Genomic DNA, 56131 nt, shown 5'->3' on the forward strand with positions numbered 1-56131 from the left:
TCGGAAAATACGGCTGAAGACGCGCCATCTGCTCGTCCGTCAGCCAATACAAATCACTCATCATTCAGGCTCCTCACCCCAAGCCTGAATCACAGCCGTCACCGCAAATCAATGGGTCCTGACCCTACCAGTTGCCGATGTTCGGCATCGATGCCCAGGGCTCCTGCGGCGGCAGATGCCCGTCCTGCAGAAGCTCGACCGAAATGCCATCGGGCGAGCGGACAAAGGCCATATGGCCATCGCGCGGCGGACGGTTGATCGTCACCCCCGCATCCATCAGCCTTTGACAGGTCGCATAGATATCGTCGACGCGATAGGCCAGATGCCCGAAGTTCCGCCCGCCGGCATAGGTTTCGCTCGCGCTGCCATCCTCGGGCGGCCAATTATAGGTCAATTCGACCTCGGCGATGCCATCCTGCCCGGGGCAGGCGAGAAAAATCAGCGTGAAACGTCCCTGTTCGCTGTCGAAACGGCGCACTTCTTCCAGCCCGATCAGGTTGAAAAAGGCGATGGTGGCATCCGGGTCGGTGACGCGGATCATGGTGTGAAGATATTTGGCCATGCCGCTATTTAGGAACGAAGGGCGCGTCCTTCAAATGCTTCGAACAGCGATATGAACGCATCGGGGGCGGGCGTCGGGGCGCCGCGAGCTTCGGCGACATGGACATTGATCAGCGTTCCTGCGGCGCGCAGCTCGTCGCGGTCGGCGCCATGCAGCTCGAATTCAAAGGTCATCGAGCTTCGCCCGACGCGCGAACAGCGGACGCAAATGTCGATTTCCTCATCCAGCAGGATCGGCGCCTTGTAATCGATTTCGGCCCGCGCAACGTGAAATTCGGGGCTGTCGCGATCGGGCCAGCGATCATAGACGCCGGCGGCGCGCCAATATTCGGTGATGCCAATGTCGAAATATTCGAGATAGCGGCTGTTGAACACCACGGCTTGGGCGTCGATCTCCGCATAACGGACGCGTTTGCGGACGGAAAAACGGAAATCGCTCCGGGCCATGTTTCTACCTTCAGTTCGGTTGGGTGATGAGGCGGGCGACGGTATCGATCAGCAGCGCGATGTCGCCGTCGCGCGACAGCCGATGGTCGCCCCCCTTGACCAAGGTGACTTGAACGTCGCCGCTCGTCAGCGCCGCCGCTAGCCGCAGGCTGATGTCGGGTGGCACGTCGTCGTCGTCCTGCCCGTGCAGCAGGCGGACGGGGCAGGAAACGGGAATGTCGGTATCGAGCAGGCGATTTGCTTCGCCTGACTGCCAGAACAGGCGCGTCGTGACATAGGGCTGGTCGCTATAGGGTGTTTCTTCGATCAACGCGCCTTCGGCCTGGATGATTGCCTTTTCTTCCGGTGTGAAACCCCATTGGGTGAAGTCCGGCGCCGCGGCGATGCCGACCAGGCCCGCCAGCCGCCGGGGTCCGTCGCGCTGGATCAGCGCCAACGCGGCCAGCAGCATCAACCAGCCGCCCAACGACGACCCGACGATCAGGACAGGGCCCTCGACCTTGGCGTCGATCAGATCAAGAATATCGCCGCACCAATCGGTCAGGCTTTGTTCGGTAAACAGCCCCTCCGAGGATCCGCAACCGGCGTAATCGAGCAACAGGCAGGCACGCCCCTCGGCGGCTGCCCATGCGAACAAGGCCGTCGCCTTCCCGCCTTCCATGTCCGACATGTATCCGGGCAGGAAGACGATCGTCGGCCCCGCACCTGCGATATGGCGATAAGCTAGGCGTGGTCGCCCGCTGCGGACCAGATGGTCGGGCGGGGAAAGCATGGTCACCGGCAGGGGCTCAGATCACCCAGTCGATGGTCTGCATCTGGGCGACCGCGCGGCCCTTGGCGCGGCGCTGTTCCACCATGATCTTGTTCAGCCGCTGGATCGTGTCGCTGCCGGTGGTGATGCACCAGCCCGGTACGACAGCGTGAACCAGCGCGCACAGCCCGCCCCAGATCATCGTTACGCCGAATTTTGACGCGACGCCGAAATGTTCGATGTAATTTTCATCAACGGTCTTCGGGTGATCGATGAATAGGCGTTTGAACATGGTAGGAATCCCCTATTTTCGGTTCGCTGCTGCCCTAGCCTTGGAGGTCACGGCCCGCAAGGGCCGCGGTCCCCGACATGTGCCATGCGTCAGTCCTTCAGGAATATCTCTTCGATGCTTAGGTCGAACAAATCCGCTATGCGAAAGGCCAGGGGAAGCGACGGGTCATATTTCCCCGTTTCGATCGCGTTGACGGACTGGCGCGATACCTGCAGCCGTTCGGCTAGATCGCCCTGGCTCCAGTCGCGTTCCGCGCGGAGTATTTTCAAGCGGTTCTTCACCAGCAGCTTCCGGCGGTGCCGACAGTCAGCTTGTTGTAAAGTGCGCCGACTCCAAGGCCAAGGAACCAGAAGAATGCCGCGCCGAATCCACCATCGCCGAAGGGGAGCAGGTGGAAATTCTGCAAAAACTGCCAGATCGTCATAACCGTCAGGCAGAAACCGGTCGCGACGAGACATTGCCGGACCAGCAGCATACGGATGAACTCGTCGGGTTCCTCGACGAGCAGGCGCATCACCGCCCAGAACACCCCGATGATAGGCAGCGCAGGCAGTACCGCGAGGGCATAGGCCAGCGCCCCCGACATGTTGCCATTTTTGAATAACCAGTTCGTGACGGGCAGCGCGACCAGATAGGCCGTCATGAGGACGACCAAGCGGACGACGTAGCGCTTGGTCGCCGGGCTCTTGTACATTGCCATGGACTAAACCTCACCCGATTGTTCGGTGCAGCGTCGGTTGAACGGACCTGCCGATACGAGGGCCGCGGGCGGAACGAAAAGGATAAGCGCAGCGGTGATTCCAGTGGCGGTCAATCCGTTCGCCTCCGCTAGGGCGATGCTGACCATCAACCCACCCCAAAACAGACCGTGAAAGATGCGCGGCATCAGTCAACCTCCCTTGCTAATTGGTAAAGGGTAATTGACTAAGTGGATGATCAAAGTCAAGCGTCATTTACATAGTGACAAGTGAGCCAGTCAATGGCGGCGACAGCTGAACTGCCACGGCGGATCGATTAACCCATATCCTCGCTGGGCCAGCCGACCCGGACCAGCGTTTCATCGGGATCGGACACGGCAAATTCATACATGCCCCACGGCTTGTGTGTCGGTGCCTTGATCGGACCGATGATGACGTCGCGCACTGATTCCGCCAGCGCATCGACATCATCGCTGTAAAGATAAAGGCCGAATGGGTTTTGATCGCGTTCGGGCCACGTCGGCTGTGTCTCGTCGGTCAGATGCAGATGCCATCCCTTGCGGTTGGACAACAGGCGATAACGACCATGGTCGGCGACCACGTCCAGTCCCAGCCGCGCGTAGAAGGCGGTGCTGGCGTCTAGGTCGCTGCATGGCAGGATCGCCGCGATATGATGGGGTGAGGGGACGGTCATTCCAGGGTCCTTTGATTCTCGGCGGCGTTGCGCTATCTAGCGGTCATGACGAACCGGTCGCCCATTTTTCTGACTAGCACCACCCGCTGTGGCCGGGTGGGTGTCGCCGTGCGCTGACCGCACGCTGCATTCTTCACCCGGGAACGGGTGAGGATGCGTCCGCTCTTCCGTTCGATCCCAAGGTCCGGGCGCGGAAAGGCAAAGATGAAACCTCTTCACGACCCGCCAGGGCTCGGCGCCCTAGCAACGCCCCGTTCGGACGCGCAGCCGCCAGTTGATCAGGTGTGCGCTCGCCAGCGCCAGCGCGCCGAGCGAACTCAGCCAGCGGTCGGCGACCTCTGGGTCGGAAACCGCCAGCCAGCCCTCGTGCGCCGCAAGCCCCAGTGCCAACAGTCCCAATCCTGCCGCGGCGATCAGCGGGGGTGCCGGGTGCCGATGGTCGCGCCATCCACCGGTCATCGCGATCAGCGCGGTAGGCATGGCGATCAGCAGCACAGCGGAGTGAACGCCGTCGGGAAGCGTCAACCATGGGCTCAGCGCTGGGGCGAACAGGATTGCCAGCGGCAGCGCAAGGCAATGGACCAGGCAGGTCAGCGACAGCGTAACGCCGGCCAGATCGGCGGCGCGAGCATGGGGGGAGGGGAGGCACATGAGCACGGCTTTCAGTCAGAATGCTCCGCGTACATAATGATACAAAGTATCATTGCAAGTCCTGCCGTCAATCGGCCCCTTGCCGCCCGTGCCATGCGCTGGCAAAGGGGCGCAGTTTTATTCCGCCAGAAAGGGCGTTTTTCCGATGTCTGAGATGATCCGCGTTACCCTTCCCGATGGCTCTGCCCGTGAAGTCGCGCGCGGCACTACGCCTGCCGAAATCGCTGCGGCGATCGGCCCCGGGCTGGCCAAGGCCGCGCTCGCCGCGAAAATCGACGGCGAAGTGCGCGACATCATGCGCCCGCTGGAAGCCGACACCAACCTTGCCCTCATCACCAGCCGCGATGAGGCCGACGCGCTCGAACTCGTTCGCCACGACTATGCCCATATCTTGGCCGAGGCGGTGCAGGCGCTGTGGCCGGGGACGCAGATCACCTTCGGGCCGGCGACCGACGACGGCTTTTATTACGACGTGAAGGCGCCCGACAGCCGCGATCCCTTTTCGATGGACGATCTGCCCGCGATCGAGGAAAAGATGCGCGAGATCATCCGTGCCGACAAGCCGCTGCGCCGCGAGGTCTGGAGCCGCGACGCGCTGATCGAAAAATGGGAAAAGGAAGGCGAGGTCTTCAAGGCCGAATGGGCTAAGGAGCTACCCGAAGGCGAGGATTTGACTGTCTATTGGTCGGGCGACGACTGGCTCGACATGTGCCGCGGCCCGCATCTGGCGAGCACCGGCAAGGTCGATCCCCAGGCGTTCAAGTTGATGCGCGTCGCGGGCGCCTATTGGCGCGGCGACCAGAAAAATGCCCAGCTCACGCGCATCTATGGCACCGGCTGGCTCAACAAGAAGCAGCTCGACGCGCATCTTCACAAGCTGGAGGAGGCCGCGAAGCGCGACCATCGCAAGCTTGGCCGCGAAATGGACCTGTTCCACCTGCAGGAGGAGGCGCATGGCAGCGTCTTCTGGCACCCCCACGGCTATATCGTCTGGCGCGAGCTGGAGGCTTATATGCGCCGCGCGATCGACGGCGCCGGCTATAAAGAGGTCAAGACGCCGCAGGTGATGGACGCACGCCAGTGGGAACAATCGGGGCACTGGGGCAAATATCGCGAGAATATGTTCGTTATCCCCGACGAGGTTCCGAACACCGAGGATGAAGGGCCGCTGGTATCGGATGCCGCCGAATGGATGGCACTGAAACCGATGAACTGCCCTGCGCATGTCCTGATCTTTCGCCAGGGGATCAAATCGTATCGCGACCTGCCACTGCGCATCTATGAAAACGGCTGCTGCCATCGCAACGAGCCGCACGGCGCGCTGCACGGTCTGATGCGCGTGCGCCAGTTCACGCAGGATGATGCGCATATTTTCTGCCGCGAAGATCAGATCGTCGACGAAGTGCAGCATTTTTGCGAGCTTGCCGACCGCATCTACAAGGACATGGGTTTCGAAGGCTATGCGATCAAGCTGGCGCTGCGTCCCGAAAAGCGCTTCGGGAGCGACGAGATGTGGGATCAGGCCGAAACCGAACTGCGCGATGCGGTGGCCCGCGCGGGGCTCGCGACCGAACAATATGGCTGGGAAGAGCTGCCGGGCGAAGGCGCCTTTTATGCGCCGAAACTCGAATGGCATCTCACCGACGCGATCGGTCGTACCTGGCAGGTCGGAACGATCCAGTCCGACCGTGTGCTGCCCGAGCGGCTTGATGCCTCCTATGTCGCCGAGGATGGCGAACGCCATCGCCCCGTGATGCTCCACCGGGCGATTTTCGGCAGCTATGAACGCTTCATCGGCATTTTGATCGAACATTTCGCCGGGCGTTTTCCGACTTGGCTTGCGCCGGTACAGGCGGTCGTCGCAACGATCGTTTCGGATGCCGATGATTATGCGAAGGATGCCGCGGCGCAGCTTGTCGCGGCGGGCATTCGCGTCGATAGCGACCTTCGGAACGAAAAGATCAACTACAAGGTGCGCGAGCACAGTCTGGCGAAAGTTCCCTATCTGCTCGTCGTCGGCAAGCGCGAGGCCGAGGAAGGCACCGTCGCGATCCGCACCTTGGGCCAGGATGGACAGCGGATCATGCCGCTCGCCGAGGCGATTGCGCTGCTCAAGGCTGAGGCGACCCCGCCGGATCTGCGCGCCTGATGGCGCAGCGGCGGCAGGGCAAGTGGCGCTGGTTCGCGCTGCTTGTCCTTCTGGGGCTGCTGCTGCTCGCCAGGGGCTATTGGAATGCGATGCGCGATCCGGTCGTTCGGACCGCGACGGTGGCGGTGGCGGACTGGCCCGCAGGCCAGCCGCCGCTGCGCGTTCTTCTGTTGTCCGACACCCATGTCGCGGGACCGGATATGCCGCCCGCTCGGCTGGCGCGGATCGTCGGAAGGCTCAACCGGTTGAAAGCCGATCTCGTCCTGATCGCCGGCGATCTGGTCAGCGAAAAGCGGCTTGCGACCCACATCTATTCCGCACGCGAAGTGGTGGCGCCGCTGGGCCGGTTGCGGGCTCCGCTTGGCGTCGTCGTCGCGCCCGGGAACCACGATCACTGGTTTGATCCGGTTGCGCTGCGTCGCGAGTTGGAAGGGCAGGGCATCCTTGTTCTCCAGAACCGGGCGGTGCGGTTGGGTCCGCTGATCGTCGGCGGCGTCGACGATGATTATTCGGGGCATGATGACGTGCCCGCCACCTTCGCCGCCATGGCGGCGCTGGGCCCCGGCGTTCCGGTGCTGCTCACCCATAGTCCCGATGTCGTCCCGGGGCTGCCGCGCCCGGTCGCGGCGGTCTTTGCCGGCCACACCCATTGCGGCCAGATCCGCCTCCCGATCATCGGGGCCATCAGCTATGTTTCGCGTTACGGTGATCGCTTCGCCTGCGGCGACATGAACGATCAGGGGCAGCGCGTCTTCGTCGGTGCCGGCCTCGGTACCAGCATCCTGCCGCTTCGCTATCTCACGCCGCCCGACGTGTGGGTCGTCACACTGGGACCGCGCGGAACGGCGCGATGACGGTGCCGGGAGCGCTTGCGACGTGCGCCGATGACCTCGTTCGGGCTGGGGCTAGCCCCGGCGGCGCCTCTACGGTATCGGCACGGTGGGCTTTCTGGGGGTATCACATGACCATAGCGCCGATGATCGTTCCGCCGCACGGATGACGGGACTGTCCAATCTTGTGGGCCTGGCGCCGCTCACCGTCGTCGGTGCGGCGGCCATGACCTTCGGTGCGGCCTATGTCCGCGGTCTCACCGGCTTTGGAATGGCGATCATTCTCGTACCGCTATTGGGGCTGATCATCCCTCCCGCCGAAGCGGTGGTGCTCGGCATTTTGCTGCAACTGCTGATCGGCCCGGTGGGGCTGCAAGTCATTCTGGCCGACGCGGATCGTTCGACGGCGGTGCCGATCGGACTGGTCGCGATGGCGACGACGCCGCTGGGGATGATCGCGCTGGAGACGGCGAGCCCCGATGTCGCGCGGCTGCTGATTACCCTCGTCGCGGTCGGTGCTTTTGCCGCGGTTCTTTTGCCGAAACAGCCCGAGGGACATCGCCCCGGCCGTGCAGCGATCGCCGGGACGGGCATCGCTTCAGGAGTGCTCACCGGATTTGCGGCGATGCCGGGGCCGCCGGTCGTGCCCTTTTATCTCCGGCGCTCGCTGGACCCGCGCGTGGCACGAGCGTCGATGATGCTGATTTTCTTCGCGACCGCGATCGCGGGAACGCTCGCGGCGCTGTGGGTCGGTATCGCGACATGGCGGCTGATGCTGCTGTCGTTGATCCTTTTTCTGCCGATGTGGCTTGGCAACCGACTGGGCGGACAGCATTTCGGCCGCGTCGCACCGCATGTCTGGCAGGCGATGGTTGCGGTGGTGCTTGGCATAGCGGCGGTTTCGGCGGTTATCCGAATCCTCAGCTAAAGGCTGCGCAGCGCACTGGCGGGCTTGGCTGACAGCAGCGGCCAGCTTCCCGCGATGCCGATCAGGAAGGACAGCCCCGCTCCGCCGATCAACGTCAGGCCGACGACCCATGGATCGGGTGCAAAGGCGAATTCGAACAGCTGCGTCACGACATACCAGGCGCCGGCGAGGCCAAGCCCCAATGCCAGCGCAGCAAGAATGGCGGCCAGCACCGCATATTCCATCCCCTGCGCGCCCAACACCTGGCCCCGCGTCGCGCCGAGCAGCTTCAGGATTACGCTGTCATAAACCCGCCGCTCGCGGCTTGCGGCGATCGCGCCGATCAGCACCGCGATACCCGCCAGGATGGCGATGCTTGCGGCGGCGGCGATTGCCTGGCTCATCTGGGTGAGGAGGCTCGTTACCTGCGACACGACATCGCGCACCGCGATCAGCGAGGCGGAGGGGAAGGCGCGGGGGATGCTACGGGAAAGAGCGGTTTCGGCGTCTTCGCCCACCGCGACGGTCGCGACCATATTGTGCGGTGCGGCGGCAAAGGTGCCGGGCGAAAAGACCATCGCATAGTTGAGCCCGAAATTGTCCCAGTCGATGGTGCGGAACGAAGCGACCTTTGCCTGCACTTCGACCCCCAGCACATTGACGCTCAGCGTGTCGCCGATTTCGAGGCTCAATGCGGCAGCGACCTGGTCATCGACGCTGACCAGCGGCGAACCACCATAGTCGGGCGCCCACCATTGGCCTTCGGTCAAGGTGCTGCCGTTCGGGACCCGGTCGCTATAGGTCAGGCCGCGGTCGCCGCGCAGCACCCACGCGCCTTCGGGCAGTTCGGCGAGTTCGTCGACGCGCTGGCCGCCGAATTCGGTGATCCGGCCGCGCAGCGCGGGGATCATGTTGATCTCGGCCCTGGCATCCGCCTGATGCACCATCGCGCGAAAGCGTGCGGCATCGTCGCGCGGTATGTCGAGGATGAAAAAGCTTGGCGCGCGTTGCGGCACCGTGCGGCTGATTTCGGCGGTGATGCTCGTCTGGATCGCGGCCAGGGTGACGAACAGGGTCAGCCCCAGGCCCAGCGCGACGACAAGGGCGCCGGTCGCCGAGCCTGGGCGATGGAGATTGGCAAGCGCGAGGCGCAGGAGCGGACGCTTTGGGCGCGGCAGGCGGCTTGCGATCCGTCCGACCAGCCAGCCGAGCGCAACGAGGATAAGGAGCAGCGCTGCCGCGGCGGCAATGAACCCAGCGGCGAACATCGGTTCGCGCGCAGTGCCGACCGCCAGCGCAACAATGGCGATCAGGGCCGTGGCCACTGCGGCGATCGTGCGCCGGTCGAGCCGTGCCGCGCCGCCGATCGCTGCCCGGTACAGACCGGCGGCAGGGACATGACGCGTGGCGGCGAGCGGAGGCAAAGCGAAGGCGATGGCGATGAGCAGGCCATAGGCGGCACTGACGCCCAGCGGCAGCGGATAAAGGGCAATCCCCGGCTTCACCGGCAGAACGTCGCCGGCGATCCAGCCGATTGCGGCAGGCGCGAGTGCTCCGACGACCAACCCGGCCAGGATCGCGACGCTCGCCACCGCCAGTATCTGCAAACCATAGATGCGGGCGACGGTCCCGCTGTCGGCGCCAAGCACTTTCAGCGTGGCCAGACCTGGGCGCTTTCCGGAAAGATAGCTTGCGACGCCGTTGCCCACCCCGATCCCTGCGATCACCAGCGCCGCGAGGCCGACGAGCGACAGAAACTGTCCCATGCGTTCGATAAAGCGCCGGGTGCCCGGCGCGCCGTTACCTGCATCGGTGATGTCCCAGCCGGCGCCGGGAAATTCCGTGGTCAGCGTCTTGCCGACGGCCTCCGGATCGGCGCCGCTGGGCAGGCGCAGGCGATATTTGCTTTCGTAAAGGCTGCCGGGCTGGATCAGTCCGGTTGCGGGTAGATCGGACAGGCCGATGATCGCGACGGGCCCCAGGGTAAAGCCTTCGCCCAGCCGGTCGGGTTCGTCGGCGATGATGCCGTCGATGACAAAGCTCTTGTCGCCGAATTTCACCCGGTCGGCGGGGCCAAGGTCAAGCCGCGAGGCAAGGTCTGCGCCGATCCATATGCGGCCCGTCGGCGGAGGGCCGCGGCGTATGCCGCTGGCCAATTGCAAGTCGCCATAAAGCGGGTAAGCGCCGTCCACCGCCTTCAGTTCGGACAGCAGCGCCTCGCCGTCGGGGGCATTGGCCATGGCGCGCATCCGCACCGTGGCCGATGCGGCGCCCTCGCGACGAAATGCGGCCATTTCGGCTGCGGTCGCCTCGCGCTGCGGCAGGCTGAATTCGATGTCGCCGCCAAGGATCGTCTGACCGCGCGTTTCAAGCTCGGCGGTGATGCCGCGGGTCAGGCTGCCGATCGCGGCGAGTGTCGCGACGCCCAGAAACAGGCAGACCGCGAGCAGGCGAAGGCCGCGGATCCGCGTGGCAAGGTCGCGGCGGGCGATGCGCCAAAGCGTGGCAAGAGGCAGCATCAAATCCTCCCGCCGCGAAGCGGTGGGGAGGGGGCAATTGTCTGCCCGCTCACGCCCGTTCCTCGATCCGGCCGTCGTGCATCACGACGACGCGGTCGCAATGGTCGGCAAGTTCGGGGTCGTGGGTAATGATCAACAGCGTCGCGCCCAGTGCCGCGCGCCGCGCGAAGATCAGGTCGATGATCGCTTGCCCGGTCGCGGTGTCGAGATTGCCCGTCGGCTCGTCGGCAAAGATGATCGCGGGTTCGCTCGCCATGGCGCGGGCGATCGCGACGCGCTGCTGCTCGCCGCCCGATAGCTGCGCCGGATAATGGGTCAGGCGGTGACCAAGCCCGACCGCTTCCAGTTCGGCGGCGGCGCGCCCGAACGGGTCGGCGATCCCAGCCAGCTCCAGCGGCACCGCGACATTTTCGAGTGCGGTCATGGTCGGAAGCAGGTGAAAGGCCTGGAGGACGATGCCGATGCGGCCGCGCCGCGCGCGCGCCAGCGCATCCTCGTCCATCGCCCCGAAATCAAGGCCGGCGACGCGGATGCGCCCCGCATTGGCGCGCTCCAGCCCCGCGAGCACCGCCATCAGCGAGCTTTTCCCCGATCCCGAGGGGCCGAGCAGCGCCACCGAACTGCCCGCCGCGACCTCCAGATCGACGCCGCGCAAAATTTCGACGGGGGCCTTGTCGGTGCCCAGGGTCAGCGTCACATTATGGGCGGCGATCGCCAAATCTGGCGCCGAAACGACTGCGTCGGTCAAGAAAGGACCCTTTGGAAATGAGAACGGCCGGATGGCGCTCTTTCGCTGTATATGGTTTTGCCATTGCGCTTTGCCAACCGCTCGTCGGCTGCGGCTCGGCAGAGGCGCCATCGGGATCGACGAACGACAAGGAAGCGATCACGAAGGCGGCGACCGCGGTTCCGGACGATGCGCCGCTTGTGATCGCTTTCGGCGACAGCCTGTATGCGGGCTATCAACTGGGGCCGAAGGAAGGGCTTGCGCCGCAACTTCAGTCCGCGCTGCTTGCTGACGGCGTCGCCGCGCGGGTGCAGAATGCCGGGGTGTCGGGCGATACCACCGCCGCCGGTCGCCAGCGCCTCGCCTATGTGCTCGACAATGCAAGGACAAAGCCTGCGCTTGTCCTGCTGGGTCTTGGCGGCAATGACATGCTGCGCGGTATCGGCCCTGACCAGACGCGCGCCAATCTCGATGCGATGCTCGCCGAGCTCAAGGGGCGCGACATTCCGGTGCTGCTGACCGGCATGATGGCCGCGCCCAATCTGGGCAGCGACTATGCGGGGAAATTCAATCCCATCTATCCCGATCTTGCGGGTAAATATGGCGTCAGCTTTTACCCCTTTCTGCTCGACGATGTGATTACCGACAAATCCTTGATGCTCGGTGACAATCTTCATCCGAATGCAAAGGGAGTGACTGTCGTGGCCGAAGCGCTGGCGCCGCTGGTCGAAGAGGCCCTGCCCGATCGGGGGTAGGAAGCGGCCGCATCTTAAAAGCGCTTGCGGACGCTCAACTTAACCGTGCGCCCCACCGGATCGATCTCGTCGCGGCTGTAGCCCGCAGGGGTGCTGCCATCGTCGCGCGTTACCCGGCGATAACCGTTGAAGAGATTTTGAATGTCGAGCGAGAGTTTGAACCCTTTGACTCCCGTCCGTCCGTCCGCCTTGCCAGGCAAGCGGTCCGGTTCGGCAAAAAGCGACAGGTTGAACAGCATCGGCGGTGCGAGCCGGAAATTGTTCATTCCCGCCGAAAGGTTCGCTGGATCGCTCCAGTTCCCGTTGAGCGTCGCGCCGATGCCCCGTTTGCCTGCGGTGATCTGGACCGAGACGCTGTGGCGCGATTGCCCACTACCGGCCAGCAGATTGGTGGCGGAAAGGTCGCGATGGGTCAGCAACTCGCTCTTCAGTCGCATGCGATGATTGACCGATATGCTGAATTGCAAGGGATCGACCGCGACGGTGCCGCGTGCCGGGCGCTGATTTTCGCCCAGACGCAATGCCAGGCCGCTCGACAGGGTGGCATCGGTGTTGCGGGCGATGTTTATCGCACGGGCGTCGACCGCGACCAGCCGTCCTTCCGCGTTGCGCGTGATGCGTTCGGGAAAGGCCGTCTCGATCGCGGGTGTCAGTTCAGGAAAGGACGCCAGGCCGCCCTTCGCGATGGTCCGATTGTACCCGAAACTGAGCGTCAGCCGCTGATCGCCCAGCAGGCGCAGCGTTGCGTTGAGCGACAGGCTTTGCCGAGTGCCGCGTTTCAGGTCGGGGTTTCCGCCGGTGACCCAGATCGTTTCGGCGATCTCTTGGCGCGCATAGTCGAAGACGCGATGGACCGTGGTTACGATCGGTGCGTCAAGCTGCTCGAACGAAGGGGCATTTTCCGCCAGGTCGATCGACCCTCGAAACTGGACGGCGGGTTGCGGTGACCAGATCACGGTGCTTCCAAAACCTTTTTGCGGTCGGTCGCGCTCCATCGTCTGCGCCTTCGCGGTCAGGTCGATGGAAAGGTCGCCGAGCCAGCCGGTCGCCGCCTCGCCGCTGCGTGAGATGGGCACGCTGACCGACATCTGGCCGCTGGATTGGCTGCGCGTGATCGTGTCGGCCGTGATCTCATCCCCCGATGCATTGCGTTGCCGGCGTCGCGAACTGTTGCGAGCGGTATTGGCGGTCAGGTTCCATGTCAGCGGTCCCGCGGGCAGATCGATGAGCGTTTTGCGTATGTTGATTCGGCCGCTCAGATTGTCGCTGATTGTCCGGTTACGGGTGGCGATCATCAGCCCCTCGTTCCATCGGCCAAAGGGATTGAAACTCGGATCGGCAGCATTGATCAGCTGCTGTACCCGCGCGGTGTCGATCCCGGTTTCGAAAAGATTGTGCGAGCGATTGTGCGAATAACTCGCGGCCAGACTGGCCTGCCATCCGCCGATGGTTCCGTTGAGGGTCAGCGAGGCGCCGAATGAAGTGGAATCGTTATCGATGCGCAGAGGCCGGTTGCCTGCAAAAGGACGTGTCAGGATGACATCGTTGGAAAAGGGGGACCAGGGATGACTGGCGGGAAGGACGACCGACGCCATCGGCAGCCCTCGTTTGCCGGCGCTGCTGCTGTGGCTTGCGTTGAGGTTCAGCGCGGCCGAAAAGTCGCCGATCGGGCGCGTGATGCCCAGATTGAATCCGGCGTTGCGCCGCGCGGATCGCAGCGTTTCGAAGCGATCCGGGTCGACGGGGTGCAGCGCGTCAGCGGCTGCGGCAAAGTGATGAAGGCTGGGTGCAGCTGTCAGCGCGCCCGGCGGAATGGCGGCGGCGTTCACCGGTCGCCCGGTCGCTGCGCTCAACGCGGGATCGATTTCTCCGCCGCCCGGTGCTGCAATGAAACCGACCTCGTCGAACACGCCGCTCCGCGGGGGAAGGTCGCGCGCGCTCTTCTTCAGGGCGCTCTCAGAACCAATCCGTGCCTGCGCGTTCCAGCGCGTGTCGCCGCTGATTGCGGTGCGCATGGCCGACAGGGTGCCGCCGAACTGACCACCAGCCGTCGCGAACTCAATCCGGGCGTCGGCGTTAAGCATCGAAAAATTCTTCTTGAGCACCAGGTTGACGACCCGTTTGCCCGCCGGTTCGCCATATATTGCCGCCGCTTCGGGTTTCAGCACCGCGAGCCGGTCGAGCGCTTCGGGAGGGTAGAAAAGGATTGATCTGTCGAACCCTGCGGGTTTGCCGTTGATCAGGATGACGGGTTCTTCGCCGCTGCCGTCGATGAAGGGCGCGAGGCGCGCGAACAGGTCCTGGATGTTGTCGGTACCCTGCGCTGCGATCTCGTCCTCGCCGAATTCGCTTTCGGCGGCCACCTTAGCTTCGCCATAACGACCCGCGGTGACTACGATATCTTCGTTCGACGCAAGATCGCCGGAGGGAGCTGTCTGTTGCGAAACCGCCCCCTGCTTTCCCGTTTGCGCTCTGGCGACCGGATGGGGGGCCATAGCCAGCACAAAGGACAGTATCGCGGGGAGACGGGCCGGGGTCATCGCAGTGCACGCACGCTTTCCTGTCGAAGCACCCATTTATCCGCGTCGGCGTTCATGCATGAGCGATCAAAGCCATTCGCCTTAAAACGCTTCAAGAAAATAGGTGAAACCGAATTCGAGCCGCGAAAGGCAATGCCGCGGCCCGGAGAAGGCCGCGGCACAACTTCAGGTCATCCGTGCAGGACCAGGATCAGGAAACCGAGCCATCGATGGTGCAGTCGCCCGTACCGGCATCGACCTCTTCAAGGATATCATTGATGGTGATGACCCCGCCACTGATGGTGCCAGTAAGGTTGCCACGGCAATCGCCCGCCGTGATGGTGGTGTCGGCGAAGACATCATTCACCTGGAAGGCTCCTCCGCCCTGGGTAATGCTGTGCGGTACGTTGGGGAACTGCACCGTCGCGCAAAGCCCAAGTGTGCCACCCGTAAGCGACATAGACGTGACCTGAGTCGATGTCGAAGGCGACGAACCGTTGAGACCTATCGTCGCGGTGCAGGTCAGCAGGGGGCCGGTACCCTTCTGTACCGTCACTGTTCCCGATACAGTGGACTGTGCCATTGCGACTGCGGGGGTGAGGCTGAAAAAAGCAGCGGCTGCTGCAATAAAAGGAATATTCTTCATCATTGTTCAGCTCCTCTTTACTTTTTCATTAAAATTGATCACTTGAAGGCTAATTTCTTATGATCATGACATGGCTGGTTAATTAAATTTGTTTATACTTTTCGATCCTTTCTAAATATATTTAAACAACTAAATTTGTAATTCAATTAGCTATAGATTATTTTATAATAAATTCATATCTAATATAGATAAATTAAATAATTCCCTGTTAATGCATTAGCTATTTATTGCTATCCCATGCTAAAATTTCTTGGATGCGCTGAATCCGACTATCCTTGGGTCCAGCGTGAATATGTTTGCGCTCAAGCCTGTGTCATCGGCATTGGTGAAGAAGTCGGTGATGGGGGCGTCGTTGAACACATTCTTGACGTAGAGTTGAAAGGTCAGGTCTGAATCGGGTCGCGCTAGTGTCACTGCCATGTTGACATTGTCCCACGCTTTCAGTCGATCATACTTGGTATTGTAGACTCGCGCGAAACTGCTCGACTGACGATAATAATCGCCGCGCAACGTGAGCTCCCATGCGTCAAGGAAGAAGGTGTATTGCGCCCCCACGTTGATGGTCATCCGGGGTGAGTTCGGCAGTTCATTGCCTGACAGATCTGCATCAAAGCCGCGTCCGCCATTGGGTGCGCCGCTTCCACCTTGATTGATGTTAAGGCCGATGGTGTCGGGGTTGTACGGCGCCAATGGATTATAGGTGAATCCATAGAAATTGTTGAGCGCCAAGCCACTTGGAAAGCTCGGATCATAGGAGCCAACGCGGTTCGATTCGGCGCAGAGTCCTGACAGGGCAAGCTGCTGAAGTGCGGGGAGGCCGCGCAATATGCGTTCGACAAGAACTCGGGGCGCGATGCAGTTCGATGGCGCCTGAAGCCAGGGCCGGACCACCATCCAGTCCGGATTCCCCTGCGTGCGGTTCATCACGTCGATCGATTTCTCGCCGTCCTTCAGGCGCGTCTTGAGCAGGCCGAGGTTGCCATCGATGCGGAAGGCGCGTGACGGGCGCCAAGCCGCCTCGAACTCCAGGCCCATGCTGGTGGCGTCGAAATTCTCGTTGAACGCGATCCGGTCAACGATCTGCGAAATCTGGTAATCTTTATAGTCATAATAGAATGCTGTGGCGTTCAGCGTGAAGCGCCCGCCTGCAAAGCTGTTCTTCGTGCCGATTTCGAAAGCATTGAGATACTCCGGCGCAAACTTTGTCGCTAGGGGCTGATATCGGACGATCGCCGGATTGAGATCCACCCGCGGAGGGTTGGTCCCGCCCCCTTTGTATCCGCGCGATGCGGAGGCGTAGATCAGTGTGTCGTCGGTGAAGCTCAGGGTGGGTTTCCAGTCGAGCACCAGGCGCCCGGTGAATTCGCTCCATTCCTGCTCGATATCGGGCTGTGCCGGATAGCCGCTGTTTACACGTCCGCCCGTATTCTGGCCGGGGCGGAGTGTTGCCGTGCCACCTCCCAGCAGCAGCTGGCTGGGAACCTGTGTCGAAGTCTTCTTGTCCCGCGTGTAGCGTAGGCCCGCGGTCAGTTTCAGGCTGTCCGTCACGCTCCAGTATAGCTCGCCAAAAGTTGCCCATGACTTGGTGATAATGCCATTTTGGCTTAGAAAATAGTTATGCCCCTTATTGTTGATGCTGCCAATAGGATTGGGATCTACGTAAATACACTCTTTCGATTCGTCTCCGAGTTCACATGAACGCTTTACAGGATTTCCGTTCACGTTGGTCGCATTGTAAAACCATTCAGCAAGAAGCGAGAATGTATTGTTGAATACGTAATAATTGTCCTGGGATTTGAAATCGAGATAATTCACGCCAATATTGAAATTCACCGGACCGTTGAATTCCGATTGCAAGCGAAACTCCTGTGTCCATTGACGGCTGGCCGATTGACTTAAATCTGCCGACAAGAGCCGGTCGGAGCACCCCAGCTGCGGATCGCAAAATTGGCCGCCTGGGGTGGCCCCAGGATATAGTGCCGAATTAATAAGTTGATTTCGTGTATTTAGTAAAGGCTGAGTGGAACTGTTGAAAATAGGCGCCGAAACGAAGCGATTGTAGTCCTGAGACGAATAAAATCGATCGCGTGCATAGCCGGTCTGCGACACCAGTTTGAGGCCGTCCGATGGCTCGAATTCCAGGTTAAGCTGCACCACATCATTTTTTGCGCGGAACACCGGGTCATAGCTTGTGGCGATTTCTCGCAGATCACGCGACTGGACGACGCCGGCGAAAGGATCGACCCCTGGATCGACGGCGAACACAGTTGCCCTAGTAACGGGATTCCTGCCGAGGGTGATGGAGGTTGGTAGCAGGACATAGGTCAGCGAGTTGCCATTGGGCGCGCCGAAGGCAGCGTCATCATATAGCGACCCCGGCAGGCAGCCTTGGCTCAAGCGCCCGCGCGTGTAAGGATCGGTCACCGCGATATTGCCTACCATCGTCGGCCCCGGATCGCGCGTGCAAAGCTGTTTGCCGGTACGTGAGCGGTTATCGTCTTCCTCGAAATGTTGCCAGATCACGTTGGCGCGGAACCGGTCACTGGGTTCCCACGCCAGCGTTGCGCGCGTCGACCACAGGTTGCGGCCATTAACGCGCCGCTGCGTGAAGCTATTGTAGTCATACCCTTCGCGGCTGGTCCAAGCACCCGCCAGACGAACGCCAAGCGTGTCGGTGATCGGCACGTTGAGCATCCCGCTCGCGCGCATCGTTTCGAAGCTTCCAACTTCAAGTTTGACTTCGCCAGCCAAATCATCGGTGGGCAGCGCGGGGATCATGTTAACCACGCCTGCCGTCGCGTTACGACCATAGAGCGTGCCTTGCGGTCCGCGCAGCACTTCCACACGCTGAAGGTCGAAAAATTCCTGTTCGAATAGTCGGTTGCGTACCAGGGGCGTGTTGTTGAAGCTCACCGCCACGGCGGGGTCACTCGACGCTGAAATCGCCTTGGTCCCGATTCCGCGAATTGAGATATTGTACATGCTGAAATTGCTTTTCGAGAAATTGACGTTCGGAACGGCACGCAGCAGTTCCGACCCGCCCTCGATCTTGCGATCGTCCAGCGCGTCCGCCGACAGTGCCGTCATCGCGATCGGCACGTCGATGATCTTCTCTTCCTTCTTCTGCGCCGTCACGATGATCTCAGCGTCGTCCCGAATCTCGGTCGACGCCGCAACCGCAGAAGAAGCAACGGCGTCGTTGACGGTCGTTGCGACGGGCATTGCCGCGGGGGAGATCACATAGATGTTGCCGTCGCGGCGATAGCTGAGACCGGTTCCGCGCAGCAGGCTTTTCAAGGCGGCGTCGGGGGCGGCGCGATCGCGATAGCCTGCGCTGCGCTTGCCGCGCATCGCCTTCCCGTCGAAAATGACCTGAAGACCCGAAGTACGCGCAAAGGCACGCAAGGCGCCGCCAAGGTCCTGGGCCGGAATGTCGAAATTATAGGCCTGATGGGCATGGGCCGGCGTTGGTGCGATACTGGCAACAATGGCGCCAGTGGCAAGGCCCATAAGCAGATACGGCCGAAGCGACATATACTCTCCCCTGTTGATGAGGGGTGAGTTATTTTCCCCCTCTTATGAATTGAGACGCAGGACCATCTGTTTTGCGCCCAACTATTTTTGGGGAAAGGAAGAATCGGTGCTGACCAGCACGATTTTCCCGTTTGCGCGGCGGGCGGCGAGCGGGAACAGCGAGGTGACGCCCTTGACGAAGCTGCCGGGGTCGCCGGCATCGAAAACGCCGTTGACCAGATGGTCGCCCGCCGCCGCGTCACCCAGTGCGATGGGCGTGTCGGCATAGCGGTTGATCCGTTCGATCGCGCTTTCCAGCGGCTCGTCGACGAAGTCGAGCCGTCCGCCCTCCCAGGACAGCGATCGGCCGACCTCGGCGTGGACGACCTTGGTTGCTCCCGACGACAGGTCGGCGACCAGTTCCTGTCCCGGTGTGAGTTGCCGCCCGGGGGTGCCCGCTGCCTCGGGGGAAGCAATCGCGCGCGACGAGGGCTGGGGAATCACCGCTACCGCGCCTTCATAAAGCAGCACCCGCATCTCGTCGTGGAGCAATTCCACGCTGAACGCGGTGCCTGTGGCGACCACCGCTCGCTTGCCCGCGGTGACGGTAAAGGGACGCAGCGGATCCTTCGCCACCTCGAACTTCGCGCGGCCGCGATCGAGGATCAGCGATCGGCGATCGCCCGAATAGGCGACTGAAACCTGGCTGGAGGCGTCGAGCGAGATACGCGACCCATCGTCGAGCCGGACGACCCTGCGCTCTCCGATGCCCGTGTCATAGACATCGGGTCCGCCCGATACGGACCAGACACCACCGACCACCAGTATCAGCGCAGCGGCGGTGGCCCATGCGCCAGCGTGCCAGCGTCCGCCGTGGGCGACGGGTTCCGGGTCGTTCCGGGCGCGGGCATTTTCCATCGTGGTCAACGCCTTGGCCCGCAGCGACAGGAAACCGGGCATCTCGGCGATGGTGTCGGTCCCTTTCCACACCGCGACCATGTCATCGAACAGGTGCTGGTGCCGGGTGTCGGCCCTCACCCACGCGTCAAAGGCTTTCTGTTCATCTTCGCTGAGCGAGCGGTCGGCGATGCGCCAGCACCATTCGGCGGCTTCTTCTTCCATCGCGTGCGGGATGCGGTCGCCGCCGCCGGAGGTCATGCCCGACCTCCCATGCGACGGGCCAGGAACATCAGGGCACGGGAAATATGTTTTTCAACGGTACGCACATTATATCCGAAATTGTCCGCGATGGTCTGTTTCTGGATATTCTCAACGCGGTAGAGGATGAAAATCTGTTGGGTCGGTTCGGGGAGAGCCTGAATCGCGGCCCACAGAATGCCTATGGTTTCGCGCGCCGCAGCGACGCGGTGCGGATCGAGTATGTCGATATGGATCCCATCTTCCTGTTCGACCGACTGTCGATACGCCGTGCGCACCCGGTCACGGCGCGCGCGGTCGCGCAGCAGGTTCGTGGCGATGCGAAAGACGAATGCGTCGGTCGAATCGAGGGCCCCGATCTGCGATTGAGCGAGCCGGACGAACACTTCCTGTGTCAGATCCTCGGCCTCTGCGTGGCTGGCCACCCTTCGCGAGAAAAAGGCAACCAGTGCAGGCCGGAATTTCCGGGTCATTCTTTCAAGGTCAGGGACAGCTTCGGCCGTCACTCATCCTCCCATTCATGCTGCTCCTGATAACAAGACGCACATATAGGATGTTTGCGCCCCAAAATCTGCTGATTTGAACAAGGGCGCGCGCGTCATCGCGGTCCGGTTCGGCGCTGCGGCGCGAAACCGGGGGCGGGGCAGGGGTCAGTCAAGCAGTTTTCGGGCGCGCGCACGCCAGTTGCCGGCGAGCGTTTCCATGTCGGCCAGCGCGCGCAGGGCGTCTGGTTCGCGCTTGCCGCCGCCCGCGATCAGCAGGGCAAAGACGCGCGCGACGCTCCAGTCGGGGAGGGGGCGTTCGACGAGGGTCAGCGTGTCTTCCGCCGCGACGATGCCTTCCTCGATCACGCGGTAATACCATCCGCCGCGGCCGGTCTTGACGACGGTGGCCGGCACGGTCGCGATGCCGAACCGATGCCCCAGCTTCCAGCATGGCTGGCGCCCCTGGCTGATTTCAACCAGCGCGCTTCCCATCCGGTATCGGTCGCCGATACAGGCCGCATCCTCGACAAGGCCCCGCGTCGATATATTCTCGCCAAAGGCGCCTGCCTCGGCCAGCAGGGGATGGTCGCCGAATGTTTCGGTCCAGAAGGGATAATGGTCGCGCGGATAGTGGTGGACGGCCTTGTTCGGGCCGCCATGGACCGACAGATCGCCCTGCTCGTCGCCCGCGATTCCCAGAAAGCCGACATGGCGGGCCCCCGTTTCGACTCGCTTTGCGATCGCGCTTTTCTCGCCCTTGTCGCCGAAAGGCCGCGCTTTGCCCGTAAGAACGGCCTCGATCTTGTAGCTCATGCGATATCGCCCCGTGGACCCAGCAGAATGATCGCGGCGCCGCCCAGGCAGACGGCTGCGCCGACCAGGTCCCAGCGATCGGGGCGGGCGCCTTCGAACGCCCATAGCCACAACAGGGCGGCGACGATATAGATTCCGCCATAGGCGGCATAGGCGCGGCCCGCGTGGCTGGTGTCGACCAGCGTGAGAAGATAGGCAAAGAGCGCGAGCGAGATCAGTCCGGGGACGGCGAGCCACCACGGCTTGCCAAGCCGCAGCCAAGCCCAGAAGGCAAAGCAGCCCGCAATTTCGGCAAGCGCGGCAAAGATATAAACGAGGGCGGTCATCGGAGGAAGGATGGCGCGCGTGGCGCTGCTGCGCAAATGAAAAGGGGCGACCCGCCGGGCCGCCCCTTTCCTGTTTTCGTCGCTGTCCGAAAGATCAGAAAGCGAAGCCGATGCCGGCTGCGATCGTGTCGAAATCACCGAAGTTGTTGATGAACTGGTGACGATATTCGACCTTGCCGTAAACATTCTTGCCGAACTTGTGCTGGTAGCCAGCGCCGACATAGGGATCGTCGATGTCGCCGAAGGTGTAACCGGCGTTGGCATACAGCTTGCCATTTTCACCGATCTTCGCACCCACGCGGCCACCGGCCGAGAACTGGACGTTCGCACCGTCGACGAGCACCTTGTCGCCGGCGATTTCGGCGCCGATGAAGGTGTTGGTGCCGAGGTCATAGTCGTAGCCTGCGGCAACGCCAGCGGTGGCTTCGTCGGCGCCATTGCCCCAGATGTAGCCGCCGCGCACTTCGACGCGGGCTTCACCGCCGTCAGCGGCGAGGGCGGGGGTGGCGATGGTGGCCGAGAGGAGAGCGGCGGCAACTGCGAACTTCTTCATTTTCTTTTCCTTTGCTTCATTCGGGTCACGCCCTTTGGGTCGCGACCTGGGCCCTAAATGGCGTTCGCGGCTGTCGCTTCAATGAATGGATCATTCAGATTGTGACAATTTTCTTACCTGTGTTGTTTTTGCAACACAGCATAGGTATGCGCCGCGCTTGACAGGTCGGCGGGTGCCCTTTGGGGGCGATATGCGGCCCGTGACGGGAACGCTGCGACCGACGCCCGCGCCCCCTGGGCAGAGCGGTCGGTATGGCGCGCAGTGGCGCGGCGCCGGGTACGGATGAAGCGGATTGACCGGCGGCGCGCTTAGCCCAGCGCGGCCTGCTTTTCCTCGGCGATACGGTCCAGCTCGGCGCGGCTCGGCTTGGTGGCGGCGCTTTTCAACTGACCGCAGGCGGCCATGATATCGCGTCCGCGCGGGGTGCGGATCGGCGCCGAAATGCCATGTTCAAAGATGATGTTGCTGAACGCGCGCACCCGTTCGGGCGACGAACATTCATAGATCGCGCCGGGCCAGGGGTTGAAGGGGATCAGATTGACCTTGGCGGGCAGCCTATACTGCTTGATCAGGCGGACCAGCTCGCGCGCGTCGGCGTCGCTGTCATTCTTGTCCTTCAGCATCACATATTCGAAGGTGATGCGCCGCGCATTGTTGGCGCCGGGATAATCGGCGCAGGCCTGGAGCAGTTCCTCGATGCCATATTTGCGGTTCAGCGGGACGATCTCGTCGCGGATCTCTTTCGACACCGCGTGCAGCGAGACGGCGAGGTTGACGCCGATTTCCTCGCCCGCGCGCGCCATCATCGGCACCACGCCGCTGGTCGACAGGGTGATGCGCCGCTTCGACAGCGCCAGTCCGTCGCCGTCCATCACGATCTTCAGCGCGCCCTTGACCTCGTCGAAATTATAGAGCGGCTCGCCCATCCCCATCATCACGATGTTGGTCAGCATGCGGCCGTCGGCGGTATAATGGCCCGCCTCGTCATCCTCGTCGTCGGCATCGGCGGCCGATGCCATCGTGCCCTTTGGCCATTCGCCGAGCGCATCGCGCGCCAGCAGCACCTGTCCGACAATCTCGCCCGCCGTCAGGTTGCGGACGAGTCGCATCGTGCCGGTGTGACAGAAACGGCAATTCAGCGTGCAGCCGACCTGGCTCGACACGCACAAGGTTCCCCGGTCGGCGTCGGGGATGAAGACCATTTCATATTCCTGGCCATCGGCGGCGGCGAGCAACCATTTGCGGGTGCCGTCGTTCGACACCTGCGCGGTCACGACGGTCGGGCGGCCGACGATGAACCGCTCGGTCAGCCACGGGCGCATCGTCTTGGCGATGTCGGTCATGGCGTCGAAATCGGTGACGCCGCGGTGATAGATCCAGTGCCAGATCTGCTTTGAACGCAGCTTCGCCGCCTTGGCGTCGAGCCCCGCCTCTTCCAGCGCGGCGCGAATGCCGTCGCGGGTCAGGCCGACAAGGTCGGTGCGGTTGCCGCCGCGCAGGGGCACGGTGCCGGTCGTAACCGGGTCGATATGGCCGGGGATCTGCATGATGGGCGGCCCTATAGTCGCGAAGCGGCAAAAGCGCAATTGGCGCCATGCTGTCCGGCCCGGCGGCGGCGCTGTCAGGCGCCGTGATAACCGCCCAGCGCGTCCTCGAATTCTTCGAGCGAGCCGACCTGCTCCTTGGGCGGTTGCCCCGGCGCTTGCGGGAAAATCGAGTCGATCCGGCGCCGAAGCGTCGAATCAAAGCTCGGCTGGTTCGAAATGCGCGCGTTGCATACGGTCAATTCGGACCGGATCGCACCCTTGATCCGTTCCAGCCCGTCGGGTTTCAGCACCCCGGCATTCAACAATTCCTCGCAAAGCTGGATCAGCCCGACCGTCGTGGCGTGTGCGCGCAAACCTATGAAATCGAGCGTCCGGTGCCGCTCGCGCGCCACGGCGTCACACCTGCTGTCGGCATTCATTTCCAATCTCCTCTCCCGAGTCCTTCCTCGCTTGCCCGACGCCTCTGGCGGGCGTTCGGTCAAGCGGATGAAGGGATCATGCGCCACTGGAGAAAGGGGGGCAAGTGCTGAATTGCAACGCTTCACGGGTTGAACGTTGCACGGTTCTGCCGATAGACGGGGCGATCGATCTGGCGTTGGCGCGCCGCCCTAAATCCCTGTTCTGAAAGGTTCTATGATGACGAAAGCCATACACGTCGCGCGTGTCATCGTTTTGGCGAGCATGTTGTCGGCGCTCCCCGCCGCGGCGCAGCCCGCGAAGCGCCCAGGGCCGTCGATGGAGCTGCTGGAAAAGATTATCGCCGACCGCTCTCCCGAGACGCGCGTAGAAACGGTGGACCACGACCGGATCACGGCCAAGCGGATCGATATCGTGGGCGACGATGGGGTGATCCGGATGACCTTGTCGGCCAAGACACCGGCGCCGATCGTCGATGGCATCCAGTATCGGCGCGTCTTCGACGTATCGGGACTGATTCTCTATGATGCCGAGGGAAGCGAGCGTGGCGGCTTTGGTGTTGCCGATCTGGACGGTGGCAGCATGGCGGTGCTGGCGCTCGACCATCCCGCGAAAGATGCTATCGGATGGCGCGTCGCTCCCGATGGAGAGGTCAGCTTTTCGGTCAATCAGGCGCCCGCGCTCGTCCGAGAGCCGCAGCTTGGCAATCGCCTGGTCCCCGGGGTCCAGGCCCCGACGCGTATCCGGCTGAATGTCGCGGCCGACGGCACGCCCAGCGTGGCGCTGGCCGACGGGAACGATCGTCCCCGGGTCCGCATGACAGTCACGCCGGAGGGTTATGGCGCGATCGAGTTTCTGAACGCGGCAGGCGAGGTGATCCACACCTTCGCGCCGGAGGCGGGCGGGAACGGCTGAACCCTCCAGCCGGCCGTTCGGTCCGGCGCAGTAAACCGGGGTATGCGATCGTGCCCTTGATCGCACGCCCCGGCTTTGGGCAGGCCTTGCAACGTGGGCTTGCCCCTATTTCTGAACTGAACTGACCTGGATCGCGCGTTCGCGGGTCGCATCTGCGATGGCCAGATCGGCCTGGGCGGCGGCGATGGCGCGTGTGTCGCGGCGGCACTCGCGTATCGCATTCTTGCCTTTCAGGTCGAAATCGGACGTCGCGCCGCATACATCGACCACGGCGCGCCAAATGCGGCGGTCGAGCGTCCGCGCGTCTCTTTGGTTCCGCAGGTCCAGATCGGAATGCGTGACGATCACCACATTCGCGGCGGGCGCCGGCGTCGCCACATCCTGGGCAAGCGCGGGCTGGCCCGGAACAGTGGCGGCCAGCATGGCGAGGATCAAAAGCGTTTTCATCTCATGTCTCCATCGGCCGGCTTGAAAGGGGAGGGGAGGAAGCCGACAGGACATCAGATAATCCTTCGTTCGGTCCGAAAGGAGCAACGATGTTGCGCGAACATTCTGCATAATTGCAGAATGCCGTCGCGGCGCTTATTCGTCACAAGGCATCATGTTCGACTGGAACGATCTCAAATCCTTTCTCGCGGTTGCGGAAACCGGCAGCACGCTCGCGGCGGCGCAGGCGCTGCGCGTCAGCCAGACGACGGTGGCGCGCCGTATCGCCGCACTGGAAAAGGCGACCGGCCTCGCCCTCTTCGAACGACGCCAGGCGGGCTATGCGTTGACCCCGGTGGGTGAAGCGATGCTGGGAAGCGCCCTTGCCGTGCGCGACGCTGCGGACCGGTTCGGAGAGGTAGCGGGGGCTCGGTCGCGCGATACCGGCGGTACGGTCAGCCTGACGGTGATGGAGGTGGTGGCGGTGACGATTTTGCCGCCGATCCTGCGCGACTTGCGCGCCGCCCATCCCGAAATCCACATTCGTCTCGATACGTCGGATGAATCGCGCGACCTTGCGGGGGGCGCCGCGGACATTGCGATCCGCAGCAGCAAGCAACCGTCGGGGGCGGGACTCGTCGGGCGCCGTATCGCCGACAATCCATGGACCGTTTACTGCAGCCGCGAATATGCCGATCGCCACGGCATTCCGCATCGCCGCGAAGAATTGGCGACGCATCCCTTCATCGGCGGTGGCGGCGGGGTGTGGGAACCTTATCAGGCGTGGCTTCGGCAATATGGGCTCCAGGATTCGGTGGTCATGCAATATGACAGCGCCTCGGGGCTGCTCGCCGGGGTGCGTTCGGGCATGGGGCTGTCGGTCCTGCCCGCCTTTATCGCCGACCGCGAACCCGACCTCATTCGCTGCATCCCTCCAAAAAGCGGCGATACCACCGGCCTCTGGCTGCTGACCCACGAACGCCTGCGCCGGGTCCCCCGCGTTCGTACCGTTCTGGACTTCCTGGCGGCCGAATTGACCAAGCTGGCGCGCGAACAGGGGGCGTAAGCTGGGGAGGGACGTCGCCTGACGGCTTCCGGGCCCGATCCCAGCCGCGGTCGTGCGGCGGTCCGTCCGGTTCTCGAGGTGGCCTCTGCCGATCAGCGCTGGCAATCGTCCCTTTTTGCTGTCCTACATTGGTTCGCCGTGCCAGCCTTTTGCGATGACTGTTGCTGTTGCACACCGATCATTCCGCGGCCCCAGGGCGCCGTGCCATGCCGGCATATGGTCTGCGATCGGTGGGAACGAACTTGTGGGTGCGCCGGGCGCTGGCTCGATATGCGATTTCAGTGTAAAGTTGCGCAGATTTTCGCCATTTTTCGGAGCGGTGCTCACCGAATGCGCGCGCACCCCAGAGCGGCGGCGTCAATTGCCGTTGCGGCCCCGCGCAGGCGATAAGTGTCAGCGATCGCGCCACCGCCCGGCGTGCTGCTTTCCACGCTCATGCTGGGGGCCGATCGCATGGCCGCGACGATCGCGGCGTCCATTCGTTGATCGCTGGCCCAGCCGTGGACGCCGTTTCCGGTCAGCACGAAGCGGCGGCTGCCGATGGTCAGCCGCAGTTCGCCGTCGGTTCGCCGGGCCTTCGACAATCGGACGTAGAACTGGCCGCGAATGCGCGACTTCGGCCAGTATCCGACGCTGGCATAGGCCTTTTCCTGGGGCTTCCCGATCGTCGCCGATGGTGCAGCTATGGCATAGCAGCGCGGGGTGGCGGGATCGCGAAACGCGCCCCAGCCGTCGAAAATGCCCAGCGCGCTCGGTGCCGCGGCCCACAGGGTTGCCGGGATTGCCGCTGGAACAAGGAAGAGGAACGCGCGCCGCATCGCGCCCTCGATTGCGCGAAACCCCTTGCTTTGCAAGCATGGCTTGCGCGGCGCGGCGTGTGCGTTAAGGAAGGGGACATTTTTTGGGGCAGGGAATCGGGGCGCCGCCGCGTCCGCGATGCCGGTTCCACCAGGGACTTCTCCCGCACGAGCATTTAGGATGGCGGAAACAGAATGAAAGCGACGATCGAACGCGCAGTGCTTTTGAAGAGCCTCGGCCACGTCCAGTCCGTGGTCGAACGGCGCAATACCATTCCCATCCTGTCGAACGTCCTGATCGAAGCCGATGCGTCGGGCAGCCTCAAGATGATGGCGACCGACCTTGACCTGCAGGTTGTCGAAACGGTCGCGGCAAAGGTCGAGACCGCTGGAACGACGACGGTGTCGGCGCACACCCTGTTTGAAATTGCCCGCAAGCTTCCCGAAGGCGCGGAAGTCAGCCTGGCCGCTGCCGACGGCAAGATGCAGGTGAAGGCTGGCCGGTCGAACTTCAATCTGCCGACGCTGCCGCGTGACGATTTCCCGGTAATCGCTGAAGGGGATCTGCCGACCAATTTCGAATTGCCGGCGGCCGAACTGATCCAGATCATCGACAAGACGCGCTTTGCCATCTCGACCGAAGAGACGCGCTATTATCTGAATGGCATCTTCCTGCATGTCGCCGAAGATGCGACCGGGCCGGTGTTGAAAGCGGCGGCAACCGACGGGCACCGCCTGGCTCGCTACACCGTGACGCGCCCCGATGGCGCGACGGGGATGCCCGACGTAATCGTGCCGCGCAAATGCGTCGGAGAAATCCGCAAGCTGCTCGACGAAGCTGAAGGCAATGTCGAGATCAGCCTGTCGGCGACCAAGATTCGTTTCCAGCTCGGCAATGCGGTGCTGACGTCAAAGCTGATCGACGGGACTTTCCCCGATTACAGCCGCGTCATCCCGACCGCGAATGACAAGCTGCTGAAGGTCGATCCGAAAAGCCTGTTCCAGGGCGTCGATCGCGTCTCGACGATCGCCAGCGAGAAAACGCGCGCGGTCAAGGTCGGGCTCGACAAGGATCGCATCACCCTGTCGGTGACGAGCCCCGAAAACGGCACCGCGGCCGAAGAACTGGCGGCGGGCTATGACGCCGAGGCGATGGAGATCGGCTTCAACGCGCGTTATCTCAGCGACATTCTGGGCCAGGTGGACAGCGACACGGTTGAACTGCACCTCGCCGACGCCAATGCGCCGACGCTGATCCGCGAAAGCGAAAAAAGCCCGGCGCTTTATGTGCTGATGCCGATGCGGGTCTGATCCCGGTCAGGCTGTCCGTCCTTGCGAACCCGGCGAAAGCCGGGTGAAGCAATCCAGGGCGGGTTTACGCAAGCTCGGAATTACCGGGTGGCTTCGCCGGCACCGCCAGGACGAAATAAACAGGGCAAATAGAGAGGGTGGGATCACCCCGCCTTGGCGACGCGCCAGATGATCCCGCCGGTATCGTCGGCGATCAGCGCGGCGCCATCCTTGGCCACCTTGACGTCCGCGGGGCGGCCGCGGGCGGTCTTGCCATCGGCCGCCAGGAACTGGTCGAGCAGCGTGACGGGCAGGGCATTGGCGGGCTTGCCGTTGGCGCCGAACTTGACGAACACGACATCATATCCGGCGACTGGCTCGCGGTTCCACGATCCGTGCCGGGCGATCAGCGCGCCGTTCGCCCACCGCTCGCCTAGGTCCAGCCCTTGGGTGAAGGTCATGCCCAGCGGTGCGGTGTGGGCGCCCAGGCCATATTCGGGGCGCTTCACATATTGGCGGCGATCCTCGGCCTCGGGCGGGACGCGGGGGTCGATAAAGCCGCCCCAATAATACCAGGGCCAGCCATAGAAATCGCCTTCGGTCACATCGGTCAGATAGTCGGGAACCAGATCCGATCCCAGCATGTCGCGTTCGTTCACCACGGTCCACAACCGGTCGCTGCCCGGATAGACAGCCAGGCCGACGGGGTTGCGGATGCCCGCGGCGAAGGTCCGCATATATTTGTTCTCGGGTCGGATTTCCAGCACTGCGGCGCGGCGGAACTCGGCGTTCATGCCCTTTTCGCCTATGTTCGAATCGGCGCCGACGCCGACGTACAGCCAGCCGTTGGGGGCAACCGCCAGACTCTTCGTCCAATGGCGGTTGGTGCCCTTGGCAGGCAGGTCGACGAGCTTGACCGGCTTGCCGCTCATCTTCGTTTCGCCGGCGACATAGGGAAAGGCGAGCAGCGCGTCGGTGTTCGCGACATAAAGCGTGCTGCCGACCAACGCCATGCCATAGGGTGAATTCAGGCCGGTGATAAAGGCACTCTTGATCTCCGCCTTTCCGTCGCCATCGGCGTCGCGAAGCAGGGTGATGCGGTTCGCCGAAACGCCGCCGGCCCCGGCCTTTGCCATCAGATTGCCCATGACCTTGCCTTCGACGCCTGAGGTGTCGCGGGGCGGGCTCTGGGCTTCGGCGGCGAGTACGTCGCCATTGGGCAGGACCAGGATCGTGCGCGGATGATCAAGCCCCTCGGCAAAGCGGGTGACGGCTAGCCCCTTGGCGGGGCGCGGCGCTTGTCCGGCAGGCCAACTCGTCGCTTCGGGTACATTGACGGTCGGGAAGGTCTCTGTGCGCTGCGATGCCATCACCGGTACCCGGCCGCTGAGTTCCGCGGTCGAAAAGCGGGCCACATCGGGCCGCGACATGATGTAGAATGTGATGCCGCCCGCGATCAGGACCAGCAACAGGGCGAGGGCGGCATATTTCAGGATCTTGCGCATTGAGACTGCTTACACGGGCAGGCGGCGGCGGCAAAGGGGCCAAAGATGGCGGCCGAGGGTTAAGTGCAATTAACCTTACCTTTCCGTTCATCACGCTTGGGAACGGCGCGGTGATGCGGGGGCCTTATGCGGGCGGTTCGATGCCAAGGACCGGGGTTTGCATGCAGTTGTCCGCACCTTTTCTTGCCGATCGCGCGGCGATCGACGATGCCGATGCGCTGATTGCTCAGCATGGCGCAGAGGCGGGCTTTGCGGCCGCCGCTCGCGCCGAACAATATCGCGCGCTTGGCAATCATATCTTCTTTGCCCGCTGGCGCCAGATCGAGCGATTGATCACCTATTTGTCGGTCGAGGATGTCCTCGACACGGTACACTGACCGTCGGAGACGCTGGCGGTCAGAGGCGCAGCCCGGCCGTTTCCGGCAGCCCGGCCATGATATTCAGATTCTGGACGCAAGCGCCGCTTGCGCCCTTGCCCAGATTGTCCAGTCGGGCAACGAGGCGCGCCTGGCTTCCATCGGCGTTGCCGAAGACGAACAGATCGATCCGGTCGCTGCCATTGTCGGACGCGCGGAGCAGCATTTCCCCATCGACCGGCGCCTCGCCCATGCTGACGACCGGACTGGCGGCATAATATTCCGAGAGAGCAGCGCGCAGCGCGTCTGACGTGGCGGCGTTCGCCATGGCCGCCAGCGGCAAGGGCACTTCAACGATCATTCCGCGGTGCGCGGGAATGACGGCTGGTGAAAAAAGCGGTGCGACGGACAGGCCGCAACGCGCCTGCATTTCGGGGACATGCTTGTGTCCAAGCGCCAGCGCATAGCCGCGCCAGGCAATGTCGCGGTCCTTCTCAAACCGCTCGATTAGTGCCTTGCCGCCGCCGGAATAGCCGCTGACCGCATGACAGATATAGGGCCAGTCTGCTGGCAGCAGTCCGGCCTCGACCAGCGGCGCGATCAGCGCGATAAAGCCGGTCGAATAGCAGCCCGGGTTGGATACCCGCGCCGCCGATGCGACCGCCGCATGACCGCTGACTTCCGGGAAGCCATAAACCCAGCCCGGCGCAACGCGATGCGCGGTCGAGGCATCGATGACGCGCGTACGGTCGTTTGCGATCATCGCAACCGACTCTCGCGCGGCATCGTCGGGCAGGCACAAGATCACGAAATCGGCGTCGTTCAGCGCTTCGCGCCGCGCGCCGATGTCCTTGCGCCGCGCATCGTCGAGGATCAGCAGAGAGAATTCGGCTCGTCCGGCCAGCCGCTCGGCGATTTCGAGGCCCGTCGTTCCCGCCGCGCCGTCGATAAATACCGTTTTTGTCATCATTTATCGCAGTCGTTTATATCCGCTCACGGGCGGATTATGGTCCTTTGCGGCCGAGCGCTCGATCACGTCGGCCAGCGGTTCGGCTTTCACTGCCATCCATCGTCGGCTGGCATGGACGATGTTGACGGGGTCGGCCATGATGCCGACATGGCCCGGAAAGAAGACGAGGTCGCCGCGTACCAGGTCGCTGGGGGCGATGTCCTTGTCGCTGCCGAGTGCTGCAAACTGAAGATCGCTGTCGCGTGGGAGTTGAATGCCTGCCGCCGCCCACGCCAGCTGCACCAGTCCAGAACAATCAACGCCATTCGCGCTGCGACCGCCCCAGGCATAGGGCGTGTCGATCATCGCTTCGGCAATTGCGGCAGGATCGTCGGTGACGGCGTCGGCGTCGGAGAGGGTGTCGAGTGGAAGGAACCCATGTGCGGTGGCAAGCCAGGCGCCTTGAACGTCGCCCATCACCCAGGCTCCCCTTGGCAGGATGGCCGACCCGCCGCTGGCGCTGTCCGGAGCGCTGTGGACGAGCGCCTCGGCAGCAGCCACGCGGTGAGTGGGGGCAATTGGCGCGCCCAGCGCGTCGGCGGAAAGATAGCCAACATAATGATCGGCCAAGCTGTAACCCCATGCCCAGCCGCCGGTCAGGTCGAGCAGGGCAAAGCCTTCCCCAAAAAGCAACTCACTCGTCTGTTCGGCATCAAGAGACGGCGATCCACGTAGCGGTGTCGAGGGCAGGACGATGCTGCGCATCATCGGCGCCGCATAATGAGGAGCGAAATGTTGTCCGGCCACCGCAATATCTGCCAGATCAGGACGGATCGCGACGACGCGCTGGTCATAGCTTTGCGAGCGGCCGGCCAAGCCAAAATGGTCACGACCCGCGCCAACGGTGCCCGGGCGCCCCATGCGGACCCGGCCAGACATTGAATTTTCGTCCTTTTCCGCTGTCACTTGCCGTCCCGTAAAAGCCTGTAATCCGCGCATGGCGGCCAATCGCGCGGCATTAGCCCAGCCGACGGCGCTTTATCAAGCCGCTTCGCTCTTGCCCCGCCTGTCATAGCGCGCCTGAAGCATCGCCCAAGCCGCCCGTAAACCTAGTGCCGCGCCGCCCTTCGGGCGCCCCGGCTTGGCCGACGGGCGCCAGGCGAACGTATCGAAATGCGCCCAGGGGGTCGCCTCCGGCACGAAGCGCTTGAGGAACAGGGCGGCGGTGATGGCGCCGGCGAACGATGATCCGCCAGCATTGCCGATGTCCGCAATGTCGGTTTCAAGAAGGTCGGCATAGCCATCCCATAGCGGGAGGCGCCAAACCGGATCGTCGCGTTCGGCACCGCCCTTGGAAAGGTCGTCGGCCAATATGTCGTCGTTGGTAAACATGGCTGGCAGGTCGGGACCCAGAGCGATGCGCGCCGCCCCGGTGAGCGTTGCGAAGTCGACGATCAACTCCGGCTTTTCTTCCCCGGCGCGAGCCAGGGCGTCGCCAAGGACCAGTCGACCTTCCGCATCGGTATTGCCGATCTCGACCGTCGGCCCGAGGCGGCTTTTCAGAACGTCGCCAGGGCGAAACGCATCGCCCGAAATGGCATTTTCGACGGCGGCTACCAGACAGTGCAGCCGGACCGGCAGGCCCGATGCCATCACCAACTCGGCTAGCGCGAGGATATGCGCTGCGCCGCCCATGTCCTTTTTCATGATGCGCATGCCGGCGCTAGGCTTGATGTCGAGCCCGCCGCTGTCAAAGCAAACCCCCTTGCCGACCAGGGCAATGCGCGGGTGCTCTTCCTTGCCCCAGGTAATTTCGATCAGCCGCGGGGCGTGGTGCTTGGCTGCCGCGCGCCCCACCGCGTGGATCATGGGGTATCCTTGTTCCAGCGCCTCCCCCTTTGTGACGGTCAGCTTTCCGCCGTGTGCTTTGGCGATGCGATCGGCCTGTTTCTCGAGCGCTGAGGGACCCATGTCGGCGGCGGGCGTATTGACGAGGTCGCGAACCAATGCCGTAGCCTTCGCTTCGGCCACCATGGGGGCAATTATGCCGACGTCGCTTGTCAAAAGCACGCGCGCACCGCGTGCTTCCTGCTTCGTGCGATAGGTGTCGAAGCGATACTGCGCTGTCATCCAGCCGAACAGGGCTTTTCCCGGTTGGTGCCCTTCGACGCGATACCGTCCTTCTGGTAGTGTTTGGGCCAGTTTCGCCAAACACCAAGCCGACAGGTCGTCGACATTGGCGACAGTGGTGACGACCGACCAATCGTTGGCATCATCGCCCGGCAGAATGGCATGGGCATAGGCGTCCGGCTTGTACTCCGCCGCAGTCAGGGCGGAACGCTCCCTTACCGTCCGCCCTTTCAGCCAGTGATCAAAGCTGTTTTTGTCCACAAGGTGGATCGCATGCGCTGGCTGGTCTTTGTCTGGTTGGACGAGGTCGGAATAGTCGAACATGTAACCCTGCTAAAACTATCGGGAAACTTTGTCGATTCCCGGCGTTATGGACAAATGAACAGCAGACGCCCCGCCCACCTTGTCGCGCCTTTCGTCGCGGCATCCGTTTTTCTTGCAGGTTGCTCGCCAGAGCCGGCCCCGCCGCCGTCCGGCAAGGAGGTCTCCAGGCCGGTGCCCGGCGCACCGCCGACGACCCCGGCAGAAATCGCATTGACGGACGCAAAGCCGTCGAATGTGACCGAGAAGAATGATCTTGTGGAATTCGCCTATAGCTATCCGCGCGAAGCGGCCGCGATACCGAAGCTTGCTGCCCTGCTCGACGCCGATCGGTCGGCAAAACGGGGGGCGCTGATCCGCGACGCTGAACGGGACAAGCAAAGCGCTGACAAGGAAGGTTTTCCCTATCATGCGCACAGCCATCAGGAAACGTGGAAGCTGGTTACGAACACGCCGCGTTTCGTCAGCCTGTCGAGCGAGATCGGGACCTATACCGGTGGTGCCCATGGCATGGCGACTTTCGACACGTTGATATGGGATCGAAACCGAGCAATGCGGCTGAAGCCGCTCGATCTATTTGTCGATGGCGCGGCATTTGATGCCGCGATCCGCGATGAATTCTGCGCTGCGATCGTGCGTGCCAAAAAGACCAAGGGTATTTCCATAGAGAAGGACTCGGGCGGCCCCTTTGCATCTTGTCCGCCTGCTTCGGCGCAGACGATATGGATCGGATCGTCGGACGGTAAATATCTCGATCGCCTGACGATCGCGATCGCACCCTATGAAATCGGTCCATATGCGGAAGGCAGCTATACCATCAATGTGCCGGTGACATCCGCGTTGGTGAAGGCTGTGAAGCCAGAATATGCTCGGGATTTTCCGCGGCAGAAATGACGTTGATCGGGCTCCGCTCCGCTAGCGGAGCGGGGCTTCCGACTATTGCCTTGGTGCGTCGGGCAGGGCCTTGACAGGCAACCGGTTGGGGATTTCGTAAGGCGAGCCGACCGCAACCATGTGGCTGATTGCGACGCGCCGCGTGGCGAGCGGTGCGGGCTGGATGCCTTGATAGGAAAATGATCCTGCGTTGTGGCATTCGAAACAATTATTGCCCTGATTGCCTTTCGTGCTTTGCAGAAAGGTTTCCGCCGTGCTGTTCATCAGGCTGATTGCGCCGACGGCATTGCGGTTCGACATCGTCGTCCAAGCGGGGTTGCTGGTGACATAGCTGTTCGGCTGGAACCACACGGTGCCGATCAGATTGTAGTTCTGGAATGGCGTTCCCTTGACGATCGACGCGATCGATTGCTGTGACACCTGGTTCAGGATCGCGATATTGGCTGGGCCGTTGGGCTGGGTGTCGCCGCCTGTGCGGTTCATTTGGACCACTTGCGTTGCTGGAGCGAAACGGCCAGTCGCAGGATCGAAGCTGACGTTTGCGCCGGTTGACGGGTCGGTGTCGACCAGCAGCGTTTCTTTTCCGAACGGCGTTCCTGCCTTGTAGAAGGTATAATCTTTGGGATCGCTCTTCGATGCGTCGAAAGTGAAGCTGTTGTCGACGAACATTGGGGCGTTTGCCTTGTGCTCGAAGGTGGCCCAGACAAATTCGGGGTGATTTTCGGTATAGCCGACGACGTGCAGGCCGACGAGCGCGACGGTCGCGGTTTCGAACCGGCCAGTGGGTTCGACCATGCATTTTGCTGCAGCGCACCGTTTTTCAAGGATCGGAACCTCAGCTTCGGTTGTGTAAGCTCCCTGTGGCGGCGCCTCGCCCTTTGCGATCCTGTGCCACGTTGCCTTCACGATCGCATCGCCGATTGCGAAATAATCATCCTGATCGGGGTTCTTTTGATAAGCGCCGGTTGCGATCAGATTGCGCTTCACGGTAGCGAAATAGCCGTCCGTCATGTGCACGGAGGCATAGACTGGATATCCGTTCTGGCCGATCAGCATGCTGCCGTCCGCTTCCACGATCGCGCCGTCCTGATTTTCCACCCCGTTCATCGCGTGCAGTGGTTTCATGTGCGCGTCGAGGCGTAAGATACTTGTCCGCGACGCCAGCCCCGGGGCCGCAACCAGTTCGTCGGGAGTTTTCCAGCCAAGAAAGCGTGGCGCGCCATCAATCTCTGCAGTTGCCCAGACAAAGCTTTCCCAGGACCATTGGTTGAACAGGCAGTCATCAGCGTTTGCGGCGATGCGCGTATCCATTTTTGCTTCGGCGGTCAGGAAGCCGCCAAGGCCTTCTGCCCAGCCCAGGCCTTCGGGGCAGGATCCTGCGGCGGCCACCTTAGCGCCTTTCCCCGCGCCGTTCTTTTCATCGGAGCAGCCAGCAAGAAGGGTGGCGGTTGACAAGGTCAGAGCGAGCGCGGCGGGCAGTGAAAGGCGATTAGAAGTGACGGAAACAGTCATTGCGCTTCCTTTCTTTCAGGATGCGCGATGGTATATTCAAATTATAGCCTAGTAAATTGAAGCTAAAGCGGCGGAAAATGTTCGATGGGGAAGATTTGCCGCCGAAATGGTTCAATTATTTCGGTGCCGATCGGGTTTTTACGGCGAATCGCTGGCGCATCTTTATCCGTCACTCGGCGGCTTCCAGCGTTGCCGCGGCGTTTCCGGCGACGAGTGCATGGCCGAAGCTCAGCACGCCGTCATCCACGGCTCCGGTGCGCATGTCGATGCGGTCCTGAACATAATTCTGGCTCAGCCGCCACGGTAGGCGATCGGCGTTTTTGGGCATGATGTGCAGTCCGCGCTGAATATAACCGGAAGAGAAGTCGAAAATATTCTCTTCGGTCAAGCTGGCGGGGTCCTCAAGGACCGGGGTGGCGACGTCGGCGCCTACGGCCTTCATATGGTTGAGGACGCGGCATATATATTCCGAGACGATGTCGGCACGCAGCGTCCAACTGGCATTGAGATATCCGAACACCACCGCGAAATTCGGGACGTTTGAGAACATGCACGCCTTGTAATAGAAATGTTCGCTCCAATCGACGAGATTGCCATCGACCCGCACCGGAATCTTGCCTGCTACGGCCAGCTTGAGGCCGGTCGCCGTGACGATGATGTCGGCATCAAGATGCTGGCCTGATTGAAGCTGGATTCCCGTTTCGTCGAAATGCTTGATATGGTCGGTGACAACGGTGGCCTTGTCAGCCTTCATCGCTTCAAAGAAATCGGCGTCGGGAACCAGGCACAGGCGCTGGTCCCATGGGTCGTAGGGCGGGGTAAAGGCCTGTTGGTCATATTTGTCACCCAGCGCCTTCTGCAATCTCTTGGTCAGGAAATCCTTGACCTTTTCCGGTCGGGTGCGGGCGCGGCGAAAGCTGATGTCCTGCAATTTTACATTCTTGTATCGTGTGATCTTGTACGCGACTTCCTCGGGCAGAAACTTGCGCAGGAAATTTGCAAAGGCGTCCTTCGCGGGGCGGATGAAGTACCAGGTCGGTGTCCGCTGCAGCATGGTGACATGCGCTGCTTCCTTTGCCATCGCGGGAACGATCGTAACGGCGGTCGCCCCAGACCCGATCACAACGATTTTCTTGCCGCGATAATCGAAGTTCTCCGGCCAGAATTGTGGATGAACAATCTGGCCCTTGAAATCGCCGCGCCCTTCGAAGTGCGCCTGATAGGGCTCGTCATAGTCGTAATAGCCCGCGCCGAGATATAGCCAGCGCGCCGTGGTGGTCGAAGTGATGCCGCTGGCATCTTCCATCGTCACGGTCCAGCGCGCCGCGGTGCTGTCCCAGTCCGCACCGACGACTTTGCGTCCGAAACGGATATGGTCGCGAATGTGGCGTTCGTCGACGATGCGGTTCAGATAATCGAGGATCGCAGGACCGTCGGCGATCGATTTTTCATGTTTCCAGGGTTCAAAGACGAACCCCAGCGTGTGCATGTCGCTGTCCGAACGGATGCCGGGGTAACGGAACAGGTCCCATGTGCCGCCGAGTTGGGGGCGCCGTTCGACGATTCCAAAGCTGCGGCCGGGGCAGTGCATTTGCAGGTGCACCGCCATGCCGATGCCCGAAATGCCCGCGCCGACGATCAACACGTCCTGATCGACGGCGGCGGCGGTTGCGGCCGCCGAGCGGTCGAGGGTTGCCGTGCCTGCCATAATCCTGTCTCCCGACTATGTTTGGTTGCAGCTTACGCACCACGTTTCGATTTGCAATCGAATTGACAGCGTTGAAAGTAGGAGGCGACCTGAAAGTATGAAGGGAGGGAAGTGCGAAGGCCGCTTGTCGCTGTCACATTAATGTCATAGGGGCGTCACGCATTCGTCATTCTCGGCCGCCGTGCCGACCCAGCCGCAGGAAAGGGCCGGTATCTTGCGTCAGATCGCTGTCCTTCCCTATCGCTTCGGCGGCGCCGCCCAAGATGGGCCAACTGAAATTCTGTTGATCACTTCGCGCGAGACGAAGCGTTGGGTGATTCCAAAGGGCAATCCGCTGACCGGTATGGAGCGTCATGCCGCTGCCGCGATAGAGGCGGAGGAAGAAGCTGGCGTGATCGGTGCCGTCTGTCCGACATCGATCGGCAGCTATCAGTATCGCAAGCGGCGCGCCAACGGTGCGTCGATCATGTATAATGTCGAGGTTTTTCCACTCGCGGTGACGCGCGAACTCGCCGAGTGGAAGGAAATGGACGAACGCGAGCGAAAATGGTTCGCCTTCGAGGAAGCGGCGGGCGTTGTCGACGAGGCGGATCTTCAGGCTCTGATCCGTTCGTTCGGCGACAGCGGTTTTCGTATCGCTGCTCAACCGCGCGGCGTCGTCCAGAATGTAGCCGAAAAAACAGGGGTAAATCGGATGTTCGCTTGGTTCCAGCGCCTGCTGCCGCGCCAGGGCAATTTCTTTGAATTGTTCGAAAATCACGCGGCGACGCTGGTGGCGGGGGCCAACGCCCTGTCGCGCCTGTTGCAGGGCGGTGAAGGCATGGCCGATCATATTCAGGAAATTGTCGAGCGCGAACATGATGCCGACGCGATTACGCGGGAAGTGTTGCAGACGGTCCGCCGCACCTTTTTGACCCCGTTCGACCGCAGCGCGATCACCGACCTTATCGCGTCGATGGACGACGCGATCGACGAGATGCAGAAAACCGCCGGCGCGATCGACTTGTACGATGTGACCGAGTTCGATCCCGAAATGCGCGATATCGCCGGTATCATCGTCGATGCGGCGCGGCTGACGTCGGAGGCTCTGCCGCTGCTGCGCAACGTCGCCGCGAACGGCACCCGTCTGCACGAATTGACCGAACGGCTTGTGCGCATGGAGGGACATGCCGACGAAATCCACGCCCGCGGGCTGAAGCGCTTGTTCAAGGAACATGGGCAGTCGAACACGCTGCATTTCCTGATCGCGCGCGAACTTTATCGTCACCTTGAACGTGTCGTCGACAGTTTCGAAGATGTGGCGAACGAAATCGACGGTTTGGTCATCGACCACGCGTAAGCGGGGAGCGACTCCATGCACGAAATCGCCTTTCACCTTCTCGTCGGGCTGGTCATCCTTGCGCTCGCCTTCGATTTTCTGAACGGTTTGCACGACGCTGCGAACAGCATTGCAACGGTCGTGGCCACCCGTTTGCTGCGGCCGGTGCAGGCGGTGATCTTCGCCGCTTTCTTCAACTTTGCCGCCTATTTCCTCAGCCTGGCTTTTCCCGCGCTGCACAAGGTTGCCGAAACAATCGGTGCCGGATTGATCGACAAGGATCTTGTGACTCCGGCAGTGGTATTCGGTGCGCTGGTCGGTGCGATGTTCTGGAATGTCGTGACGTGGTTGAAGGGCATTCCTTCCTCGTCCAGCCACGCGCTGGTCGGTGGCATCGTCGGCGCCGGGGTGGCGCATGCGGGGTTTGAAGGCATTCAGTGGTCGGGCCTGAACAAGACCGTGCTCGCCATCTTTCTGTCGCCGATGCTCGGCATGTTGCTCGCGATGATGGTGATGCTGCTCAGCAGCTGGGCGCTTCGCCGTGCCACCGCGAAGTTCGCGGAAAGCAGCTTTCGCTATCTCCACCTCTTTTCGTCGGCCGCCTATTCGATCAGCCACGGCCTGAACGATGCGCAGAAGACGATGGGGATCATCGCCGTCCTGCTCTATTCCACCGGCTATCTCAGCGGTGAGTTCCATGTGCCGCACTGGGTTGCCTTTGCTTGCTATGTGGCGATCGCTCTGGGCACTTTGTCGGGTGGGTGGAAGATCATCGAGACCATGGGCGGCCGGATCACCAAGCTGTCGCATCACCAGGGCTTTGCAGCCTCGACCGGCGGGTCGATCATGGTGTTTACTGCCAGCTTGCTTGGTATTCCCGTATCCACCACGCACACCATCACCGGAAGCATCATCGGTGCCGGCGTGGCTCGCCGGGCGAGTGCGGTCCGCTGGGGCGTGGCGGGCAATGTGATCGCGGCGTGGTTCATCACCATTCCGGCGAGCGCGGCGGTGGCCGCAATCTTCTATGCGCTGACGCGATTGTTCTGACCTTTTCTATCGGGGTGGCCGATAGGCGACGCGCGCCGAGCCGGTCATACGCACCGGCAGATAGAGCCCGTTGCCATAGGCTGCGATCTGCCCGATTTCGAACCCGTCGATCCGGGTGCGGATCAGAAAGTCCCCTTTGCGTCGCTGATCGACCGCATGCCGAATTTTGTCTTCGAGTTCGGCAATATCGCGGGCGAAATTCTGGGTCAGGACCGCGGCGATCTGGGCAGAAAAACCGGGGCTCTGACCGATCTTAATCAGCAGGTCGCCGCTGATCCCGTCTGTATCGCCGGTGATTTTCAGGTCGGTGAAATGCACTTCGGGCGATCCCGGGGCGTTGACCGGAATGGCTGTGGCCCACAGGCGGCCATGGGTCGGGGCCTGACGAATGCGCTGCGGCTGAGCCTCTACCGAAACGCCGACTGCGATCCGTCCTCCCGGCGAGCCATAGGCGGTAACGTCGGAGAATTTGGCCGTCACCGGCCCAATCTTCGGCAGGTCGAAGGGGCGCCTTGACCGCTTGACCAGCGCGCGCAGAATCACCGGTTCGAGTTCGTCATAGTCCGCGACAACGGGAATGAAGACGTCGAGATGGGGCTTTGGTGCGCCGCGCTCGAGAGGGGGCAGCGGCGTCGCGGCCGGGGCATTGGGGCGATCGCCGACGAAGCTTTCGGTCACGCCTTCGATAGCCAGTTTGAGGTGAATGCGCCCATCGTCGAGCCCATGCCCGCCATAGAGGATGCGCCGGGGCGTCACCCGCATCCATACCGGAGGATTATCCCTGTTGAGGCTGAGCGTCGTGAAGCTTTGCCGCCAGATGTCGGCGGCCTCGTTGCGGACAGGAATTTTGGCAATTTCGCGGTTGGTCTCTCGCTCGATATCGCGGACGACGGGCGCCAGCTTTTCGTTGGCTTCGTCGGTGAAGGTGATGCGCTGTCCCAGAAAGTCGATGCCTGGCGGCCTGGTCCAGCCATAGCTGATCCGGGCCTTGCCGCGCAGCCGCCAGTCGGGATCTAGGTCGATGCGGATTCGCGTGTGCGCCATGGCCGCACCGGTAGCGGTTTCTCCCTTCAATATGCCGCCGATATCGCGCGCCGCGATTCGGGCGTTCAGCGGCATGTCGACGATGATCTCGTTCCCTTCGCCGCGCAGCCGCAACTCTCCCCGCGTCACGCGTCCCACGATGGTGCAGGGGATTGCTGGCGTGACCTTTACGCGCCGCCCGAAAACCTTGAGCCGCTGCGGCGGCACGCATTGTTTTTCTCGGCGATCGATTGTCCACAAGATGCGCGGAATGGCGCGCTCCAGCGCGCGCCTCAGCAGCCCCGCATCGGCGTCGATAGGGACCGCGATCAGCGACATCTGTTGCGGGGTCGGAGCGGCGTCGACGGCGCGAGGCGGCGGATCGACCGCGATCTTTCGGTCGCAGCCCGTCAAGGTGAGGGTCAGCAGGAAAATCATTGCCTGATGAAGCCGCCGCATCCGGTACCTCCCGATGCATATAGTCTGCCCTATATGATCCGATATCGCAAAGCTGTTCCCATGGCGTACACCTTAGCTGGAGGGCGGAAAACTGCGAAACTTTACTCGCGATTCGTACTTTGGTCGGAGAAGATCAACCCGCCGGTCCCGGCGTCCCGGTTGCCCGGATCGCGCCGCGCGCAATTTTATTCCAAAGGTTGCGAGACGCCACATATCGTCTTCCTGCTTTCGCTTTGCCGAGGCGAACGAGGTTGAGCCAGGGGGCGGGTTGGGGCCGCAGGCCGACGGGTGCCGGACGGGAGGGTAAGTCGGGGCCATGGCCCAAGGCTGGCATGGCCGACCAATGTAGGACAGCGACAATCGCCATCGTTCCATTTTTTCCGGGGTGCTTTGCCGAGGACGCGAAGTCCATTCCCGCCGTCCAGCGGCGGGATGGGCGGGCAGGTGGGGCGGCTATACCCCCCGCGGCGGCGCGCCTATCGAATCACCCCGAACAGATCATGTTCGTCGGCGTCTTCGATCACGACATCGACGATGTCGCCCGCTTTCAATGTCGCGGCGACGTCGCGGAGATAGACATGGCCGTCGATTTCGGGCGCGTCGGCCTGACTGCGGCCGGTCGCACCGATGCTGCCCTCTTCATCGGCATCCCCGACTTCGTCGATGATAACGGGAAGGGTGCGGCCGATCTTGGCTTCAAGTTTGGCGGCGCTGATCGCGGCGGTCTTGTCCATGATGCGCTGGTAGCGTTCTTCCTTGACCGCTTCGGGCACCGGATCGGGCAGGGCGTTCGCCTGCGCGCCGGCGACCGGTTCGAAGCGAAAGGCGCCGACGCGGTCGAGCTGCGCCTCGTCGAGCCAGTCGAGCAGATATTGGAAATCTTCCTCGGTTTCGCCGGGGAAGCCCACGACGAAGCTCGACCGGATCGATATGTCGGGGGCGATGGCGCGCCAGCTTTTCAGCCGTTCGAGCACCTTGGCCTCGTTCGCCGGGCGTTTCATCGCCTTCAGCACCTTAGGGCTCGCATGCTGGAAAGGGATGTCGAGATAGGGGGTGAGCAGCCCTTCGGCCATCAGCGGGATCACCGCATCGACATGCGGATAGGGATAGACATAGTGGAGCCGGACCCACGGCGCACGGCCTTCGCTGGTCTTCAGCTGGCCGAGCTCGCGGGCAAGGTCGGTCATATGGGCGCGTACCTCGCGCCCCTGCCACGACCGCGCTTCATGCCGGGTGTCGACGCCATAGGCCGAGGTGTCCTGGCTGATCACCAGCAATTCCTTCGTCCCGGCGGCGACCAGCTTTTCGGCCTCGCGCAGCACCGCGTCGATGCGGCGGCTGACCAGCTTGCCGCGCAGATCGGGGATGATGCAGAAAGCGCAGCTGTGGTTGCAGCCTTCGGAAATCTTCAAATAGCTGTAATGGCGCGGGGTCAGTTTCAGCCCGCCCTCGGGCACCAGATCGACGAACGGGCCCTGGGTCGGCGGGGCAGCGTCGTGGACCGCCTCGACCACCTGTTCATATTGGTGGGCGCCGGTGATTGCGAGCACATCGGGAAAGCGCGCGCGGATTGCCTCGGCCTCGTTCCCCATGCAGCCGGTGACGATGACGCGGCCGTTCTCGGCCATCGCCTCGCCGATCGCCTCCAAGCTTTCCTCCTTGGCGCTGTCGAGGAAACCGCAGGTGTTGACCAGTACGACGTCAGCGCCGGCATAGTCAGCCGACAGGCCATAGCCGTCCGAGCGCAGCTTGGTCAGAATGCGTTCGCTGTCGACCAGCGCCTTGGGGCAGCCGAGCGACACCATGCCGACTTTCGGCTGGGCAGGAAGGGTCTTGCTTGTCATGATTGGCGGCGCCCATAAGCGATTTTTGCGCGCTTGTCACCAGTGGCGCGCAGCGTTGCCGTGGCGGGCTGTGCCGCCGGGAAGGAAAAATGGGCATGATCGGAATGTTTGCGGCACTGTCGGCCGCGATGGCGGTTGCGGCGGGAGCCTTTGGGGCACATGGCGCGGCGGGGCCGCAGGAGGCCGAATGGCTGCGCACGGGCGGTCTGTACCAGCTTGTCCACGCCGTCGCGGCGCTGGCGATCATGGGGACGGCGCGCGGGCCCGCCGCCGTTCTGCTGGTCGGTGCGGCGATCTTTGCCATGACACTTTATGCGATGGCGCTCGGGGCACCGCGTTGGCTGGGCGCGGTGACGCCGATCGGGGGTGTGTTGCTTATTGCGGGATGGCTGTGGGCGGCGTGGTTGTATCGACCGTCCTAGCACAGGAAGCTGGGAGGCGGGCAGCCGAGCGACGAGGAGCCGGAACATTCGGCATCCCGCGAACAGTCAGCATTCCTGGCTTTCGCAGGGGATGACCTCGACCACCAGATCGCCGGCTTCCAGCTTCTGGGCTTCGGCTTCCCAGAAGCCATAGGCTTCTCCACGACGATAGATGCGCAGACCGCGACCGCGGGTCGCCAGATCGTCGAGGCTCCGGCCGATTTCCTCGACATGCACCGGGCGTTCGCTGAGCTGGACCTTGCCCGTTACCGAGGCGAGGTTGGCCATATATTCAGCGACATGTGCGCCCTGCGCCGAGCCCGCGAGCAGCAGGCCGGTGAAGTTCACCGGATTGATGACATTGTTTGCCCCGGCTTGCCGGGCCAGAAGTTCATTGTCCTTGGCGCGAATGACGACGCTGATCGGCACGTGCGGCGCCAGATGGCGTACCGTCAGAACGATCAGGATCGAACTGTCGTCGCGCCCGGCCGAGACCAGCACCGTCTCTGCCTCTGCAATACGAACGTCGAGCAGGGTCTGGTCGTGCGAGGCGTCCCCCTCGATGACGTTACAGCCCATTTCTTCTGCCGCGTTGATGCGTGCGCGCGACGAATCGATAACGACGATACACGCAGGATCGGTGCCCCGCGCGATGAGCTCGGTGACCGCCTCGCTGCCGCTGATGCCGAAGCCGAGAACGACGATATGGTCGGTGAGCTTTGCCTGGATGCGGGCCATGCGCCATTTTTCCCATGAGCGTTTGAGGACGAAGTTATAGGCGGTGCCGACGAAGATGAAGAGCACCGCGATACGGATCGGCGTGACGATGATGGCCTCGATCAACCGCGATCGGTCCGAAATGGGCGCGATGTCGCCGAAGCCGGTCGTCGTCACCGATATCATCGTGAAATAGACGACGTCGAGGAAGCTGATGTGGCCATCGTGGCTGTCCTTCAGCCCGCTCCGGTCCAGCCAATGGACCAGAACGACGATGCCGATCAGCAGAAAGGCCAGGCTGAGCCGCCCGGTCACGTCGGCCCATACCGGAATCTTGCTGGCGCGGCGCAGCGGCTGGAACCGGTGCTGCGCCCGCGATCTTTGCGGTTTGCGATCGCTCATCGCGGCGGCAACTGTCTCATCGGATCGACGGGTAAACGATTCTTGCGCAACTGGAAATGGAGTTGCGGTGTCTGGGCCTGGCCTGACGCACCGGTCCGGCCGATGGTGTCGCCGCTCCTGACCGCCTGGCCGCGACGGACGGCGATCTGGTCGGCATGGCCATAGGCGCTCATCCACCCACCGCCGTGGTCGATCAGGATCAGGCCGCCGTAAACGGCGATCTGGTCGCCCGCATAGGCCACGACCCCATCGGCGGCGGAATGGATTGGCGTGCCCTTTGCCGCTGCGATGTTGATGCCGTCATTGACCTTTCCAGGGGCAAGCGGGCCGAATTTCGCGATGACCGTCCCGTTGACCGGCCATTGGAAGCGGCCCGAGAAACGCGATGGCGACGCAACGGCGGTCGTGACCGGCCTGGTCGGGGCGGCGCTGGCGGCGGCCGGTCGGTCGCGCGCGGCCAGGGCTGGCTGGCTGCCCGTCGCGATATCGTCAATATCCAGCGTGAAGGCGGCTGCCCTCGCCGCGACATCGGCTTCGCGCGGGGGCAGGGCACGTGCGTCGCGGGGCAGCCGCAGCCGCTGGCCGACACGCAGGATATAGGGTTCGGCCAAAGCGTTGAGCGTTACGATCTCGCCCCAGGCGGCGCCATAGGCCTGGGCGATGCCGATCCCCGTCTCTCCCGCCGCGACGCGATGATAGAGCCCCCCGGGAATCCGAAGCTGTTGCCCCGGAACCAGTGTGTAGGGCGCCGACAGATCATTCTCGATCGCGATCGATTCGGATCCCGCGCCCGACATTGCGCCGATCGATCGCAGCGTGTCGCCGGGGCGTACGGTGTACTGGCTGGGCGTGACGGCTCGGGCGTTGGTGACGACGGGCTTGAGCGCCCAGGTTGGCTGTGCGTCGCCGCCCGACACTTCAGCGATCGAGCGCCGTTCGAAACCGTCAGGGACCGGGGCGGGATGGGCGATGTCGGGACGCGGCGCGACGGTTCGCGGCGCCGGTGCGGTCGCCGCCGGAATACAGCCCCCCAACAAGACTGTGGCCGCAAGCGGCCAGATACGTTGAACAAATTCCCCCACACGCCGTCTTTGCCAAAGCGGCGCGCGCTTGGCTAGGCTTCTGTCCCAATCTGGTGCAAATTGTGAGGGGCGAAGCGGGATCTATGGCAAATAGGCGGAACGCAGCGCTGCTAGCGATGCGTCATGAGTCAGGTCAAGCTGGAGCGGCGTAACCGAAATGAAGCCGTCGTCGATCGCCTCCAAATCGCTGTCATGGCCCGGCGAATGTTCGATGCCGTGTAGACCGAACCAGAAATAGGGATAGCCGCGGGGATCGACCCCTTCGACGATCGAGCCCCGGCTATAGTCGTGAAAGCCCTGACGAACGACGCGGATACCCTGCACATCGGCGGCGGGGATGGCCGGAAAATTGACGTTGATCAGCGTGCGCGGTTCCATCGGATGCGCGAGCAGCGGACGCAATACCCGCGTGCCCCAGGCCTCGGCGGCTTCGAACGGAACGGTGTCGCCCATGCCTTCGCGGGCATAGACCTGGCTCAGCGCGATCGCGGGAATGCCCGCCAATGCGCCCTCGATCGCCGCCGATACGGTACCGGAATAAGTGATGTCATCGCCCAGATTGGCGCCGCGATTGACCCCCGACAGGATAAGATCCGGGCGTTCGGGCATCAGCTTTCCGATCGCCATCATCACCGAATCGGTCGGGGTGCCGCTGCAAGACCAGCGGCGTTCGCCATGCTGGCGAACCCGCACCGGACGCGACAGGGTCAGCGAATGGCCGGCGCCCGACTGTTCCTCCGCCGGGGCACATACCCAGATGTCGTCGCTGAGCTGGCGCGCGATCGTTTCGAGCACCGCCATGCCGGGGGCGTGATAACCGTCGTCGTTGGTGAGAAGGATACGCACGATATTTTCCTTTTCCGTCACCCGGTAGCGTTCCGGGATGACGATGGTGTCAGCTTGTCGGTACGAGCCGGGTGATCCCGCCCATATAGGGGAGCAGTGCCTGGGGAATATCGACACTGCCGTCGGATTGTTGGTAATTTTCGAGGATCGCGACCAGCGTGCGGCCGACCGCAAGGCCGGAGCCGTTGAGCGTGTGGAGGAATTCGGTGCCCTTGGCGCCGTCGCGGCGGAAGCGCGTATTCATCCGCCGTGCCTGGAAGTCGCCGCAGTTCGAACAGCTCGAAATCTCGCGATACGCATTCTGGCCGGGCAGCCAGACCTCGAGGTCATAGGTTTTGCGCGCGGCAAAGCCCATGTCGCCTGCGCATAGCAGCATCTTGCGATAGGGCAGGTCGAGCGCGCGCAGGATCGCTTCGGCATGGCCGGTCTTGCGTTCCAGCTCGGCATCCGAATCCTCAGGCCGCACGACTGACACCAGCTCGACCTTCCAGAACTGATGCTGGCGGATATAGCCGCGCGTGTCGCGCCCGGCTGACCCCGCTTCCGACCGGAAACAGGGGGTGAGCGCGGTCATGCGCAGCGGCAGGTCGGCCTCGGCCAAAATCTGTTCGCGCACCGCGTTGGTGAGGCTCATTTCGGAGGTGGAGATCAACCACATGCCGTCGGTGGTCTGGAACAGATCCTCGCGGAATTTCGGCAATTGCGTGGTGCCGAACGCCGCCTCGTCGCGCACGAGCAGCGGCGTCGCGCATTCGCCATAGCCGGCTTCGCCGGTCTGATAGTCGAGCATGAACTGGCCGATCGCGCGTTCGAGCCGCGCTATCGGCCCCTTTAAAAAGGCAAAGCGCGCGCCCGACATCTTGGCTGCGGTTTCAAAGTCGAGGCCGAGCGCGGGGGCGAAGTCGGCATGTTCCAGCGGCGTGAAATCAAAATGGCGCGGCGTGCCCCAGCGCGCAATTTCGACATTGCCCTCTTCATCCTCGCCTTCCGGAACATCGGCGGCGGGCAGGTTGGGCAGGGCGGCCAGACTGTCCTGGAGCGCGGCGAGGCCTTCGCGTTCGGCGGCTTCCTGTTCGGGCAACCTTTCCTTGAGCGCGGCGACTTCGGCCTTCAGCGCCTCGGCGCTGTCCTTGTCGCCCTTGGCCATAGCCTGACCGATCGCCTTTGACGCTTCGTTGCGGCGCGCGAGAGCCGACTGCATTTCGGTCTGAAGCGCGCGCAACACGGTGTCGGCGGCGAGAATGGTCTGGGATTGCGGCGCAACGCCGCGGCGGGCGAGCCCGGCGTCGAAGGCGGCGGGATTGTCGCGGATCTGGCGGATATCGTGCATGGGGGCCGCTATGACGCTGCCTTACGCGCGGCGCAAGCCGTCAGATTGCTGCTGCGCGCATGAAAAGCGGCGGACATTAAAAAAGGGGCCGCCCGATGGGCGACCCCAATTTGGTAGCCCGGGCTCCCCCGCCCCGGCCTCCAGTGGATAGCGTTCAGGCCGCTTCGGTTTCGGCGGCGCCGTTGCGGTTCGCCGCCCGGCGACGCACCACCAGCGCGGCGGCGGCGGCGCCGAAAAGAAGCAGCATCGGCGGCGCCGGAACCGGTGTTGGAGGCGTGCCTGACGAGCCGCTGCTCGACGAAGTGGAGGAGGATGAGGACGAAGACGAGCTGCTGCTCGACGAAGAGGACGAACTGCTGCCCGAACTGCCGAAGCTGCTGCTGCCGCCCGTCGCGCCCGACGAGGTGCTGCTGCTCGATGAAGAAGACGAACTGCTGCTGCTCGACGAGGAAGAGCTGCCGCCCGAGCTTCCGCTCGAACCGTTCGAGCTGCCGTGCGACGAACTGCCCCAGCTCGAACTGCCGCCCGACGACGAGGAGCTCGACGACGAGGATGATGATGAGGACGACGACGAACTGCTGCTCGACGAAGAGGTGCTCACATTCCCGGACGAGGTAGATACGTTGCCCGAAGAGGTGGAGACATTTCCAGAGGATGTCGAGACATTGCCCGACGAGGTCGAAACGCCGCCTGTCGAGGTGCTGACGCTGCCCGTCGACGTGCTGACGCCGCCTGTGGATGTGCTGACGCCACCGGTCGAGGTGGAAACGCCGCCGGTGGTGGTCGAGGTGCTGATGCCGCCCGTAGAGGTAGAAACGCCGCCCGAGGTGCTGCTGGTCGAGGTGGAGACGCCGCCGGTGGTGGTCGAGGTCACGACCACGCTGCCGCTGCTTCCGCCCGAACTGCCGCCAAAGAAGCCGCCGAAAAAGCCGCCGCCGAAACCGCCACCGAAGCCGCCGCCGATAACCGTAACGCCGCCGCCGCTGCTGCCGCCTTCGAAACCGCCGCGCTGCGGGAAGGGGGCATAGGGAATCGGGGGCAGGGGAATCGTCTGCGTGACAACCTGGGTTTGCGGGGTGGCCGTCCGGATGACGCGCTTCGTCGTCACCACCCGGCGTACCCGCTTCACCGGTTTGCGAGCGGCGTGACGCTTGCGCACAACCTTTTTGCCGCAGGGCGAACAGGCCGGCGCCTTGCGGACCTGCGCTGCCGCCGGCACGTCGGCCACCTGCATGGCGCCGCTACCGATGATCGCACCGCCGCATGTGCATGCACAGAGCTTGGCCAGGGCCATTCGGACAGACATAGGCTTTTCTTTCTTTCCCGTTGCAGGTGCGAGGGCCCGTGGGCGACACCTATTCGATCTTCTCTCGCGTCAAAAGGACAAAGCTTTATGAACAGGGCAATTGCGTTAACCGCGTTTGCCTGTCCGACAGCGGGAAAAGGGCGGCGGAATCAACCCTGATGAAGTCATCTGTCCCAAAACAATACGGAATTGGCAAGAATTCTGTGCGACAGGTTAACATCGGCGGTCAACTTTGGTTCAGTATCGATGCGGGCGATCTCATCTGTGCCCGATGATCGATTTCGGTTCAGCCGTGCTTCACGCGCGATGATCCAGTGATGCTTCGGCGCTTGTGTCGAAACCGGCGGCTGGTTATAGGCGCGGCGCACTCCCTGGTCGCCACCCTGGGCGGCAAGGTGACAGGAAAGGACGCGAAAGCCCGTCATGCCGACCCAGACCGCCGACATTGGCGCCGACGCTCTCCGCGAAGCCAAATCCAGACTCGATTCGGACTATACCCCCAGCGACGACGAAGAATTCATGAATGAAAGGCAGCAGGAATATTTCCGCGGCCTGCTTCTCGCCTGGAAAAAATCGATCCTGAACGAGGCCGAATCGACACTGGCCCATCTGCAGGACGGGCCGCTGCGCGAACCCGATCTGGCGGATCGCGCGTCGAGCGAGACCGATTGGGCGATCGAACTGCGCACCCGCGACCGTCAACGCAAGCTGATCGCGAAGATCGACTCGGCGATTCGCCGTATCGACGAAGGCGAATATGGCTATTGCGCGGTGACGGGCGAACCCATCTCGCTGGCGCGGCTTCAGGCGCGTCCGATCGCGACGATGACGCTGGAAGCGCAGGAACGCCACGAGCGCAACGAGCGGATTTCGCGCGAGGACTGATCGCCTCGCGCGGTTTACATTTCCGCAACCGCTCGTTTCTAGAATTGCCCCTGAATTTTGCAGCGGGGGTATGGCCGATATGGAATCGCGCGGACCGGGATGGCTCGATGAAAAGGTAACGGCGCTGTCGCGCGGTGCCGATCGCGACAGCCTGTTCATGCAAGCAACGCTGATGTTGCGTGAAGGCGGTGCGCCGATCACGGTGCGTGTGCGGAATCTGTCGGTGGGCGGGATGCTGGCCGAAACCCCGGCGCGCGTGCCCGAAAGCGCTGTGGTCGAGATCGATCTGAAAAATGTGGGCCCGGTCCCCGGACGAATCGTCTGGGTGGGTGAAGGAAAATTCGGGATCGCGTTCGACCAGCCGGTCAATCCGCAGGCGGTGCGTCGTCAGGTCGTTCACAAATCGGACCTTCCACCGCATTTGCGACGGACGGGGCTGGAGCGGGGGCCGTTCTACCGCCCGCGCTGATCCTTTCCCGCGGTCCGGATATCAGCGGGCGGTAGCGGCGATGCTGCCGATCAGGCGGCCGTCAGCATCTCTTCCTTGAGCCTGAGCTTCTGCTTTTTCAGTTGCGCCAGCAGGGCCATGTCGGGGGCAGGTCGGCGCTCTTCATTCGCAATTTTCGCGTCGAGGTCCGCGTGACGGGACTTCAGGGCGGAAAGGTGCGACGTGCTCATGGGCCATTCTCCTTTTCGACTCGATTGGCAGGGTCAGTAAATCACGAAACGGGCAGATTGTCGTCTCGATTCGGCCAGCCGGTCCCCGTTGCGGACAGGCCGTGTTCGTGGCAGGAGAAGCGGGTGGATCCGGAAGAAATCACCCAGCGACTTGAACTGCTTCGCGTCGAGCATCGTGATCTCGACAGCGCGATCATCGCGCTGGGCGAGTCCCCGGTCGTTGATCAGTTGCAACTCGCGCGGCTGAAAAAGCGCAAGCTGAAGCTGCGCGATGAGATCGCCTGGTGCGAGGATCAGTTGCTGCCCGACATTATCGCCTGATTCAAAACGGGACGGCCGCCGTCGATTTATCATGGTTACCGGCGTTGCGGGCCGGGCATCACCCGTGGCATCCCTTTGCCATGTTCAGCATAGCGAGCCATGACGGAGCGATCGCCCGGCCGGTGCAGCGGGCACAGGTGGAGAATCTGTACGTCGAGGCGATGTTGCTTGCCGACGAGGCTCACGCCGCCTTTGCCGTGCAGCGCGATCAGGGCGTGCCCGACGGCGACAGCCTGTTGCTGGTCAATCTGGCGTGCGAATCGCTGAAAACCACGACGCGGTTGATGCACGTCATCGCATGGCTGCTCCACCGCCGCGCGATGATTGCGGGCGAGCCCGGCGCGGGCCCCAACGACAGTGCGGCGCGGATCGGCGATCCGGTGCCCGCCGATTGGGCGGTGTGCGATCGCTTCGACCCCGCGCTTCGCAGGATCGTCGCGGCAAGCGAGCGGCTGTTCGAACGCATAGCCATTTTGGAAAAGGGATGGCAGGCGCCGGCGGTCACGCCGGTTCAGGCCATGTTGGCGCGGCTGGAAGCGCGGCTCTAGGCCGCGGGCCCTAGGGTACCAGCCACTCGATCCAGGCGCCATGTGCATGGGCGCGGCCGAGCATGTGCGGCGCGCCCTCGCCCGGCCAATAGCGGATAACCAGTTCGTGATGATGGACGGTACGGTTCGCCTCTAGGGCGATCCATGCCAGCGGTCGCTCTGCCGTCGCGCGCTTTCCCGCCGCCTCCATTGCGGTCGTGACGCGCGCCTGTTGGTCGATGGGTACATATTGCCAGACGACCGAGTGCATCAGCACCCGCGTCGTTCCTGCCGCCTGCGGCCTCGCCAACTCATCCTCGACGAAGTCGGCGGCGTTGCTACGGACGATGTTCGGCCGCGCCTTTCGAGCTTCGGCAATCGCTGCCTCCATCCGCGCGAAGCGGATGTGATGTTCGGGCCAGATAAAGGCTTTCAACCGCAGTGCCTGGTCGGGATCGGTCAGGTCGACGGGGGCGACGTCGCAGCCCTTCAGTCCTGCAAAGGCGATTTCATGCTGCGGTGGATGATTGCCCCGCCAGTCCGGCGTGAATGACATGGCGCCTGGTCGCGGTCCGACATGAACCGCGGCGAGGTCGTAATGATAGCGGTCGATCATCAGATTGATTCCCGCACTCGACCCGATTTCCAGGCAGTCGAACCGCGGCGGCAGGCCGCGGTCGGCCAACCACAGCATCGCGGCAATGAAGTTCGACGATCGCCCCGCCTCGTTGGTTTGCGGCGGGCCATCGAGCCAGGGGAGCAGCCTTGCCTCGTGATGGCGCACGACCCCGGCGACGATGGTTGCATCGTTGATGCCGTCGGCATCGGCATAGATGGGCGACAGGTCGGGCGCGATGCCGGAAAGGTGCAGCGCATGAAGTCCGCCCGCGGCGCGCAGCGGCAGTGCGTCGGCCAGCGGCGCCCCCGGCCAGTTGGCGATGCGCCGTGCAAATTCCGTCGTCGGGCGATCCAGGAGCGTGGCGAGCGCCGCCACGATCCGTGCGGTCACGGGCGCGTCATTGGCGCGGCAATAGGCGACCTGATTGGCAAAAGCGGCCCGGATGGCGGCGGCGCCGGTGTCCGTCAGGTTCATTGGCTGGTAACGCTCGCTCATTGCCCTTTCTCCCGCTGGCGCCTATGGGCTCGGGCGCTTATGCCCGAACCGATCATCTTTGCCATCCCCAAGGGACGCATCCTCGACGAGGCGCTGCCGCTGCTCGCGCGCGTCGGCATCGAGCCTGCGGCGGACTTCTTCGACAAGAAAAGCCGCGCGCTGGTGTTCGGGACGAACCAGCCGCATATTTCGCTAATCCGCGTGCGTGCCTTTGACGTTGCGACCTTTGTTGCGCATGGCGCGGCACAGCTCGGCATCGTCGGGTCCGACGTCGTCGATGAATTCGGCTATTCCGAACTTTATGCGCCGGTCGACCTTGGTATCGGCCATTGCCGCCTGTCGCTGGCCGGGCCGGAGGGCAGCGCGCCGCCGGGGCTTGGCGAAAGCCATATTCGCGTCGCGACCAAATATCCCGCGACCACGCGGCGCTGGTTCGAGACGCAGGGAATCCAGGCCGAGTGCATCAAGCTGAATGGCGCGATGGAAATTGCGCCAAAACTGGGGCTCGCCTCGCATATCGTCGATCTGGTTTCGACCGGCCGTACGCTCGTCGAAAATGCGCTCGCCGAACAGAGGATCATCAGCGAGGTATCGGCGCGGCTGATCGTCAACCGCGCGGCATTCAAGCTGAACTCGGCCGAAGTGCCGGCACTGGTCGAGAAGTTTCGCGTCGCTGCCGCGCAAGATGATGGACAGGGCCAAGATGCGGCGGCTTGACGCCTCTGCGCCTGGATTCGGCGAAGCCTTCGACACGCTGGTCAATGATCGCCGCGAAAGCGCCTCCGATGTGTCCGCCGACGTCGCGGCGATCATCGCGCGGGTGAAGACAGAGGGCGACGTCGCGCTCGCCGACTATACGCAGCGCTTCGACCGCTTCGACCTCGACGCCAGCGGCTGGCGCATTTCTGCGGCGGAATGCGCGGCCGCCTATGACGCGCTGGCGCCCGAATTGCGGGATGCGCTGAACCTCGCTGCGGAGCGCATCCGCGCCTATCATGCAGCGCAGCTCCCCGAGGATCGCGACTATCGCGATGCGGCGGGGGCTCGGCTTGGCGCGCGTTGGCGCGGTGTCGATGCCGCGGGCGTTTATGTTCCCGGCGGCCGTGCGGCCTATCCCTCGTCGGTGCTGATGAATATCATTCCGGCGAAGGTTGCCGGGGTCGAGCGCATCGTGATGATGACCCCGACCCCGGGCGGAGAAGTGAATCCGGTGGTGATGGCCGCGGCTCACATCGGCGGGGTCGATGAAATCTGGCGTGTCGGCGGTGCGCAGGCGATCGCTGCGCTGGCATATGGCACGGCGCGGATCGCGCCGGTCGATGTCGTCACCGGCCCCGGCAATGCCTGGGTGGCCGAGGCGAAGCGCCAGCTGTACGGTGTCGTTGGCATCGACATGGTGGCGGGCCCCAGCGAGATCGTGGTGGTCGCCGATGCAAAGAACGCTCCGCACGTTATTGCCGCCGACCTATTGAGCCAGGCCGAGCATGACCCGACCAGCCAGTCGATCCTGTTCACCGACGATGCTCTGTTCGCCGATGCCGTTGCGTCGGCGGTGGAGGCCGTCATTCCGACCCTGTCGAGCGCGGCGACAATGACGCAAAGCTGGGCGGACAATGGTGCCATCGTCCTCGTTCCCTGCCTGGCTGACGCCATTCCGCTGTGCGACCGCCTGGCGCCCGAGCATCTCGAACTTGCGGTCGATCCGGGCGAGGCCGATGCGCTGTTCGCGCGTGTCCGCCACGCGGGCTCGGTCTTTCTCGGCCGCCAGACCCCCGAGGCGATCGGCGATTATGTCGCCGGTCCCAACCATGTGCTGCCAACCGGCCGCCGTGCGCGTTTCTCGAGCGGGCTGTCGGTCACGGATTTCATGAAGCGCACCAGCTTCCTCGCGCTCGACGACGCGAGTTTAGCCGCCATCGGTCCGGCCGCCGTTGCGCTCGCCGAAGCCGAGGGGCTTCCCGCCCATGCGCTGTCGGTCAGCCAGCGCCTCAAGTGAAAATGAAAAGATATGAACAAGAATAAACGCGCCCAAGCCCGTTCCGCCGCCCGCCTTGCCGCCGTGCAAGCGCTTTATCAGCATGAAATGGAAGGAACGCCTGGACCGCAACTGATCCATGAGTTCCACCTTCATCGCATCGGCGCGATCATCGAGGACGCCGAATATGCCGAGGCCGACATTCCCTTTTTCGATGATATCGTGAAGGGGGCACTGGCGCGGGCCGATGAAATCGATGCGGCGATCACCGCCAGACTGGCGAGCGGCTGGTCGATGGACCGACTCGACCGTACGATGAAGGCGATCCTGCGCGCCGGCACCTATGAATTGATCGCCCGCGGGGATGTTCCGGTCGGCGCGGTGGTCAGCGAATATGTCGATGTCGCCAAGGCCTTTTTCGATGCCCGCGAGGCCGGGTTTGCCAACGGTCTGCTCGACGCGATCGGCAAGAATGGGCGGGCCTGACGAACCAAATATCCGTTCAGCCGTTTGAGCGGAGGCCGGCGAAATCCTGGACCCCGCCCAGGACACGAAAGAGGGGGGGCATGGATCCGCGCCGCGTGCCGCGAACGGGAGTGCGAATGTGAGCGAAGCCGATTTCATTGCTCGATTGCGCGGCATCGCGACCGATCCGGCGGCGCGCGGATTGGCTGACGATGCGGCCGTTCTGGGCGATCTTGTGCTGACTCACGACATGATCGTCGAAGGGGTGCACTTCCTGCCCGACGACACGCCGCAGGATGTCGCGTGGAAACTCGTCGCGGTGAACATGTCCGATCTCGCCGCCAAGGGCGCGGAGCCCATCGGCGTACTCGTCGGCTACAGCCTTGGCGACGACGCCTGGAATGCGGCCTTTGCCGACGGGCTCGATCTCGCACTGCGCCGTTTCGGGGCGCTGCTGATCGGCGGCGACACGGTGCGCGTGCCCGACGGCGCACCGCGCAGCTTTGGCCTGACCGCCATCGGTCGTGCGCCGGACGGCGG

The 56131-nt window shown here is 63.0% G+C and carries 59 protein-coding genes (1 of these 59 cut by a window edge); 21 read left to right on the forward strand and 38 right to left on the reverse strand.

Annotated elements, in window-relative coordinates:
• Positions 1-124: 124 nt before the first annotated feature.
• The 9 genes from U0S50_RS16370 to U0S50_RS16410 form a co-directional block, all read right to left on the reverse strand.
• On the reverse strand, positions 125-562 hold the full coding sequence (locus U0S50_RS16370; RefSeq protein ID WP_322309747.1) for a VOC family protein: 438 nt from the start codon (positions 560-562) through the stop codon (positions 125-127).
• An 8-nt stretch (positions 563-570) separates the two neighbouring features.
• Positions 571-1008, reverse strand: a complete 438-nt coding sequence (locus U0S50_RS16375; protein WP_322309748.1) for a thioesterase family protein — start codon at positions 1006-1008, stop codon at positions 571-573.
• Between the two features lie 10 nt (positions 1009-1018).
• Positions 1019-1780 (reverse strand): alpha/beta hydrolase, encoded by a 762-nt coding sequence (locus tag U0S50_RS16380; RefSeq protein WP_322309837.1) that lies wholly within the window; start codon positions 1778-1780, stop codon positions 1019-1021.
• A gap of 16 nt (positions 1781-1796) precedes the next feature.
• Positions 1797-2051: a DUF6356 family protein gene (locus U0S50_RS16385; protein ID WP_322309749.1), complete on the reverse strand. Its 255-nt coding sequence runs from the start codon at positions 2049-2051 to the stop codon at positions 1797-1799.
• 89 nt (positions 2052-2140) lie between these two features.
• Positions 2141-2332, reverse strand: coding sequence for a helix-turn-helix transcriptional regulator (locus tag U0S50_RS16390; RefSeq protein WP_322309750.1), 192 nt, complete (start codon positions 2330-2332; stop codon positions 2141-2143).
• On the reverse strand, positions 2329-2751 hold the full coding sequence (locus U0S50_RS16395; RefSeq protein ID WP_322309751.1) for a hypothetical protein: 423 nt from the start codon (positions 2749-2751) through the stop codon (positions 2329-2331). The genes U0S50_RS16390 and U0S50_RS16395 overlap by 4 nt, the downstream gene beginning before the upstream one ends.
• 3 nt (positions 2752-2754) lie before the next feature.
• Positions 2755-2937, reverse strand: a complete 183-nt coding sequence (locus U0S50_RS16400) for a hypothetical protein (RefSeq protein WP_322309752.1) — start codon at positions 2935-2937, stop codon at positions 2755-2757.
• 128 nt (positions 2938-3065) lie between these two features.
• A complete protein-coding gene (locus U0S50_RS16405; protein ID WP_322309753.1) occupies positions 3066-3443 on the reverse strand; it encodes a VOC family protein in 378 nt (125 codons plus the stop codon).
• 240 nt (positions 3444-3683) lie between these two features.
• Complete coding sequence (locus tag U0S50_RS16410) at positions 3684-4094, reverse strand: MerC domain-containing protein (protein WP_322309754.1); 411 nt, start codon at positions 4092-4094, stop codon at positions 3684-3686.
• Between the two features lie 145 nt (positions 4095-4239).
• Here U0S50_RS16410 and thrS point away from each other — a divergent pair, with 145 nt between their 5' ends.
• The 3 genes from thrS to U0S50_RS16425 all read left to right on the forward strand — a co-directional run bounded on the left by thrS (position 4240) and on the right by U0S50_RS16425 (position 8001).
• Positions 4240-6243: a threonine--tRNA ligase gene (gene thrS, locus U0S50_RS16415; RefSeq protein ID WP_322309755.1), complete on the forward strand. Its 2004-nt coding sequence runs from the start codon at positions 4240-4242 to the stop codon at positions 6241-6243.
• Positions 6243-7097, forward strand: a complete 855-nt coding sequence (locus tag U0S50_RS16420; protein ID WP_322309756.1) for a metallophosphoesterase — start codon at positions 6243-6245, stop codon at positions 7095-7097. Before thrS ends, U0S50_RS16420 begins: the two co-directional genes overlap by 1 nt.
• Before the next feature lie 142 nt (positions 7098-7239).
• Complete coding sequence (locus tag U0S50_RS16425; RefSeq protein WP_322309757.1) at positions 7240-8001, forward strand: sulfite exporter TauE/SafE family protein; 762 nt, start codon at positions 7240-7242, stop codon at positions 7999-8001.
• On the opposite strand, the gene U0S50_RS16430 is transcribed toward U0S50_RS16425, so the two are convergent.
• Both U0S50_RS16430 and U0S50_RS16435 read right to left on the reverse strand, forming a co-directional pair.
• Positions 7998-10499 (reverse strand): ABC transporter permease, encoded by a 2502-nt coding sequence (locus U0S50_RS16430; RefSeq protein ID WP_322309758.1) that lies wholly within the window; start codon positions 10497-10499, stop codon positions 7998-8000. The genes U0S50_RS16425 and U0S50_RS16430 overlap by 4 nt on opposite strands.
• A 49-nt stretch (positions 10500-10548) precedes the next feature.
• A complete protein-coding gene (locus tag U0S50_RS16435) occupies positions 10549-11247 on the reverse strand; it encodes an ABC transporter ATP-binding protein (RefSeq protein ID WP_322309759.1) in 699 nt (232 codons plus the stop codon).
• A gap of 17 nt (positions 11248-11264) precedes the next feature.
• Between U0S50_RS16435 and U0S50_RS16440 the strand changes: the two genes are divergently transcribed.
• The gene (locus tag U0S50_RS16440) at positions 11265-11981 is read left to right on the forward strand and encodes an arylesterase (protein ID WP_322309760.1); all 717 of its coding nucleotides are present in this window, start codon (positions 11265-11267) and stop codon (positions 11979-11981) included.
• A gap of 14 nt (positions 11982-11995) precedes the next feature.
• On the opposite strand, the gene U0S50_RS16445 is transcribed toward U0S50_RS16440, so the two are convergent.
• From U0S50_RS16445 to U0S50_RS16490, 10 genes are all read right to left on the reverse strand, one after another.
• On the reverse strand, positions 11996-14344 hold the full coding sequence (locus U0S50_RS16445) for a hypothetical protein (protein WP_322309761.1): 2349 nt from the start codon (positions 14342-14344) through the stop codon (positions 11996-11998).
• Positions 14345-14711: 367 nt separating this feature from the next.
• Positions 14712-15149: a hypothetical protein gene (locus U0S50_RS16450; protein ID WP_322309762.1), complete on the reverse strand. Its 438-nt coding sequence runs from the start codon at positions 15147-15149 to the stop codon at positions 14712-14714.
• A 237-nt stretch (positions 15150-15386) separates the two neighbouring features.
• Positions 15387-18680 (reverse strand): TonB-dependent receptor, encoded by a 3294-nt coding sequence (locus tag U0S50_RS16455; protein WP_322309763.1) that lies wholly within the window; start codon positions 18678-18680, stop codon positions 15387-15389.
• A gap of 81 nt (positions 18681-18761) precedes the next feature.
• Positions 18762-19817 (reverse strand): FecR family protein, encoded by a 1056-nt coding sequence (locus U0S50_RS16460; protein WP_322309764.1) that lies wholly within the window; start codon positions 19815-19817, stop codon positions 18762-18764.
• Positions 19814-20323 carry an RNA polymerase sigma factor gene (locus U0S50_RS16465; protein ID WP_322309765.1) on the reverse strand — a complete coding sequence of 170 codons (510 nt, stop codon included), beginning with the start codon at positions 20321-20323 and terminating at the stop codon, positions 19814-19816. The genes U0S50_RS16460 and U0S50_RS16465 overlap by 4 nt, the downstream gene beginning before the upstream one ends.
• Before the next feature lie 144 nt (positions 20324-20467).
• The gene (locus U0S50_RS16470; protein WP_322309766.1) at positions 20468-21115 is read right to left on the reverse strand and encodes an MOSC domain-containing protein; all 648 of its coding nucleotides are present in this window, start codon (positions 21113-21115) and stop codon (positions 20468-20470) included.
• Positions 21112-21441, reverse strand: coding sequence for a YnfA family protein (locus tag U0S50_RS16475; RefSeq protein WP_322309767.1), 330 nt, complete (start codon positions 21439-21441; stop codon positions 21112-21114). Before U0S50_RS16475 ends, U0S50_RS16470 begins: the two co-directional genes overlap by 4 nt.
• 94 nt (positions 21442-21535) lie before the next feature.
• Positions 21536-21994 carry a hypothetical protein gene (locus U0S50_RS16480; RefSeq protein ID WP_322309768.1) on the reverse strand — a complete coding sequence of 153 codons (459 nt, stop codon included), beginning with the start codon at positions 21992-21994 and terminating at the stop codon, positions 21536-21538.
• A 308-nt stretch (positions 21995-22302) separates the two neighbouring features.
• Positions 22303-23541, reverse strand: a complete 1239-nt coding sequence (gene rlmN / locus U0S50_RS16485; protein ID WP_322309769.1) for a 23S rRNA (adenine(2503)-C(2))-methyltransferase RlmN — start codon at positions 23539-23541, stop codon at positions 22303-22305.
• A gap of 74 nt (positions 23542-23615) precedes the next feature.
• Positions 23616-23960, reverse strand: a complete 345-nt coding sequence (locus tag U0S50_RS16490; protein WP_322309770.1) for a hypothetical protein — start codon at positions 23958-23960, stop codon at positions 23616-23618.
• A 214-nt stretch (positions 23961-24174) separates the two neighbouring features.
• Here U0S50_RS16490 and U0S50_RS16495 point away from each other — a divergent pair, with 214 nt between their 5' ends.
• Positions 24175-24873 carry a hypothetical protein gene (locus U0S50_RS16495; protein WP_322309771.1) on the forward strand — a complete coding sequence of 233 codons (699 nt, stop codon included), beginning with the start codon at positions 24175-24177 and terminating at the stop codon, positions 24871-24873.
• Between the two features lie 105 nt (positions 24874-24978).
• Here U0S50_RS16495 and U0S50_RS16500 read toward each other — a convergent pair whose 3' ends face one another.
• Positions 24979-25320, reverse strand: coding sequence for a UrcA family protein (locus U0S50_RS16500; RefSeq protein ID WP_322309772.1), 342 nt, complete (start codon positions 25318-25320; stop codon positions 24979-24981).
• 154 nt (positions 25321-25474) lie between these two features.
• Here U0S50_RS16500 and U0S50_RS16505 point away from each other — a divergent pair, with 154 nt between their 5' ends.
• The gene (locus tag U0S50_RS16505; protein ID WP_322309773.1) at positions 25475-26365 is read left to right on the forward strand and encodes a LysR family transcriptional regulator; all 891 of its coding nucleotides are present in this window, start codon (positions 25475-25477) and stop codon (positions 26363-26365) included.
• Between the two features lie 323 nt (positions 26366-26688).
• Here the strand turns inward: U0S50_RS16505 and U0S50_RS16510 are convergent, their stop codons facing one another.
• Entirely contained in the window at positions 26689-27183 is a 495-nt protein-coding gene (locus U0S50_RS16510; RefSeq protein ID WP_322309774.1) for a hypothetical protein, read from the reverse strand.
• 174 nt (positions 27184-27357) lie between these two features.
• Here U0S50_RS16510 and dnaN point away from each other — a divergent pair, with 174 nt between their 5' ends.
• Positions 27358-28473, forward strand: a complete 1116-nt coding sequence (gene dnaN / locus U0S50_RS16515) for a DNA polymerase III subunit beta (RefSeq protein WP_322309775.1) — start codon at positions 27358-27360, stop codon at positions 28471-28473.
• A 143-nt stretch (positions 28474-28616) separates the two neighbouring features.
• Here dnaN and U0S50_RS16520 read toward each other — a convergent pair whose 3' ends face one another.
• Positions 28617-29957: a sorbosone dehydrogenase family protein gene (locus tag U0S50_RS16520; protein WP_322309776.1), complete on the reverse strand. Its 1341-nt coding sequence runs from the start codon at positions 29955-29957 to the stop codon at positions 28617-28619.
• Positions 29958-30118: 161 nt separating this feature from the next.
• Between U0S50_RS16520 and U0S50_RS16525 the strand changes: the two genes are divergently transcribed.
• Positions 30119-30334 carry a hypothetical protein gene (locus U0S50_RS16525; protein WP_322309777.1) on the forward strand — a complete coding sequence of 72 codons (216 nt, stop codon included), beginning with the start codon at positions 30119-30121 and terminating at the stop codon, positions 30332-30334.
• A gap of 19 nt (positions 30335-30353) precedes the next feature.
• Here the strand turns inward: U0S50_RS16525 and argC are convergent, their stop codons facing one another.
• From argC to U0S50_RS16540, 3 genes are all read right to left on the reverse strand, one after another.
• Positions 30354-31280: an N-acetyl-gamma-glutamyl-phosphate reductase gene (argC, locus tag U0S50_RS16530; RefSeq protein ID WP_322309838.1), complete on the reverse strand. Its 927-nt coding sequence runs from the start codon at positions 31278-31280 to the stop codon at positions 30354-30356.
• 3 nt (positions 31281-31283) lie between these two features.
• Positions 31284-32201, reverse strand: coding sequence for a C40 family peptidase (locus U0S50_RS16535; RefSeq protein WP_322309778.1), 918 nt, complete (start codon positions 32199-32201; stop codon positions 31284-31286).
• A 102-nt stretch (positions 32202-32303) separates the two neighbouring features.
• Entirely contained in the window at positions 32304-33716 is a 1413-nt protein-coding gene (locus U0S50_RS16540) for a leucyl aminopeptidase family protein (RefSeq protein ID WP_322309779.1), read from the reverse strand.
• 234 nt (positions 33717-33950) lie between these two features.
• On the opposite strand from U0S50_RS16540, the gene U0S50_RS16545 reads away from it, so the two are divergent.
• Positions 33951-34607: a DUF3298 and DUF4163 domain-containing protein gene (locus U0S50_RS16545; protein ID WP_322309780.1), complete on the forward strand. Its 657-nt coding sequence runs from the start codon at positions 33951-33953 to the stop codon at positions 34605-34607.
• A 42-nt stretch (positions 34608-34649) separates the two neighbouring features.
• Here the strand turns inward: U0S50_RS16545 and U0S50_RS16550 are convergent, their stop codons facing one another.
• Positions 34650-36119 carry a hypothetical protein gene (locus U0S50_RS16550; protein WP_322309781.1) on the reverse strand — a complete coding sequence of 490 codons (1470 nt, stop codon included), beginning with the start codon at positions 36117-36119 and terminating at the stop codon, positions 34650-34652.
• A gap of 169 nt (positions 36120-36288) precedes the next feature.
• Positions 36289-37827 (reverse strand): NAD(P)/FAD-dependent oxidoreductase, encoded by a 1539-nt coding sequence (locus U0S50_RS16555; protein WP_322309782.1) that lies wholly within the window; start codon positions 37825-37827, stop codon positions 36289-36291.
• Positions 37828-38041: 214 nt separating this feature from the next.
• Between U0S50_RS16555 and U0S50_RS16560 the strand changes: the two genes are divergently transcribed.
• Together U0S50_RS16560 and U0S50_RS16565 are read left to right on the forward strand one after the other, a co-directional pair.
• Positions 38042-39166: a DUF47 family protein gene (locus U0S50_RS16560; RefSeq protein ID WP_322309783.1), complete on the forward strand. Its 1125-nt coding sequence runs from the start codon at positions 38042-38044 to the stop codon at positions 39164-39166.
• A gap of 15 nt (positions 39167-39181) precedes the next feature.
• Complete coding sequence (locus U0S50_RS16565) at positions 39182-40195, forward strand: inorganic phosphate transporter (RefSeq protein ID WP_322309784.1); 1014 nt, start codon at positions 39182-39184, stop codon at positions 40193-40195.
• 6 nt (positions 40196-40201) lie between these two features.
• On the opposite strand, the gene U0S50_RS16570 is transcribed toward U0S50_RS16565, so the two are convergent.
• Positions 40202-41677: a DUF4403 family protein gene (locus U0S50_RS16570; RefSeq protein ID WP_322309785.1), complete on the reverse strand. Its 1476-nt coding sequence runs from the start codon at positions 41675-41677 to the stop codon at positions 40202-40204.
• 476 nt (positions 41678-42153) lie between these two features.
• Complete coding sequence (gene rimO, locus U0S50_RS16575; RefSeq protein ID WP_322309786.1) at positions 42154-43521, reverse strand: 30S ribosomal protein S12 methylthiotransferase RimO; 1368 nt, start codon at positions 43519-43521, stop codon at positions 42154-42156.
• A 95-nt stretch (positions 43522-43616) separates the two neighbouring features.
• On the opposite strand from rimO, the gene U0S50_RS16580 reads away from it, so the two are divergent.
• A complete protein-coding gene (locus U0S50_RS16580) occupies positions 43617-43943 on the forward strand; it encodes a DUF423 domain-containing protein (protein ID WP_322309787.1) in 327 nt (108 codons plus the stop codon).
• Positions 43944-44009: 66 nt separating this feature from the next.
• Here the strand turns inward: U0S50_RS16580 and U0S50_RS16585 are convergent, their stop codons facing one another.
• The 4 genes from U0S50_RS16585 to serS all read right to left on the reverse strand — a co-directional run bounded on the left by U0S50_RS16585 (position 44010) and on the right by serS (position 48320).
• Positions 44010-45062 (reverse strand): potassium channel family protein, encoded by a 1053-nt coding sequence (locus U0S50_RS16585; protein WP_322309788.1) that lies wholly within the window; start codon positions 45060-45062, stop codon positions 44010-44012.
• Positions 45059-46144 carry a LysM peptidoglycan-binding domain-containing M23 family metallopeptidase gene (locus U0S50_RS16590; RefSeq protein ID WP_322309789.1) on the reverse strand — a complete coding sequence of 362 codons (1086 nt, stop codon included), beginning with the start codon at positions 46142-46144 and terminating at the stop codon, positions 45059-45061. Before U0S50_RS16590 ends, U0S50_RS16585 begins: the two co-directional genes overlap by 4 nt.
• 81 nt (positions 46145-46225) lie before the next feature.
• Positions 46226-46990, reverse strand: coding sequence for a 5'/3'-nucleotidase SurE (surE, locus tag U0S50_RS16595; protein ID WP_322309790.1), 765 nt, complete (start codon positions 46988-46990; stop codon positions 46226-46228).
• Positions 46991-47039: 49 nt separating this feature from the next.
• Positions 47040-48320, reverse strand: a complete 1281-nt coding sequence (serS, locus tag U0S50_RS16600) for a serine--tRNA ligase (protein WP_322309791.1) — start codon at positions 48318-48320, stop codon at positions 47040-47042.
• Positions 48321-48463: 143 nt separating this feature from the next.
• Between serS and U0S50_RS16605 the strand changes: the two genes are divergently transcribed.
• On the forward strand, positions 48464-49348 hold the full coding sequence (locus U0S50_RS16605) for a hypothetical protein (protein WP_322309792.1): 885 nt from the start codon (positions 48464-48466) through the stop codon (positions 49346-49348).
• Between the two features lie 442 nt (positions 49349-49790).
• Here the strand turns inward: U0S50_RS16605 and U0S50_RS16610 are convergent, their stop codons facing one another.
• Positions 49791-50051, reverse strand: a complete 261-nt coding sequence (locus U0S50_RS16610) for a hypothetical protein (RefSeq protein ID WP_322309793.1) — start codon at positions 50049-50051, stop codon at positions 49791-49793.
• On the opposite strand from U0S50_RS16610, the gene dksA reads away from it, so the two are divergent.
• Complete coding sequence (gene dksA / locus U0S50_RS16615) at positions 50050-50511, forward strand: RNA polymerase-binding protein DksA (RefSeq protein ID WP_322309794.1); 462 nt, start codon at positions 50050-50052, stop codon at positions 50509-50511. The genes U0S50_RS16610 and dksA overlap by 2 nt on opposite strands.
• A 70-nt stretch (positions 50512-50581) precedes the next feature.
• Complete coding sequence (locus tag U0S50_RS16620; RefSeq protein WP_322309795.1) at positions 50582-50980, forward strand: PilZ domain-containing protein; 399 nt, start codon at positions 50582-50584, stop codon at positions 50978-50980.
• Between the two features lie 50 nt (positions 50981-51030).
• On the opposite strand, the gene U0S50_RS16625 is transcribed toward U0S50_RS16620, so the two are convergent.
• Positions 51031-51189 carry a YdcH family protein gene (locus U0S50_RS16625; RefSeq protein WP_322309796.1) on the reverse strand — a complete coding sequence of 53 codons (159 nt, stop codon included), beginning with the start codon at positions 51187-51189 and terminating at the stop codon, positions 51031-51033.
• Between the two features lie 123 nt (positions 51190-51312).
• Between U0S50_RS16625 and U0S50_RS16630 the strand changes: the two genes are divergently transcribed.
• Together U0S50_RS16630 and U0S50_RS16635 are read left to right on the forward strand one after the other, a co-directional pair.
• Entirely contained in the window at positions 51313-51510 is a 198-nt protein-coding gene (locus tag U0S50_RS16630) for a YdcH family protein (protein ID WP_322309797.1), read from the forward strand.
• 80 nt (positions 51511-51590) lie between these two features.
• Positions 51591-52058 (forward strand): DUF1465 family protein, encoded by a 468-nt coding sequence (locus tag U0S50_RS16635; RefSeq protein WP_322309798.1) that lies wholly within the window; start codon positions 51591-51593, stop codon positions 52056-52058.
• Between the two features lie 10 nt (positions 52059-52068).
• On the opposite strand, the gene U0S50_RS16640 is transcribed toward U0S50_RS16635, so the two are convergent.
• Positions 52069-53151 carry a DUF2332 domain-containing protein gene (locus tag U0S50_RS16640; protein ID WP_322309799.1) on the reverse strand — a complete coding sequence of 361 codons (1083 nt, stop codon included), beginning with the start codon at positions 53149-53151 and terminating at the stop codon, positions 52069-52071.
• Between the two features lie 39 nt (positions 53152-53190).
• On the opposite strand from U0S50_RS16640, the gene hisG reads away from it, so the two are divergent.
• The 4 genes from hisG to thiL all read left to right on the forward strand — a co-directional run.
• On the forward strand, positions 53191-53868 hold the full coding sequence (gene hisG / locus U0S50_RS16645) for an ATP phosphoribosyltransferase (RefSeq protein WP_322309800.1): 678 nt from the start codon (positions 53191-53193) through the stop codon (positions 53866-53868).
• The gene (gene hisD / locus U0S50_RS16650; RefSeq protein ID WP_322309801.1) at positions 53855-55147 is read left to right on the forward strand and encodes a histidinol dehydrogenase; all 1293 of its coding nucleotides are present in this window, start codon (positions 53855-53857) and stop codon (positions 55145-55147) included. Before hisG ends, hisD begins: the two co-directional genes overlap by 14 nt.
• A 12-nt stretch (positions 55148-55159) precedes the next feature.
• Positions 55160-55612 (forward strand): transcription antitermination factor NusB, encoded by a 453-nt coding sequence (gene nusB, locus U0S50_RS16655; protein WP_322309802.1) that lies wholly within the window; start codon positions 55160-55162, stop codon positions 55610-55612.
• Between the two features lie 118 nt (positions 55613-55730).
• Positions 55731-56131 carry the 5' end (the start) of a thiamine-phosphate kinase gene (gene thiL / locus U0S50_RS16660; protein ID WP_322309803.1) on the forward strand. It continues 529 nt past the right edge of the window, so 401 of the gene's 930 nt are visible here — the first part of the coding sequence; its start codon is at positions 55731-55733; the stop codon falls past the right edge of the window.

This window comes from Sphingopyxis sp. (assembly GCF_034380315.1).
Taxonomy (GTDB): Bacteria; Pseudomonadota; Alphaproteobacteria; order Sphingomonadales; family Sphingomonadaceae; genus Sphingopyxis.

Coding starts and splice junctions, on each gene's coding strand:
- U0S50_RS16370 (WP_322309747.1), bottom strand. CDS start 562: ATGGCCAAATATCTTCACACCATGATCCGCGTCACCGACCCGGATGCC.
- U0S50_RS16375 (WP_322309748.1), bottom strand. CDS start 1,008: ATGGCCCGGAGCGATTTCCGTTTTTCCGTCCGCAAACGCGTCCGTTAT.
- U0S50_RS16380 (WP_322309837.1), bottom strand. CDS start 1,780: ATGCTTTCCCCGCCCGACCATCTGGTCCGCAGCGGGCGACCACGCCTA.
- U0S50_RS16385 (WP_322309749.1), bottom strand. CDS start 2,051: ATGTTCAAACGCCTATTCATCGATCACCCGAAGACCGTTGATGAAAAT.
- U0S50_RS16395 (WP_322309751.1), bottom strand. CDS start 2,751: ATGGCAATGTACAAGAGCCCGGCGACCAAGCGCTACGTCGTCCGCTTG.
- U0S50_RS16400 (WP_322309752.1), bottom strand. CDS start 2,937: ATGCCGCGCATCTTTCACGGTCTGTTTTGGGGTGGGTTGATGGTCAGC.
- U0S50_RS16405 (WP_322309753.1), bottom strand. CDS start 3,443: ATGACCGTCCCCTCACCCCATCATATCGCGGCGATCCTGCCATGCAGC.
- U0S50_RS16410 (WP_322309754.1), bottom strand. CDS start 4,094: ATGTGCCTCCCCTCCCCCCATGCTCGCGCCGCCGATCTGGCCGGCGTT.
- thrS (WP_322309755.1), top strand. CDS start 4,240: ATGTCTGAGATGATCCGCGTTACCCTTCCCGATGGCTCTGCCCGTGAA.
- U0S50_RS16420 (WP_322309756.1), top strand. CDS start 6,243: ATGGCGCAGCGGCGGCAGGGCAAGTGGCGCTGGTTCGCGCTGCTTGTC.
- U0S50_RS16425 (WP_322309757.1), top strand. CDS start 7,240: ATGACGGGACTGTCCAATCTTGTGGGCCTGGCGCCGCTCACCGTCGTC.
- U0S50_RS16430 (WP_322309758.1), bottom strand. CDS start 10,499: ATGCTGCCTCTTGCCACGCTTTGGCGCATCGCCCGCCGCGACCTTGCC.
- U0S50_RS16440 (WP_322309760.1), top strand. CDS start 11,265: ATGAGAACGGCCGGATGGCGCTCTTTCGCTGTATATGGTTTTGCCATT.
- U0S50_RS16450 (WP_322309762.1), bottom strand. CDS start 15,149: ATGATGAAGAATATTCCTTTTATTGCAGCAGCCGCTGCTTTTTTCAGC.
- U0S50_RS16455 (WP_322309763.1), bottom strand. CDS start 18,680: ATGTCGCTTCGGCCGTATCTGCTTATGGGCCTTGCCACTGGCGCCATT.
- U0S50_RS16460 (WP_322309764.1), bottom strand. CDS start 19,817: ATGACCTCCGGCGGCGGCGACCGCATCCCGCACGCGATGGAAGAAGAA.
- U0S50_RS16470 (WP_322309766.1), bottom strand. CDS start 21,115: ATGAGCTACAAGATCGAGGCCGTTCTTACGGGCAAAGCGCGGCCTTTC.
- U0S50_RS16475 (WP_322309767.1), bottom strand. CDS start 21,441: ATGACCGCCCTCGTTTATATCTTTGCCGCGCTTGCCGAAATTGCGGGC.
- U0S50_RS16480 (WP_322309768.1), bottom strand. CDS start 21,994: ATGAAGAAGTTCGCAGTTGCCGCCGCTCTCCTCTCGGCCACCATCGCC.
- rlmN (WP_322309769.1), bottom strand. CDS start 23,541: ATGCAGATCCCCGGCCATATCGACCCGGTTACGACCGGCACCGTGCCC.
- U0S50_RS16490 (WP_322309770.1), bottom strand. CDS start 23,960: ATGAATGCCGACAGCAGGTGTGACGCCGTGGCGCGCGAGCGGCACCGG.
- U0S50_RS16495 (WP_322309771.1), top strand. CDS start 24,175: ATGATGACGAAAGCCATACACGTCGCGCGTGTCATCGTTTTGGCGAGC.
- U0S50_RS16500 (WP_322309772.1), bottom strand. CDS start 25,320: ATGAAAACGCTTTTGATCCTCGCCATGCTGGCCGCCACTGTTCCGGGC.
- U0S50_RS16505 (WP_322309773.1), top strand. CDS start 25,475: ATGTTCGACTGGAACGATCTCAAATCCTTTCTCGCGGTTGCGGAAACC.
- U0S50_RS16510 (WP_322309774.1), bottom strand. CDS start 27,183: ATGCGGCGCGCGTTCCTCTTCCTTGTTCCAGCGGCAATCCCGGCAACC.
- dnaN (WP_322309775.1), top strand. CDS start 27,358: ATGAAAGCGACGATCGAACGCGCAGTGCTTTTGAAGAGCCTCGGCCAC.
- U0S50_RS16520 (WP_322309776.1), bottom strand. CDS start 29,957: ATGCGCAAGATCCTGAAATATGCCGCCCTCGCCCTGTTGCTGGTCCTG.
- U0S50_RS16525 (WP_322309777.1), top strand. CDS start 30,119: ATGCAGTTGTCCGCACCTTTTCTTGCCGATCGCGCGGCGATCGACGAT.
- argC (WP_322309838.1), bottom strand. CDS start 31,280: ATGACAAAAACGGTATTTATCGACGGCGCGGCGGGAACGACGGGCCTC.
- U0S50_RS16535 (WP_322309778.1), bottom strand. CDS start 32,201: ATGTCTGGCCGGGTCCGCATGGGGCGCCCGGGCACCGTTGGCGCGGGT.
- U0S50_RS16540 (WP_322309779.1), bottom strand. CDS start 33,716: ATGTTCGACTATTCCGACCTCGTCCAACCAGACAAAGACCAGCCAGCG.
- U0S50_RS16550 (WP_322309781.1), bottom strand. CDS start 36,119: ATGACTGTTTCCGTCACTTCTAATCGCCTTTCACTGCCCGCCGCGCTC.
- U0S50_RS16555 (WP_322309782.1), bottom strand. CDS start 37,827: ATGGCAGGCACGGCAACCCTCGACCGCTCGGCGGCCGCAACCGCCGCC.
- U0S50_RS16565 (WP_322309784.1), top strand. CDS start 39,182: ATGCACGAAATCGCCTTTCACCTTCTCGTCGGGCTGGTCATCCTTGCG.
- U0S50_RS16570 (WP_322309785.1), bottom strand. CDS start 41,677: ATGCGGCGGCTTCATCAGGCAATGATTTTCCTGCTGACCCTCACCTTG.
- rimO (WP_322309786.1), bottom strand. CDS start 43,521: ATGACAAGCAAGACCCTTCCTGCCCAGCCGAAAGTCGGCATGGTGTCG.
- U0S50_RS16580 (WP_322309787.1), top strand. CDS start 43,617: ATGATCGGAATGTTTGCGGCACTGTCGGCCGCGATGGCGGTTGCGGCG.
- U0S50_RS16585 (WP_322309788.1), bottom strand. CDS start 45,062: ATGAGCGATCGCAAACCGCAAAGATCGCGGGCGCAGCACCGGTTCCAG.
- serS (WP_322309791.1), bottom strand. CDS start 48,320: ATGCACGATATCCGCCAGATCCGCGACAATCCCGCCGCCTTCGACGCC.
- dksA (WP_322309794.1), top strand. CDS start 50,050: ATGCCGACCCAGACCGCCGACATTGGCGCCGACGCTCTCCGCGAAGCC.
- U0S50_RS16610 (WP_322309793.1), bottom strand. CDS start 50,051: ATGACGGGCTTTCGCGTCCTTTCCTGTCACCTTGCCGCCCAGGGTGGC.
- U0S50_RS16620 (WP_322309795.1), top strand. CDS start 50,582: ATGGCCGATATGGAATCGCGCGGACCGGGATGGCTCGATGAAAAGGTA.
- U0S50_RS16625 (WP_322309796.1), bottom strand. CDS start 51,189: ATGAGCACGTCGCACCTTTCCGCCCTGAAGTCCCGTCACGCGGACCTC.
- U0S50_RS16635 (WP_322309798.1), top strand. CDS start 51,591: ATGTTCAGCATAGCGAGCCATGACGGAGCGATCGCCCGGCCGGTGCAG.
- U0S50_RS16640 (WP_322309799.1), bottom strand. CDS start 53,151: ATGAGCGAGCGTTACCAGCCAATGAACCTGACGGACACCGGCGCCGCC.
- hisG (WP_322309800.1), top strand. CDS start 53,191: ATGCCCGAACCGATCATCTTTGCCATCCCCAAGGGACGCATCCTCGAC.
- hisD (WP_322309801.1), top strand. CDS start 53,855: ATGCGGCGGCTTGACGCCTCTGCGCCTGGATTCGGCGAAGCCTTCGAC.
- nusB (WP_322309802.1), top strand. CDS start 55,160: ATGAACAAGAATAAACGCGCCCAAGCCCGTTCCGCCGCCCGCCTTGCC.